This window comes from Parabacteroides sp. AF21-43, from assembly GCF_003635435.1.
In the GTDB taxonomy this organism is placed as follows: Bacteria; Bacteroidota; Bacteroidia; order Bacteroidales; family Tannerellaceae; genus Parabacteroides; species Parabacteroides distasonis.
In genome coordinates this window covers 57,053-104,758 of sequence record NZ_QTMG01000018.1, presented here as the reverse complement: position 1 = coordinate 104,758, position 47,706 = coordinate 57,053, and the positions used below count along the sequence as shown (strand labels likewise).

The window sequence follows — 47,706 nt, the reverse complement described above, 5'->3', positions numbered from 1 at the left end:
CCCGAAGTCAGCTTGTACAGGTAACTTTTTGAAAGGTTCAAGAACTTGCTCGCTTCATCAAAACTAAGCACATTCTTTGAAAGGAACACTAAATTTTCGAGTTCTGCAACTCGCTTCTCAATACTTGTTTCCATATAACAAAAGTATTTGCGTTAGACAATATGGAGTGCATGCCCTCCAGTTTCTTGTAATCGATTACGGGGGCAAAAGTATTGAGGAATAGCTTGATAGTGGATTAAGCTATGTTTGAGGTATTAACCTATTCTTAAAGTTTTTTCAGTTGTTTGATATAATTGCTGATGGTTACATAATCTTTTTCATGTTCCACCCCTTTTACATAATTGGCGGCTGTGGCTAAATCACCTTGATTCAGATATTTATCTTTCTTTATATTCTTCGTAACAAACAACTTATTCTTTGCTATAACAGATTGCCAGTTAGGTGTTATCAAACCACGATTGCTTAATTCCGAAAAAAGAAAAGCTACCTGCCTGTTGTTATTAGACCTAAATATAACTTTTGGCTTACAGGAAAGTATTGCTTTCAAATCTTCAAAAGTCATAGGAGCATTGAAAATTTCCACTTCATTGATACAATCCACCAACAATGCTATTTGTCTGTCGTTTAAAATAGACTTAAACGGATTTTCTGTTTCAGCAATATGGGAGATAATTTTAGGCTCTTGGCATTTATCTTGAATTGGTTGCGGCTCTTTCTGTTGTGGCTGCATTTCCGCTTGCACCTTACTTTCTTTCTTTTTTCGCAAGTACGCAGAATATTTTTCCAATACAACAGTTTTAACTATTACAGAAAAATAAGGCAGTTCTTCATCATAAACCGTATTATCTTGCTCATACCGGGAATAATCAAATGAAAGAGGATTAAACGACATGTATTTTCTTTTCTCATCGGATTTCAAGGATTCATAAAAACCGCTTTCCCAAAAGAAATCAGATACAGAATAAAAATATTGAATATCATTCAACACAGAATAACGAATATATAACTGCACCAACTCATCAGTGGTACGAACATATTCTTGCTGTTCCAGTTTATCAGCCTGTTCTGCGTCGAAATATAAGGACTTAGAGGCAATATTATCTATCATAACTTGGCTGGCATGATTGATACAGCGATTGAATATACCTTGTATATGGTCGAATTTTATTTTCAGTTCTTCTTCTGTCATAATAATCTATGTTTCAGTTAGTAGAAACAAAGATATATTTTTCCGGCTAAACAAAGACAAAAAAAGAAAGAAAGTACGGTAACTGTGATATAACCATACTTTCTTTTTAAATCAGTCCGTCAAATTCGGTATCAAACTTATAGCTTCTTCTTTTTTCTTATCGACAATCTTCGCATAAATTTGAGTTGTGGCAATATTTTTATGTCCTAACAATTTGCTAACTGTGTACAAGTCAGCCCCCAATGTAAGCATCATGGTAGCATGGGTATGCCGGGCAACATGAAACGAGATATGCTTAATAATCCCTGCGTCTTTCGCCCATTTTTGAAGTATTTTATTTATAGTTCCCTCATGCGTCAAAGGAAAAATCAAATCATCGCCTTTTGCTTCATTTTGTTGCGGCAACCACTTTAACGCTTCATCGGATATAGGCAGATAAAGCGGTTCTTTTGTTTTCTGCATCTTTATTTCAATTCTTATTCTTTCACCGCTTTTCTGCAAATCGTTCCACTTCAATTTTCTTATATCGCTTACACGCAGCCCACACAAACAACTGAAAAGAAAGGCTTGTTTCATTATCTCATACTTGCACTCTGTCCCGATAAGCCGCTTCAATTCCTCTATTGTCAAATACTCCCTGCGGCTGACTTCCGCTTTTACCTTACTGGCAAAATCAAACTCTTTCGTTGGATTGACCGTAATAATCCCCTCTTTATAGGCTCTATTTATAGCGGTACGCAGCACCCCATAGTAAGCAATAACGGAATTATTACTTAATACACCCCCAGCCTTTAACAAACCAAACTTGCTTGCTTTCTTCGCTTGTTTCAAGAAATCCACAAAGCTATTTAAGAAGTCCTTATCTATATCACGAAAAGCTATGTAATCCCCTCTGAACAACTTTAGTTCACGGATGGTATTACCAACAGTCTTTTCATAGTTCAAGCTGCCACGTTCTTTAGATTGGCTTCTCATGTTCATTAAATAATCAATCACATTCGCTTTTGACTTGTTGGTGTTCTGAAAACCGTGTGCATCATTTTGTAACTCCACTATCCTCTTACTCTGAATCGCTTTTGCAAGAGCCAATGTAGCTTCGTTCTTCGCCTTATCCTCCCTCGTTTTTTCGGGTATAAGGTACAACTTCAAAAATTCATATTGCCGTTTACCGCCAACATAATTTTCTTTTCTAATAACATCACCTGTATAATAGTCCAAATAAATAGACTGGTTGCCATTGGCAAGCTGCTTGAATCTAATCCTTACAGGTTCTTTCAATTTAACTTCTTGTTTTTTCTTCGCCATAATTATGTTCTTATTTTGTTACCGATACAAATATAGCGATTTGTTTTGTTACTCCAATGAATACGGGTAACAAAATAGTAACAAAATAAAGGCATTTATTAGACTAAACAAGAAAACAAGGAAAATAAAGGAAATTACACTCAATAAACATAAAATACTAAATACCAATATCTTATATTTAATATTTTATCTCATTTTTTCTCTTTTTCCACAACTGACAGCTGTTGATGATGTTCTGCCACAGCACGTAGCTTCCGGGGCCAACGGAGGATAGAGGGTTCAAATAGGTGTAAGACATCCAGATCGCTAACACGGTATTTTTTTGTCCCAAGGCTTGTCCGGCACTAATACGGTCATTGTATTTCGTGCCGATGCGCTTTCCCCAATAAAACTGCGCGATACAGGTTATCAAGCCGCCTAAAGCGATCAGGATTTCTACATAAATCTCCGCCTCGCTATTGACCAAGGATTTCACGGTCTGCCCGGTCACGATAGCTAGAGCGACGGCCCAGAGATAAAAGGCCATATCCCGAAGCCCCGCAAGGAAGCGATGGATAGGCGGCATGAATCTACGCAAGAACAAAGCGAGGAAAAACGGGAATAACAGCAATGGGAAGACTTTTCCCAAGATCTTCAAGAATGCGGCGAAGAAAGTAATCTCGGCATGCGGTTCCACTAATGGGAAGACCAGCGGCACGACAATCGCAGCTAATAGATTCGATAATAAGGTATAAGTAGTCAGACTAGAGGCGCTTCCCCCTAATTTACCCGTAATCACGGCGGCCGCCGTAGCGGTCGGGCAAATCAGGCAGACCATCGCTCCCTCGAACACATCCCGGTATTCCTCTCTCATTGGCAGCCAGAGCAATAAGGCGGCAAGCACCAAACTGGAAATCGCTTGGATAAGCAATAGCCAACCGTGCCAAGGGCTGGGCATCAATTCCCGGACAGAGATCTTACAGAAGGTCAGGAGCAACTGCGCAAAAATCAAAAAGGGCGTCAGATACGCTATTAAAGTGTACATGAACGGCTTTGTAGGCTCCAGAAAAGTAACATTGGCGAAAACAAAATACCCTATCGCACCCGCTAACATGGAGATAGGGAGTGTCCATGTCTTGAAGAATTTCAACATAACGCCTATTCTTTTAATTCGGGATGCAAAATAACATCTTTCCACCGAAAGAGGCAAGAGAAACGGGGATTAATTAGGGATAAAGAGAGACGGGACATGCCCCGTCTCTACATTAGATATTCTTACAGCTTAGTTTTAATGTCCTTATTCCGTAACGGGGGATAGAAAGACGCATTGAACTGGCGCCTTTCTTCTCGGTGACGGTTAAGTCCTCAACCAGACGGTTATCCAATTCCACCAAGCTCGCTTTCACGTCTTGTCCTTGGAAGGTTATCGTTTTAGGGGAGGCATCGCTTTGGGCATTGAATAGGCGGATGTAAAGGTCATTACCTTTATAGACCATGGAGACCAACTCGTAGGCATTATTCTCTATCCGGAAAAGGGAACCGGATGTCAAGGTAGCATCGCCGCCCAAGGTCGCGACCAAAGGCTCATTGCGTCGTTCGCTTTGTGTCCAAATACGGCTTTTCTCCCAAGTTCCGGCATGAGGGATCAAGGCATACGAGATCTCGGTCGGACGGTCTATGATATAATCCCGGCCCCACAAGCCTTTACCGGCGTATTGTACGTTCAAGGCCAATGGGAAATCCTTACCATGCGCATAGCTGGTCGTATGATCCGTGAATAATGACAGACCGCAAGAGTTATCTTTGCTCGCTACATCCACCCAATTCAAAATGATATTATGCTTGATGCTATCCCAACGATTGAAAAAGGTATTCTCCAACCGGCTCTCGCAAACATCGAACGGAGCATCCTTATAAATCTGTTGGTTGGCGATCTGGATAGGCAGATATACCAGAAGTTTGTAACGGTCGTCATAGAATGACTTACGAGGATTATCCGCACGGAATTCGATACCCGGCTCACCAATACGGGGGTTTCCTGTCCAATCCAGTTTAACACTCATATCGATGCGAGGCTCTCCCTGCGTTAACCGGATCGTTTGGGTAAATGAATACTTTCCGATCTTGCCTTTCACAGCCACCTTCACGAATAAGGGCCCTTGCTCCAACACGCTCACCTCAGCCGGTTGATCCATACTGGAAAGGAAACCGCCCTCATCGATAAAATATCCCCGAAGCTCATTAAACCCACGTTCATTCCGGTTATCCACGAATTCCTTGCCTCGTACGGCTTTCGCTTTCAAGCTTTCTATTACACCTCCTTTAGAGGGGTTTAGCACCAAGGTGTATAAATCACTTTCCATGCGAAACGTACCGTCTTTCTGTCTCTCAGCCTTCAAGGTTCCAGACTGTTTATCCTCTGCCTTCCGGATCGCATAAGAGGCATAACCGGCTGAGGGGACTTGCGCACGAAACAAGAGTTTTGAAATGCCGTCTTCCGTCAACCATTGAGCCGGTTGTTTCTTTCCTTGCTTATCAAGAACCACCCAATCCGAGTTTCTCCATGAGACGGGAACTTCCACCGCCACCAATTCATTCCGGTCGGTAGCCAAGGTATTATATACGTACACCGTGGATTCACCTTCCTTTTCTTTCAATAAGGACAAAGCGTTATCAATTATCTGACGGCTGTTTTGATTGGTCACCCCAGTCCAATCCGTAACCGTCTCCGCCCATGTCTTTTTCCCTTGTAATCGATTGTAAGGAACGATCCAGCAATCATGATGCTGCGACAATAGAAGCGTGCGCCATCCCTCATCGATACGTTCAGTCGGCCATTCCATGCCTTTGTATAAGCGAGCGTAAGCCGCCATTTTCTCCGCACGGACGATAGCGTTCTCGGCTACCCGTACCTCTCCGGCCAAACGCTGCATGACCTGCGTTCCCCACATCAAGCCACCTAGGACATTCTCTTGCGAGAAATGCCAATCATCCTGAGTAGTCCCGACGGAACAGTCTTGGATATAATTCCGCCAAGTCTTATAGGCGGTCGGCGTATAATAGCCCGTCGTATCCTGTCCCAGCCAAGGGCCTTTATCCCAACCATGGCTCCATGAGGCATCTTGGATACACATGCCGACCGGGTGCTGGATGCCGGCATCCAAGCATTTATGGATGTAGTCCTCCGTATTGAACCACGAGATGGACTGCCAACAAGAGCCGGGTTGTAAATCCTCGCAGGCGTAACGGGGGACGGTGGTAAATCTCGTACCATCCGGCCCTACCCAATTCACCAACTCACCTCCGTAGGCGCTTACGTAGCCACCCCACATCGTATTCGGGTTCTTAGTAGAGGCATACGAGAAGCCGAATGACTTCAATATATAGGGCAGGCAACTGGTAAAGCAAGGCTCCTCCGCCGAATAGGTGGTGAATACCGCCTCGGGGAAATGTTTCCGGATCAGCCGTATTCCATATTCGAATTGGCGGATAGCGCTCTCGCCGGATGTCCCGAAGAAATAACTTTGGGCATAGGTCGGGTTTACGTACTCGATCCGCCCGCTCTCCACGGATTGATCCTTAAATAAGCGCTTGAAAGCCTCGTAACCTTCAGGGTCTCGTTGCCGTACGACTTCCCATGATTCAGGCTCGATCTCGATATTGATATTCCAGTTGGGATTCTGCCTTAATTTCTGGGCGATAAAGGCGGTCTGCCCCACCGGGTAATGCCCGTAGATACCGCCATGATAGCCATCGATGAAATAGGCTTGTTGGGCATCTGCCCAACCGGCCAACAAGAATTGGCTTAATACGAATATCGCTAGTTTCTTTTTCATATAATATGTACTATTAATTCACATTTAGAATACTTCCAGTCGGTGGGAGACGGGGCACGCCCCGTCTCTACAAGTCTGTAAATTTCTTGATCTCTATTCGCAAGGGGATTGGTTTATTTTGCTCATAGATCTGGTTAACCAGATCCTGTTGCTCATTCACGCAATCCTCACGAATCCCCTTGTGCATGTATTGTAGCCAAAGGTCGCCGTTCCATTGCAAGAAGATGTCGTGGGGACGGTATTTGCGCAAGGTGTCCACGGCAGCCTCGTTGCAGGCCCAAAGCATGCCCGTCTTCCGCATCAAGTTATATTCCACCCAATAAAATTCACGCATCTTACGCTCTTTCAACCAGCGTTCCTCGTTCATCTGGCGGATCTTCATCGCTTGTTTATACTGCGGGGTATTCTGAAGAAGAGCCATATTGATGCCTCGCTCCAACTCCCTCGCCGTAAAACGACCGATAAACTCCCCACCGATCGTCAACCCGTAATATCCATCCGACAAACCGCTCACGGACAATCCCTCATAATTCATCTCATCCATAAAAGGGATAACACTCAAGGCATCTGCCTGCGTATGTTTCTCATTATCATAATAAGAGGTATCGATAGGATACGGAAGCGATTTCGCCTCGTACGTAAAAGTAAGGTTATCCGAGGAAACAGACAAATCCGAGACACGGCAATTATCCGAGCGAGTCACCTTTTTCCCCGCTCCGTCTATCCGGATATCGGCTACCGGCTTACCGGCCAGACCTTGCGCCTTCAAGAAGAGATAAGCCATGACCAGATGCCCGTCCGTAGAGGGATGTATACGATCCTTCCCGCATAAGGTATACATGGAATCCTCCGCTTGCTCCCATTGGTTGATCGCTACCATCGGGCGGTTAAAATCCACGAATCCCCATTGATTCTCCCGGGCCCGGGCATTCAGGAAATCCACGATCTCCAAGATTGGCGTATTCTTCCCCGGGAAAGCGACCTTATTGAAACGAGAAGTCTCGTCATAAGGAGAGCTTCCGATCAAGATTTTCCTCACCTCCGGATACTTCTTATAGACCTCCTCGATAAGGGCATAATCCCGGCAAGCTTTCTCTACCCGGTTCCGGGCGATCGTATCCGCCCCCGGCTTCCGAAAATCCATATAGCCGACATCGTTCATGCCAAAAGATAGCGTCACCACCGTAGGCTCATGTTCGAAAACCTTATCCAACCGCTGGTAAATCATCTCGGCTACATCCCCACCTACTCCCTCGTTAAAGATATCGATGCGTTGATCCGGGAAACGGGTCATATAATACAGCCAGATATATGAATGATAATGCCCACCGCAAGTAATGCTGTTTCCCACGAAGGCGATCCGATCTCCTTTCTGAAACGGAGCTATCGACTGAGCATATACTCCTGCAAGACCTGATAAAAGCAAACAGACAAACAAAACATATCTTTTCATCTCTATTTCTCTCTTCTCTAATTTTCTGTGATGAATAATATATACCGTGTTAAAAAATATTACTATCAATAGTAATCGTATTTATCATGGATAATAATCCGGATTACTACGGATAGTAATATCCTTCCACACACCTCTAGTCTAGAGAATCGCCCGCTTACTTTTAGCGAACGACATCCTCACCAAGCAGAGGGTTCAGTTCTTTCTCACGCAAAGGTACCGGGAAAACCAAATCCGATTCTTTAAACGGATACGTATGATTAACCGCCTGATAGCCGAATAAATCAACCATTTGCTTCGATACCGGATCAAACGCACGGTGAGTACGCAACATATCATACCATCCTGTAAACTCATAACAGAGTTCCCACGCACGCTCTTTCAATACTTGATCAACCGTGATTGAAGTCGGTCTCGCCTCATTGGGCAACGCACGGTGACGAACTTGGAAATAAGCATCCACAGCTATAGCGTCGGAAGTAGATCCACCATCCAAGGTAGCTTTTGCCTCCGCACACATTAATAGAACGTCCGCATAACGGTAAACCGGAATATTCGCCCCGCTCTTTCCTGTAGATTCGGCATTCTCATCCCAATATTTGCATAAATAAGGAACATCCAAAGTAATCGTTGTCTCCGGATCACCATATTTGGGTTTAGAAGTATAGAAAAACACCTCATTCCGTTTACGAATATCTTGGTCATCATAACTTTCATAAAACTCTTTACGAGGAGCCAAACCACCCCCATAAGCCGGAGTAATGGAAATCGGTTGTTCCGGATAAGGCAAAAGGCCAAAATGGAAAGGAGCCCCGGCATCTTGCGCCTCACGCTGGATCATAAAAATATGCTCACCACTATTTTCGTTCTCTGACGCACGCAAATCCTTATAATCAGCGAACAAGCTAAAGGCTCCACTATCAATAACCTCCTTGGCTTTCTCGTAAGCCAATTGATAATACTCATTTCCTTTTTGAAGCGGATAACCTGCCATTGTCAAATAAACCTTAGCTAAAAGGGTCTTGATCGCTCCCATAGAGACATGGCCTGTTTTATCACTCCAATCCAGCCCGGACTGCTCCGCCTTTTTCAAGTCTTCCACGATCTGGTTATAAATATCTTCCTTAGGAGACCTGGGGATCTTCACCGTATTCAGGTCTACCGTAGGTTCCGTCTTCAACGGGATATCCCCGAATAATTGTACCCCTTGGAAATAGTAATATGCCCGCAAGAAATAAGCCTCTCCCAGATACTTCGCTTTCTGGCTCTCGCTAATAATATCCGTAGCGGAAACATTTTGAATCACGCTATTACAGTTTTCCAAAGGAAAGAAAGTAGTCTTCCAGAAGTTACGAATAATGCCGTTACTCTCTTCCAAACCGGAAAGCAATAAGAACTGGTTCTGCTCATTACCGGCCGCACGAGGACGATAACTAGTACCTACAAGATATTCCAAGTTAAAAAGGTGAACTGTAGCAATCTCGAGGTCGGAACTCAACAGATCATCAAGCCCGTCATAAGTGCCATCCACAGCCGCCTTTATCTGGTTCTCTGTCGTATAATATTCAGAAGGACTCAAGAAGGTTTTCGGGTCTTCCTCTAAAAAATTCGTACAGGATGTAAAAGCCATTATTGCGGAAAGCAAGCCACACATCCATACAAGCGCTTTATTTTTCATATCTTAGTTTTTTACGAAGTAAAGATTAAATAATTAGAAATTAACACCTAAAGTAAATGAGTACGTACGAGGTTTGGGATAGGTATAAAAATCCACTCCCTGCTCAAATACGGCATCATAACTCGTTACCTCCGGATCACTACCAGAATAGTTCGTAATCAAGAACGCATTCTCCACATTGAATCCCAAGGATAAACTCTTGATGTGAGCGGCAGAAAGCATACGGGAACTAAAGTCATATTTCAAGCCGATATTACGTAAACGCAAGAACGAACCCGGCTCACAACTCCAAGAATCTACGTCATTCTCATATCCATCTCCCGGAAGGCGCAAGCTAGGCACCATCGTGTTTTGGTTTTCCGGCGTCCAAGCGTTCACCGGAATGTCCGCATAAGCATTGGAGAATGTCACACGGTTACCCATCAACTGGCGAGTGAAGTTAATCAACTTATTACCATATACCCATTGCAAATCAAACATAAACGTGAAGCCTTTCCACGAGAATGTATTTGTCATATTCATCTCGAATTTAGGAGCGCCATTTCCGATATAGTCTTGGTCTTCGCCATCCTTCATTCCATTACCATTCTTGTCCCAATACTTGATATCGCCGGGTTTCTTATTATACTTAGCGGCTTCTTCCGCCTCATCAGTACCCCATGTACCTAGGCGAACATAGCCGTAAAGAGCATTTAAAGGATGTCCCTCTTCAATGCGTCCTCCCCACTTACCGATAATATTATCATTTATATCCAGTACCATCGAGCGGTTCATCGTATAATTCCAAGAGGTAGTCCATAAGAAATCACGGCTTTGGATATTGCGTGTATTCAAGCTCATCTCAAGACCTTGATTACGGATCTTACCCAAATTTGTCATAGTTTTCTCATATCCCGAGTTAGAAGGCAATTGTAGCTCATACAATAAATCAGTCGTAATCTTATGATAATAATCCGCCATAAACTCGATACGCCCATTAAAGAAACTCAAATCGATACCCGCGTCAAGTTGTCTGGATTTCTCCCAGCGTAAATCCGGATTTGCCATACTTTTCAACGTAACGATCGTCGTCATATCCTTGCCAAAAGGAAGGCGTTTATTCTCATAACGTGCCATAGACGCATAATCACCGATTTCCGCGTTACCCACCGTACCGTAGCTCAAACGGACTTTCATATCATCAATCACCTTTTTCGCGTTCTCGAAGAAATTCTCATTGGATACACGCCAAGCGGCCGAGAATGAAGGAAAGAAACCATATTGGTTATTCAAGCCAAAACGAGAAGAACCATCCTCACGGAAAGAAGCGCCCAATAAGTAACGATTGTCAAAATTATAGTTGATACGGGCATAGTAAGAATTCATCTTATTATCCGTATAGTCTGAGCCAACCTTAGAACGTACGGTACCGACTCCCATATTATTGTACTCAAAATAATCATCGAAGAAATTCTCGGCCCCTAGCTCGCTTTTCTCTGTTTTTGAGTAATACCAACTGGCTCCCGCTACGACATTCAAGTTATGCTTATTCCAGCTTTTATCAAAAGTCAAGTAGTCCTCATTCGTCCACGACATCGTATTTCGATGTGCTTTCTCCGCTTTACCCTTTTGAGTATCTCCATAGCCGAATAAGGTACTCGGGTTATAAGATGAATTGATATAAGAACCATCCTGGCGGCTGAAGCTAGTCGTTAACTTTAACCAAGAGGTAATCTTAAACGTACCAATCACGTTAGCCAACGTGTACTGATTCTTATCGATATTCTTACGTTCCTTTAAAATCCTCACGGGATTCTCCGTATCTTCCGCACCTGGATAATCTCCTTTACGGGAATAGGTACCATCCTCATATTGAACCGGAAGGAACGGTAATGCTTCCAATGTATACCGAGAGATCGCATTCTCCGAGTTTCGGGCATTACTAGATCCAACATTCAACATGGCCTGTAAATGGAACCATTCTTTCAAATCCCATCCTACATTGATAAACGCATTCAACTGACGTTTATAAGTCTCCAACATAATACCCTGATTATCTTTATAACTTACATTCGCCACAGCGGTCAGCTTATCGCTTCCTCCGGAGAAACTAAGTGAATGCTGATGAGAAAAAGCCGTACGGGTCACGGCATCCTGCCAGTCCGTATCATATTTCGGAGTCCCGTCCGGATTGAACAGGTCATTCTTATGCGTAAACATATTGCTCGGATCCAGATGGGGAGCGATACGTCCCGGTTGAGCCTCATAAGCACGCTTGAATACATCCAAAGCCTCTTCCGCATTTAAGACATCGACTTTACGAGCTAACGTTCCGGCAGACAAAACGGTATTATACGAGATATTCGTTGTATTTTTCTTACCTTCCTTCGTTGTTATCACCACAACACCATTCGCACCTCTCGCACCATAAATAGAAGAGGAAGTAGCGTCTTTCAAGATATCGATAGACTGAACTATATTCGGATCAATCTGGTCCGGATCCACGCCAACCACACCATCGACCACATATAGCGGTGTATTGGAAGAATTCAAAGAACCGATACCACGGATTTTTATCGCAGGGCTACCACCCGGCGCACCAGAATTCAAAGCGATATTAACACCCGCTACCTTTCCGGCCAATCCTTGGAATACGTTCGTGGCATTCGGACGCTCCAATAACTTCTCCGAGTCTACGGAACCCACTGAAGTTGACAAGTTTCGTTTCAACATCGTACCATATCCAACGACAACGACCTCTTCAAGCGCTTTATAATCCTCGGCCAACTTCACGTTAAACAGTGTACGATTCCCGACCTCGATCTCTTGCTCCGCATAGCCGATATAGGAAAATGACAGGATATCGTTATTAGCCGCATCCAAGCTAAACTTTCCATCCAGATCCGTAACGGTACCGACCGTCGTACCCTTAATCACGACATTGGCCCCGATAACCGGTATGCCATCCGGATCCGTAACGGTACCGGAGATCTTTTTCTTTTGTTGCTGTACGGCGTCTTTCTTCAAGATCGTGATGTGCTTACCTGATATGCGGTAGGTCAAGTTCGTGTTTTTCAACAACTCATTCAACACGTCGGTAACTTGGCGATTCTTCACCTGTATATCCACCTGCTTACTATTATCGATATCCTCGCTCTTATAGAAAAACATGAACTCGGTCTGTTTCTCAATCTCCGAGACGACATCATAGAACGTCCCGCTCTTTACTTCTACCGTAACTTGAGCTTTTTGCGCATAGGTATCCGCCGAGACATGCAATATACCCAGTATTAAAAAAAGCAATGTGATCTTCATGATTGATTTAAATTTTTTAGGTAATAGATCATCACTATTCCAAACTTTTTCCATAAATTTGTAAATGTTTTTTTATTAAGGACTTACCTCGATCGCACGGTTTCAGCGGACTGGCGAGAAAGGTGATTCATAAATTAAAAACGAATAAGGATCGGGGGTGAGTGGTGTCAGTCCCGATTCTTTTTTTGTGATCAAGTATTTGTCATAGGCAATTCCAATGTTTAAGGTTATACATCTATTATTTTGTTATTTGCTTCTCGCCGATATCAGAATATCTTTTCCGTCTTTCATGAAAGTGAATTGTTTCTCCGAGTTAATAATATCCAACACCTCTTGTATACCTTGATCCAAAGAGAAGGTTCCCGTGTAGCGGATGTTCCGCAGACTGTCATGCGCCAAGCGGATATTTACCCCATAGTAATTCTCCAGACGTTTTACGATAGAGACTAAGGTCTCATCCTTGAAACGATATTTCCCTCCTACCCAAGCGTTCGAGATCGAGGCATCTGTCTCTGACAAGAAAATAGAGCCGGTCCGGTTATCCGACCGGGCTTGTTGATTCGGCTTTAGCTTCATGCTACTCATTTTCCGTCCTTGAGCGTCAAAAGATTCCAACAGGATACTACCACTTAATAAGGTGGTGACGCTAAAGCGATCATCGTTGAAAGCCTGTATATTGAATGAGGTTCCGAGTACCGTGATTTGTTGGTTCTTTAGTTTTACGATGAAAGGTTTCGAATGATTCTTCGCAACCTCGAAATAGGCCTCACCCTCCAGATGAACCACACGCTCATCTCCATTAAAAGAGGTGGGGTATTTAAAACGGGTGGAGGCATTGAGTATGATCTTACTGCCGTCGGATAGCAATAGCGTGTTCGCACGTCCGCCTTTTTCCACTACGATCTCGTTATATTCCATATCGCCGGCATATAAACGATTGCTTATCCATTGATTCATACCCACACCTACTCCCATAGCGATTACGATAATCGCCGCATATCTCAAGAATGAAAGCCAGAACTGTTTGCCAAGGACCTTGGATTTCACAGATACGCCAGAGATCGCATCCAGCTTTCCAGCCATTCGCTCCCAACTACGCTCCACGGAATAATGGTTCAAGAACGCCACTTCTTTCCGAGTGTCAAAAAGCCCCTTAAGCTCAAAGAAGTGGGCTTTATTAGCGTCACTCTCATGAATCCAAGCATCCAACACCCGAAGTTCATCCTCTTGAATCTCGTTCTGCAAATAGCGTATGATCAGTTCTTCTATCGAATTATTAGATTCCATTTTCTGTTTCATTTATAATATATACGACCGGTTTCCTCTTTTTACTTACGTATTCTACCGTATTTTCATCTAAAAAATAAAACCAGTGCCAGAAGTGCCAACACATTCCGTATGATCTTCAATCCTTTATAGAGTTGCGCCTCTACCGTACGTTGAGAGATATTTAGCATTCCTGCGATCTCCACTGATTTCTTCCCGTCCACATAAGCCAACGTAAAAACCTCTCGGCATCTGTCCGGTAACTTGGCTATTTCCCGGTAAACGGAGTCCAGACGCTCTTTCTCCAGCTCCGCCGCATCCGACTGATTATAATAACCTATCTCCTCTATCTTTAGTCTACGAGCAACCTCATCCGCATAAGTCATTTCTATTGATTTATGCTTTAGGTAATCGAGGCAAGCATTTTGAACGGAACGGAATAGGTATGTCTTCAAGCCTTCTTCCACGGAATAAATCTCTTTCTTTTGCCAGATCTTGATGAATATATCATGCACTAAATCTTCCGCCGTATCGCTATCCACATATTTCGAGGCATAAAAGATCAGTCTGGGGGCATTCTCCAGATATAATAATTTAAATTTATCTAACTCATGGTTCTTAATAATATAGTCTTTCATGCTCAATGTGGACATTTCTTGTATTATATTAGACAATTCAAGGCTTCTCCTTTATCTATATACGATCATAGAAACAGATCTACTTACGCCCACACGAAAAAAATAACACAAAAACAAAAAGCCCTATCCGAACTTAATCAGATAGGGCTTTCAGATTATTCTATCGCTAGATATTATCTCAACGGGATATATTGTACAAACGCCTCGATCGCCTCATAAGAAGCCAAACCTAATTGACGATACAACTCCGCGGTAGCACGGTTGCGATCTTCGGCACGCTGCCAGAACAAACGCTCGTCGTCACCCAGATACGGAGCGCTCTCGGCCTGCGATTGATGCTTCAAGATAGCGTTACGTTTGAAGCGCAACTCCTCCGGACTGATAGGTACGGCCATCTCGATATGGTCCATTTCCCATTCTGCCCATGCGCCGCGATACATCCATACACGGCAGTTCTTCATCCATTCCTCGTCTTTCACCTCGTCGATAGCGGCCAGTACGGCATCCAGACAAACCTTGTGAGTTCCGTGCGGGTCAGCCAAGTCACCGGCGACAAACATTTGATCCGGCTTGATCTCGAGCAACAGCGCCTTTACGATATCCTTGTCGGCCTCACTCAAATCATTCTTTTTCACTAATCCGGTCTCGTAGAACGGAAGATCCAAGAAATGAACATGATCGTCCTTCACGCCCGAGTAGCGGCAACCGTGACGGGCTTCCTCACGACGGATCGTTCCTTTCATAAAGAGGACATCCTTTCTCTCCGGCTCGCCGTTCTCCACCTTCTCGTAACGCAGGTAGTTGATGATCTCGTTCGCTTTATCCTTCACGGCCGAGTCGGGAGAGTATTTCTCACATACATCACGCAAATACTCGCAATAACGGATTACCTCCTCGTCGCCTACGGCAATATTACCGGAAGTCTCGTAAGCCACATGCACATCATGATGTTGGTCGCACAAACGGCGCAAGGTACCGCCCATGGAGATCACGTCATCATCCGGGTGCGGACTGAATACGATCACTTTCTTCGGATACGGGTTAGCACGCTCCGGACGATTGGAATCGTCGGCGTTCGGTTTACCACCCGGCCATCCGGTAATCGTATGCTGGATATCATTGAATATCTTGATATTTACATTATACGCCGAACCATACAGGGCTAACAACTCACCCAATCCGTGCTCGCTATAATCCTTGTTTGTCAATTTCAAGATCGGTTTGTCCGTCAACTGACACAACCAAACGATCGCACGGCGGATCAACTTATTATCCCACTCGCAGCTAGTCACCAACCAAGGATGACTGATACGAGTCAAGTCGTAAGCGGCTGAAAGATCGATCACGACCTTGGCGTTCGGATGATTCTGCAAATAGCTGGAAGGAACGGCATCGCTAACCTTGCCTTCAACGGTCTTAGCGACAATGCTAGCCTTATCCTCGCCCCAAGCCATCAAGATCACGCTGCGGGCGTTCATCATCGTAGAGATACCCATCGTGATGATACCTGCCGGGACATTCTCCTGCGAAGGGAACGTACGGGCAGCCTCCTTGCGGGAAGCGCCTTCCAACAAGACCATACGGGTACGCGAGCTGATCGTCGTTCCACCCACGTTGAACATGATATTGCTGGAGTTACCGATACCTAGCAACATGCAATCGATACCTCCCACGGATTGGATCGTCTCCTCATACTGGCGACAGAAATCTAGGATAGCGTCTTTCGGCATGCTTCCGTCCGGGCAATAGATATTCGCAGGATCGATATCGACCTGATCGAATAACTCCTCTTTTAGGCGAGCCAGATTTCCGGCGCTGGGATTAGCCAATGGATAGAACTCATATTCCACGAAAGCAATCACGTTGCGGAAACTTAAATTCTCCTCTTTATGCATACGGATCAACTCCTTGTAAACGCTTAGCGGAGAACGTCCGCCGGGTAAAGCGATCACGAAGGGCTTACCAATATCTTGTTTTTTACGGATTTGTGTTGCTATCTCTTTAGCGATAGCGAAAGAACCTTCCTCGGCCGATTCGTAAATGTTTGTCGGAATCTTTTCCAAACGAGTTAAAACTGAATGCTCGAAAGCATTTTCCGGGCGATAATACCGCAACGGTATACGCGTCAGAGTAATTTGAGAACTAAGGTTCGTTTTCATGTTTAATTATTGATTTAGTATTACAATCTTACTTGAATCACAAATATATGAAATAAGTACTGATTTCGCCATACGTTGATAGAACAAATTTATTAGCCGAAAGGTTTGATCTATATCGCCTAAAAATAAAAAAGAACCGTCCCGGCCAGCCAAGACAGTCCCTTCCTTATATTATTAACGAGCTTAGACCAATGTATTTGTCTCCGGAACTAAGTTTCCCATGCTCCATACCGCACGCACATTCAACTTACGATCCAAGATCACGATATCCGCGTCCTTCCCTCTTTGCAAGGTTCCGGTGCGATCGCTTACCCCCATCAGGCGGGCCGGAGTCTCGGAAGCCATACGGACAGCGTCGGCCAAAGGAATATCGGCCTTCTGCACCATCGTACGTACCAGTACGTCCATCGTGGCGATACTTCCCACCAATGAGGAATGATCCGCCAACTTGCATACGCCATCCTCAATGATAATGCGGGGATCGGATAACGGCTTACCCTCGTTGGCTGCGCAAGAAAGAGCATCCGTAACCAAGCAAGTACGTTCCACTCCTTTCAGCTTATAGACCAATCGGAGAATCGTAGAGGGTAAATGACGCCCGTCAGCGATCACCTCTACCGTCATATCGTCCATCAAGAAAACACTTTCCACCGTTCCCTCGTACTTATATTCACGACGCTTATGGAAACCGGGCATAGCGTTATAGAAATGAGCCGCATGCGTGAAACCGGCATTGTAAGCGGTCTTAATATCATCAAACTCCGCTTCCGTATGCGAGATAGCGGATAGGATTCCCCTCGACTTCAAGTATTGGGCGAACTCAAGCGCACCCGGTATCTCCGGGCTGGAATCCCAACGCTTGATGCAATCCGTACGTTCCAATATCTCTTTATACTCTTTCGGGTCGGCGGGATTCTCCTTATCGATAAATAAACTCGCCGCCATCTTCGGATTCAAATACGGTCCCTCAATGTGCAATCCTAAGATAGGACCGTCTTTTTTCCTCATCATCTCCTCGCATACAGTTACCGCCTTATCGATCACCCCGATTTCTGGAGCCAACACGGTAGGGAATATCGTCGTGGCCCCATGTTTCTGATGAGCAGCTACCGCACCGTGGAAAGCCTCTTCCGTACATTCGGAGAAGTCGAAGCCCCCACCGCCATGGATATTCATCGCCACGAAACCGGGGACGATAGACATTCCTTTCGCGTCCACCACCTTGGCGCCAATCACCGCTAAATCGCTATTTGTAACCTCTAAGATCTTCCCGTCGCTAATCAATACGGAACCATCCTTCATCCATCCTTGCGGCGTAAGGATATGGCCATTTATAATCTGTGTCAACATAATCGTTCTTGTTTAGAATAGTTTATTCGTACCTTCAACCAACTTACCCATCGCCCAAACCGCACGGACATTCAAGTCACGGTCCAACAAGACGATATCCGCGTCTTTGCCCCGCTGCAACGTTCCCTTGCGATCGGATACGCCCATGATACGGGCGGGAGTCTCCGAGGCCATACGCACGGCATCCTCCAAGGGAATCTCGGCCTTTTGCACCATCGTACGGATCAAGCGGTCCATCGTGGCGACACTACCCGCCAAGGCCGAGCGGTCGGCCAACTTACACACGCCATCCTCGATGATGACACGGGGATCGAAAGCGACTTGGCTATCACTGGCGGCGCAAGCCAAGGCATCCGTGATCAGACAAGTGCGTTCCACACCTTTTATCTTATAGACCAGACGAAGGATCGTAGGCGGCACATGGATACCATCCGCAACGACCTCGACGGTCATATCATCGAGCAAATAGATACTTTCCACCGTTCCCTCATACTTATACTCGCGGCGTTTATGGAAGCCCGGCATGGCGTTATAGAAATGGGTGGCGTGGGTATAACCTACCTCATAAGCGGTCAAGATATCCTCAAACTCGGCTTGGGTATGCCCTACCGAGGCGAGTACGCCTTTCGAGGTGATATATTTACCGAACTGCATCGCTCCCGGAAGTTCCGGAGCGGCGTCCCAGCGCTTGATGCAATGCGTTTCCTCCAACAGAGGGATATATTCCTCGGGATCGGGATTCTTGATGTTCTCCGGGATTTGTCCACCAGCCATTTTCATATTGAAATAATGTCCTTCTAAGTGAAGCCCCAGAACCGGGCTATCTTTCTCAGCCATCAGTTTCTCGGTGGTCTCGGCGGCGGCACGGATCATCGGGATGGTAGAAGAGGATAAGGTGGGGAAGATACTGGTCGTACCGTGTTTCATGTGCGTGGCTACCGCCGCACGGAAAGCTTCCTCGGTACCTTCCATAAAATCACGGCCTCCACCTCCGTGCACGTGAATTTCCACACCCCCGGGGACGATATACATACCTTTGGCGTCTATCAAGGTTGCCCCTACTACCGCTAAGTCGCAGTTTGTTACTTCTAAAATCTTACCGTCGCTTATCAGTACCGAGCCGTCTTTCAGCCAGCCTTGCGGGGTAAGAATCTTTCCATTAATGATCTGTGTTAACATGATATGTGCTTTAAGCTTTCGCGTTTTTTGGATAGCAAAGTTAAGGACTTTCTTTTTAAAACGGGTAAGCTATTAAAGGTTATTTTCAAGGAATAATCAAAATGACACTTTGTAATCCGAACCTCCGGAGAACCGAATATTCCGGGCCTAAGTACTGCTCGCCTCCAAATCCGAAAGAAAATTTCAGCAAACAACTAATAGCCAACTCTATACCCGAAAATAGCCTTTTATTCTAGCGAAATCAATTCATCCTAATTCATATCAAAGGGAAAGATTGGTATCATTTATAGGGTTACAATAGGGTTCTAGCAGGGTAAGAATGCCTATTCACGAGTAGTCATAACCCTATTCTTGAGTAGTCACGATGCCCAACGGCGGCATACGCATCGGCCGATGGCAGTACTGGCGTAGCCCAACGCAGCCTATCACGCATGAGAAAAGGGATATTCTCCCCTTTAAAAGCCAGCTCTCGTACTCTCCCTTCCGCTATTTTGCGTCATCAACGGCAAGCGCTTGTCACGAAAACAGGAGTATTTGGATCAAAAAGATCAGATAAGCAGCCTTTCACTGACTAGCAGCCTTTTCATGAATCCTGCGTATTCAGCTCTTCCAACTCCATTGTCCGTTCGGTCCATAGATCCATCGCATCGGAAAGTTCTTTTTTTAGGGCAGAATATTCACCGTAGAGAGAAGCGTCGGAGGCACCTTCCGGCGTAGCCAGCTTCGCCTCGATAACGGCAATGCCATTCTCAAGCTCCGAGATACGGGCCTCGGCCTCGGCAACTGCTTTCTCCGCTTTCTTAATCGCTTTACTCAGTTCCTTCCTTGCCTCATAGGAGAGCTTGTTTTGAGATACCTGAGCCTCACCGGTACCGGATGTGGAAGTGCTCGTCCCGGTAGAACGTTCCAATTCACGCAAGCTATCCATTTTCTTATGCTCCAAGAAATTATAGATGCCGCCTAAGTGCTCGACGACTTTCTGGTTACCGAACTCATAGACCTTATCGACTAGGCCATCCAAGAACTCACGGTCGTGGGAAACCAGAATCACCGTGCCGTCGAACTCCCTCAAGGCGTCTTTCAGCACGTCTTTCGAACGCATATCTAAGTGGTTCGTCGGCTCATCGAGAATCAGCAGGTTGACCGGCTCCAATAACAAGCGGATCATCGCCAAACGGGTACGCTCGCCACCCGACAGGACTTTCACCTTCTTATCGGAAGCCTCGCCACCAAACATGAAAGCGCCTAGGATATCCCGTATCTTCAAGCGGATATCTCCTTGCGCTACGTAATCGATCGTATCAAAAACGGTAAGATTCTCGTTCAATAGTTGCGCTTGGTTCTGGGCGAAGTAACCGATCTTCACGTTATGACCTAATTGGAGCTTTCCGGTGAAATCGGCAATCTCTCCCATGATACATTTCACCAAGGTAGATTTACCCTCGCCGTTCTTTCCGACGAAAGCTACTTTATCGCCCCGGTTGATCGTAAGCGTCACATGGTCGAAGATCAGATGATCGCCATAACGCTTCGCCACCTCCTCACAAATCACCGGATAGGAGCCGGAACGGGGAGCAGGCGGGAATTTCAGCCGCAGCATGGCTGTATCCACATCGTCTACCTCGATACGTTCCACCTTCTCCAATTGCTTGATGCGGGATTGTACTTGTACGGACTTCGTGGCTTTATAACGAAAACGCTCGATAAACGCCTCGGTATCGGCCAATTTCTTTTGTTGGTTCTCATAAGCGCGCTGCTGCTGCTCACGGCGTTCTTGGCGAAGTACGACGTACTCCGAATATTTCACTTTATAATCGTAGACCTTGCCTAATTCGATCTCCAAGGTGCGGAAAGTCGTATTATCAATAAAGGCACGGTCGTGCGATACTAAGATCACGGCGTTGGCACGGGTAGCGATAAAGTTCTCCAGCCATTGGATGGATTCTATATCCAGATGATTCGTCGGCTCGTCCAGCAACAACACGTCCGGTTGCCGGAGTAAGAGCTTTGCCAGCTCGATACGCATACGCCAGCCTCCGCTGAACTCAGACGTCGGGCGGTCGAAATCGCTACGGCTAAAGCCTAATCCGACCAATGTACGCTCCAACTCCGCATGGTAGTTGTTTCCTCCCATCATCTGGAAATGCTCGGATAGGTACGTGACACGATCGATCAGCTTTTGATAGCTCTCGGAGTCATAATCCGTACGCTCCGCCAATTGGGTATTCAAGCGGTTGATCTCCTCCTCCATCTCATGGATATGCTCGAAAGCGCATTCCGCCTCCTCCCGCACCGTACGGGTATCAACTAATTGCATGTGCTGGGGCAAATACCCGATCGTAACATCTTTCGGTACGCTAACAGTTCCGGAAGTGGGTGATTGCAAACCGGCGAATATCTTCAACATCGTCGATTTACCCGCACCGTTCTTGCCCACCAAGGCGATACGGTCCTTCTTGTTTACCACAAATGAAATGTCATCAAAAAGCGTAAAACCGCCAAACTCAACTGTTAGTCCTTCAACCGAAATCATACTGTCTCTTTAATTTATGACCGCAAAGATACAACAGTTCAAGGTTTACTCACAAACTTTTCAATTAATATCAGCACATCCTTATGCAACGGAAGGGCGGGATCGGTATAGGTAGCCATTTGCCTCTGCTGGTCCATCGTATCGCAGGTCTTCATCAGATGGTTCATATTTCCAATCAAATGATAATCCGCCGAAGGCTGGGCTTGCTTCAACAGTTCGGCATCTTTTACGGATACTTGCATATCCTTATCCCCTTGTAAAATCAACACCGGCACTTTTAATTTTTTGATGATTTCTTGCGGATTATACGTATACCATGAGATCATATAAGGCTGTACCGACGAACGGAACAAGGATTGTAAGCCGATCGGCACGTCCGGTACGAGCTTCCCTCCCTTCAAGGACGCATTTATCGACTTTACCATGTCCCGGATCACTTCCGGCTGACCCGCCATTTGCTCCTCCACGATCTCATAGGCCGGACGCCCCGCACCCGCCACCGAAATGTATCCTTTCACTTTCGGGTTATCCACCGAAGCCGCCATACCGATCAACGCTCCCTCGCTATGCCCCAACACATAGATTCCGGAAATACGTTTATCCCGGCTCAAATAATCGATCCAGCCTCGTGCGTCCTTGATCCCGTCCTCGAAACGCATGGAATACTCATCCTTTCCCGCTGAGGCGCTGGAGGCGATACCCCGTTTATCATACCGCAAGGAAGCGATACCTTTTCCCGCTAGCCCTTCCGCCAAGTATTTAAGGGAGTTATTCTTACCCGGCAAGGCGGCGGAGTTCCCGTCCATATCCGTAGGGCCGGAGCCGGGGATGATCAATACCACAGGATAACCGGACTCCTGATTGGGAGTTACCATCTTCCCTTTTAATGCCCCGGTAGACGTATTTAGCACCACCGAACGCTCGTTCAACCGTACAGGCAACTGCGGCAAACAAGACAAGGATACGAGAAGAAAGCAGGCAAAAACTATCAGTTTCTTTTTCATAACGGAATCAATTTATATACTTAAGCACATGAGACATACAATCTCAATATTCGCCAAATGTAACTAAAAAAGGGGAGAACCTCTCGGCCTTCCCCCCCTTTTTATCTAACATCTCATAGGAAACTAATACCCCGGATTCTGTTTCAAGTTTGGATTCTTATCCATGCTTGTTTGAGGAATCGGCAAGTAACGGTTACGAGAAGAGAACTGACGAGTCTCAATAACAGCCGTACCCGTGATTTCCGCACGTTTAGTAGGCTCAGACTCCCCATAATTAATCGTTCCTGTAACACGTAACAAATCACCATTCATGACTTTCTCGGCAAGCATCTTTCCATCTTCCTGCCAACGGACGATGTCCGCACGACGCAAGCCTTCGCCGGCCAACTCTACCGTACGCTCACGACGGATCAATTCACGAAGTTTCTCCTTCGTCCCATATTTAGCCTTATCCACTTCCCGCATTCCTACACGCTGACGGATCTGATTCAAATAACCATAGATCTCATCAGAAGGACCGCTCAACTCATTCGCAGCCTCCGCATACGTCAATAGAACCTCCGCATAACGGAATACGATCGGACAAGCTCCCGAGCTCCAAACATCTCCATATTGATCCATTGGATCCAAGTATTTCGCCCAAGTCAAAGCACTCTTGGAAGCATTATCTGTATAAGTCGGGAAGTTCTTGTTGACAGTACCATCTTGAAGTTTCTCATCTAAAGTATTCAAGATATCACCTCTCCAGTCACGTCCCGGATATAAAATGGTCATGGCCATACGAGGGTCGCGATTCGCAAACGGATGCTTTGCGTCATAAGTCTTCGACTCTTCTTTCGTCAATCCATCAGACATTTCATACATATCCACCAAATTCTGGGTCGGGACGATAGAAGACCAACCTTGGTCTACATTATTGTACATTTGCCCGATGGTTCCCAATCCGTCCAACGTCTCAATATTCTGATCCGCTAGGATTATCTCTTTAGAATCCACTCCCGATACCTTAAAAAGATTCGTATAATCCGGATCCAACTCATACTGCTTCAAATCAATGATTGCCTTAGCTGCGTCTTTTGCCTTTTGCCAATCACCATAATACAAAGCCTCACGCATCTTGATAGCTAAAACAGCACCTTTAGCGATATAGCCACGAGCCTCCGGAGCCTCCGCGATCCCAGCTAAGGCCTCGTCTAAATCCTTAGCTATATAATCGCGTACCTCTTGTTCCGTATTGCGTTCCACTTTAGCCTCGTCTGCACTTGAATAAGAACTAATAATAGGCACACCACCATACCACCAATTCATCAAGAAATACTTATAAGCACGGATCGCTTTAGCTTGAGCCACATAATTAGCTTTTACAGCGTCACTAGAAAACGTCACCTTGTCTACATTCTCCAAGAATGTATTCGCCTTACGAATCGACTTGTAATCATAAAGGATCTGCCCAGGATTAGAACTAGACAATGACCCATCCCCCCACGGGCGGAATCCTTCCCAAGGGAAATTATTATAGCCTATATCTGAGCCACAATCCAGATAAAGCAACGTATTTCCATCTAGCAAATCCTTATAACAGCCTACTATGAAGCCCTTCGCATCCGCCTCTGTCTGCCATGTGGTAGAAGGAGCCAACTGATCCTTAGGCACCGTATCCAGAAAATCTGAACACGAAGTAGATAACGCAGCCATACCAGCCGCCAACATATATATTGATAATCGTTTCATAAAATCTTCTATTTAAATGGTCTTAACTAATTAGAATGTCACATTTACGCCAAAAGAATTTGTCATCACTAATGGGTAGCTAGACAAACGGGAACTAACAGTCTCCGGGTCTACGTTCAATGGCATAGAATCTATCGTAAACAAATTCTCCGCAGAATAATAAACACGTACATTCGACAAACCGATAGCGTTCAGCACACTCTTTGGAAGCGTATATCCCAATTGCAATGTCTTCAGACGCAGGTAACTGGTATTAATTACCCAGAAATCAGACATCACGTTAGAAGCCTCACTCGGAGATTTTCTAGACTCCGCTACACGCGGCATACTTGCATTGGTATTTTCCGGTGTCCAGCTATCCAGCCATGCAGTAGAAGGATGTCCGGCACTACCCGAGAACTCACCAAACGCTTCTTTCGTAAACGCACGGCCTACATTAGCCGCACCGGTGAAGTTCAAAGTCAAGTCAAATGCTTTATAGCCTACATTCAAGTTCAAACCAAATGTAACAACTGGATTGATAGTCTTAGACAATACACGGTCATCCGCATCCAGCTTTCCATCTCCATTCGTATCTACATAACGTAAATCACCGGCTTGGAAATCCTGTCCGAACGGGTAGCCGTCTTTTCCTTTATAGGTATCCATCCATTGCTGTGCCTCTGCGTCAGATTGGAAAAAGCCATCAGCCTTATATACATAGTAAGAATCGATTGGCTTTCCAACAAAACGCCACAAATCACCGTCATCAGGATTTGTCATACGGTCTACACCTCCTAAATCCTCGATCTTGTTCTTATTATAGGCCATATTTCCCATCACATTCAATGACCAGTCATTCCACTTATTGTTATAACCTAGCTGTACCTCGACACCTCGGTTACGCATAGAACCCACGTTGTCGAAATAAGGATCCAAGCCAAACTCAGTCGGGACCGGTACCTCCATGATGATATCCGTAGTCTTGCGATCATAGTAATCAAACGTGAAAGTCACATGATTAATAACCGCATCCAAGCCAATACCCCAAGTCGTAGATTTCTCCCATGACAAATCCTCGATACGATAGGCTTTCTGATAATATCCCGTCGTCAAGTTGCCTCCCATAGGATAATTACCATCCAAATTATAAGTCTGCATCCAAGGATAATATTGGTTCTCCCAAGGATTCGATTTATTCAAGGCGTCTTGATTACCTAACATACCCCAAGAAGCACGAATCTTCAAACTGCTCAACCAATCATGCGTACTTTCCATAAACTCCTCCTCGCTGATACGCCAAGCACCGGAGAAAGAAGGGAAATATCCCCAACGATGTCCCGGAGCAAAACGAGAGGAAGCATCCGCACGGAAGTTTGCCTCTAATAAATATTTTCCCGCAAAATCATAATTAATACGCCCAAAATAGGAAAGCATGGCAAGCTCTCGGCTCAAACCATCATTTGTTTGTGTAGAAGCCCCACCGGCATCCATATCATTCAGGCTATTACTCGGGAAATTATTCCTCTGCATCTGATTCTTGCTAACCTCATACTTCTCCGCATGATAACCTACCATCACTTTCAAGCCATGCTGACCAAAGTTCTTGCTGTAATTCAGCAAAGCATCGAAATTATAACGTTTCCAATTCACGAAACGTTCAACCAAGGAAGTGGTACGAGACGCAGATGCCGGATCATCCGGTATGCTCAGGACTCGCTCCGTATGACGTTGGTCCTCGTTCACGTAGGCACCCGTCACAGTAGCCTTCAGCCCATCAATAATATCATAATCAACAGAAAGTGCCCCCGTAAAATTCTGGTTACAATTATCCACCGTCTGCCCGGAATCCAACCATGCGATAGGGTTACCATCGTTAGTTTGTCCGTATTTGCCATCCTTATCCTTGACAGGGATCATCGGGCTAATAATATTCAATTGACGGATAATCTGGTCGGAAGAACCACCATAATAGCTAGCATTCGGATCCGAGAAGTCATTCTTGATAAAAGACATGTTCATCCGAACAGCCAGTTTCTTCGTCAACTGCATATCCAGATTCGTACGTCCGTTAAACTGTTTACGATCTGAGTTAGGAAGGATACCCGTCTGCCCTAAATATCCGGCCGAAGCCATATACTTCACGTTCTCCGCACCTCCTGTAATACTAACATTGTGCTTATGCAACAAACCTGTCCGATAAGCCTCATCATTCCAGTCCGTATTAGGATGTCCGTAAGGATCAGAGCCATCCTCAAACATCCGGATGTCCTCGTCACTATAACGTCCCGGCTCGAAACGATTCCACAAACGTGCGTAATCGGCTGAGCTGACACGATCAATCATGGAAGTAGCTTTCGAGGCACCCACATATCCGTTATAAGAAATACGAGGAGCACCCGTCTTACCACGTTTTGTCGTGATCAAGATAACACCATTAGAAGCCTTCGAACCGTAAATAGCGGCGGAAGAAGCGTCTTTCAATACAGAAATACTCTCAATATCATTCGGATCGATATCATTCATGGAGCCACTCTCGATACCATCGATCAAGATATATGGGCTGGCAGAGTTCAAAGTACCGACACCACGGATACGGATCGTACTACCATCCTGTCCCGGACGGCCTTGACCCGAGGTAACGGTTACACCCGGCATCATACCTTGAAGACCGGAAGACACGTTAGAGATAGGACGGCTTGTCAACTCCTTGCTATCCAATTGGGCTACTGCTCCCGACAAGTTCGCCTTCTGTTGCGTACCATAACCGACAACGATCACCTCATCTAATTTCTGGGTATCTTCCTGCAAGGACACATTGATGGAAGGCTCTCCATTATATTTGAATTCTTGAGTTAGATAACCGATAAAGGATACTTGGATCACATCCCCTTTCTTCACATCCAACACGAAATTACCATTCATGTCGGTTACAGTACCATTCGTAGTACCTTTTACAACTATTGACGCTCCAGCCACAGGGCCAAAACTGTCACTAACCGTTCCCTTCAAACTACCTTCTTGCTGGGAAATACCTACCCTCGGAGTTATCGCCGCACGATCAGAAGCATGAACCACACCCCCGGAACAAAACGCTGCAGACAATAGAACAAAACTGACAGGTCTTACAATTTTCAACATAAGAATCGTTTTTTGTTTATTAAATAGCTGTTACTATTATAAGACTTAAGGCATACTATTTTAGATCTCGTTTCTTATAATATTCACTCTTCTAAATCATTAAATGTATAATTATAAATCCTCGGTTAACTACCATGAAAGCGCTTCTTCATCGTTCTGGCGGAACTCCGTTTATTACTAATATACACTAACTTCATGTTTGAATTTCAAACCATATACCTCTTTGATGTCCATAGCTCCATACTAAAAAAGATTATGGTTGGAAAGATTGTTTGTTAAATATTTTAATAACTAGGTGGTGCTGTTTTAGATTCGTATGCGAAAAATTAGTCTTTTTTGTTTTATAATTAAAAATAGTGCTATATTTGCTGCGTCTAATGATTATAAGTTCCGCCAGAACTACGTACTTAATAGAAGCTTGATTAATATTAAGGCACTTATTCCATTTATTCCTTTATAACCACTATTTATCATGAAAAAGTTGTTATCTTCGTCCCTTGTAATAACTAATTATTAAATTATGAAAAAGAAAAGCTTAACTTTATTACTAGCGACTACGGTGGCAAGTAGTATCCTATTTTCGTCCTGTATAGGATCTTTTGGTTTAACAAACAAACTTTTAACGTGGAATAGAAGCATCGACAGTAAGTTTGTTAATGAGCTAGTGTTCATTGCTTTCTGGATTGTCCCGGTTTACGAGATTTCCGCTTTGGCTGATGTCCTTGTGATCAACTCTATCGAATTTTGGAGCGGAAGTAATCCTGTAGCAGATGTAGGTAACGTTAAAACAATCGATGGTAAAGACGGCGTTTATACCGTAGAAACAAAAGTTGACGGATACCATATCCAAAAGGAAGGCGACGAGAAAGCGCTTGACTTAGTTTTCAACGAAGCAGATCAAAGCTGGAATGTAGAGGCTGACGGTGAAAGCACAAAATTGTTAAAATTCAATGGCAATGACGAAGTTGTCATGTACCTACCGGACGGAAAAGAAATGAATGTCGAGTTAAGCCAATCTGGGGTTTTAGCATTCCAGCAAGTAGCTAACGGATATTCTTACTATGCAGCTAAATAATTGAAAATTGAGAATTGAGAATTGAAAATTAGAAGGGACTCTACGTAATTTTTAAATCTCAATTCTCAATTTTCAATTCCCCAGTGCTAATCTAAATAAAATACGATGAATATGAACTCTATCAAAAAAATGATGCTTTCCGGAGCATTAGGTTGCCTTATTTCCGGAATGGCTTATGCGGACGGTTCTTCACCCCAACCCGTAAAACCTTATTGGCAAGACATTCAAGTCGTAGCCGTAAACAAGGAAAAACCCAGAAGCTCCTTCATGAGTTATGCGGACCGAGAAACCGCCCTCACCTCTCGATTTGAGAAAAGCCCGTACTATTCCCTATTAAACGGTACTTGGAAATTTTTCTTTGTCGACTCTTACAAAGATCTTCCTCAAAATATCACAGATCCTTCCGTTAATACCTCCTCATGGGATGATATAACCGTTCCCGGAAACTGGGAAGTACAAGGACATGGCGTAGCCATTTATACGAATCATGGTTACGAGTTTAAACCAAGAAATCCCCAACCTCCGTTATTGCCGGAAGCGAATCCGGTTGGCGTATACCGCAGGGACATCGAGATACCCGCAAATTGGGATAACCGGGATATTTATTTACACATCGGCGGAGCTAAATCCGGCCTTTACGTATATTTAAACGGGAAAGAAGTGGGTTATAGCGAGGATTCCAAAAATCCCGCCGAGTTCCTGATCAATAAATACCTGCAACCCGGAAAGAATGTGCTTACATTAAAGATATTCCGTTGGAGCACCGGTTCTTATTTGGAATGTCAGGATTTCTGGAGAATGAGCGGTATCGAACGTGACGTATTCCTTTGGTCTCAACCCAAGGCCAGTATTCAAGATTTCCGTGTCGTCTCAACCTTGGACGATACGTATACGAATGGAATCTTCAAACTGGCGGTAGACTTAAAGAATCATACCCAAGAAACGAAAAATTTAAATGTCGGATATGAGCTTTTGGACGCAAAAGGTAATCTTGTGGCCTCCGAGGCTAATGATATATGGGTAAGTCCCGCAAGTCCTCAAACAGCATCTTTCGAGTATGATTTAAAGAACGTAGCCCCTTGGAGCGCCGAGCATCCGAATCTATACAAATTATTGATGACGATAAAAGAAGAGGGTAAGGTAATCGAGGTAGTTCCATTCAACGTTGGTTTCCGCCGGTTCGAGATGAAGCAAATTGACCAAGTAGCGGAAGACGGAAAACCTTATACGGTCTTATTGTTCAATGGGCAACCGGTTAAGTTCAAGGGTGTCAATATCCATGAGCATAACCCAGAAACCGGACATTACGTTACCGAGGAACTCATGCGTAAGGATTTCGAGCTGATGAAGCAAAACAATATCAACGCTGTCCGCCTATGCCACTATCCGCAAGACCATAAATTCTATGAACTCTGCGACGAATACGGATTGTATGTTTACGATGAGGCGAATATCGAGTCTCACGGTATGTATTACAGCCTGAAAAAAGGCGGCACTTTGGGTAATAATCCGGAATGGCTGATCCCGCATATGGACCGTACGATGAATATGTACGAACGAAACAAGAATTATCCGAGCGTTACTTTCTGGTCACTCGGAAACGAAGCTGGAAACGGATACAACTTCTATCAAACTTATTTATATCTGAAAGACAAGGAAATAAATAGCATGAATCGTCCGGTGAACTACGAACGTGCCCTTTGGGAATGGAATACGGATATGTACGTACCTCAATACCCGAGCGCTGAATGGCTAGAGGAAATCGGGCGTAAGGGTAGTGATCGTCCGGTAGCTCCTTCGGAGTATTCACATGCGATGGGAAACTCTTCCGGTAACTTATGGGATCAATGGAAAGCTATCTATAAATACCCGAACCTGCAAGGCGGATTCATCTGGGACTGGGTGGACCAAGGTATCTTGGAAAAAGATAAGAATGGACGTGAATATTATACCTATGGTGGTGACTATGGAGTAAACGCCCCTAGTGACGGAAACTTCCTTTGCAACGGTATAGTAAACCCGGATCGTACCCCGCATCCCGCTATGGCAGAGGTTAAATACGCCCATCAAAATATCGGGTTTGAGGCGATCGATTTAGCGAACGGTTTATTCCGCGTCACGAACCGTTTTTATTTCACGAACCTAAAGAAATATATGGTCCACTATAGCGTAACAGCCAATAATAAAGTTGTACGCTCCGGTAAAGTCTCTTTGGACATAGAACCCCAAGCTTCTAAGGAATTTACGGTTCCCGTAGGCAACTTAAAGCCACAAGCCGGTACGGAATATTTCGTAAACTTCAACGTAACGACCGTAGAAAAAGAGCCGTTAATCCCTATCGGACACGAAATCGCTTGCGATCAATTCCGCTTACCGATCGAAAGCCCCAAGAAGGCGTTTAAGACCAGCGGCCCTAAATTAACGGTTTCGACAAATGGAGATAACTTATCGGCATCCTCCTCAAAGGTAAACTTCATGTTTAACAAGAAGACAGGAATCGTTACTTCTTATAAAGTGGATGGTACGGAATATTTCAGCGAGGGTTTCGGTATCCAACCGAACTTCTGGCGTGCGCCGACCGATAACGATTACGGAAACGGTATGCCAAAACGCTTGCAAGTCTGGAAGGAAAGCAGCAAGAACTTCAACGTGACAGACGCTACCGTCACTATGGATGGCAATAACGCCGTGGTTAACGTGAACTATTTATTGCCGGCAGGAAATCTATACATTGTTAATTATACGATCTATCCAAGCGGAGCTGTAAATGTGGCCGCCCGTTTCACATCCACGGATATGGATGCCGCCCAAACCGAGGTATCGGAATCTACTCGCACGGCAACTTTCACTCCGGGACGTGACGCCGCCCGTAAAGAGGCTTCCAAATTGAATGTTCCCCGTATCGGTGTTCGCTTCCGCTTACCGGCAAGCATGAATCAAGTGGAATATTTCGGACGAGGACCTGCTGAGAACTACTTGGATAGAAACGCCGGTAGTATGGTCGGCTTATATAAATCTACAGCCGAGGAATTATATTTCCCATATGTACGCCCGCAGGAAAACGGTCATCATACCGACACTCGTTGGGTATCACTTAGTACCGGCAAGAAAGGCTTGTTGATCCAAGCGGATAATACGATTGGCTTTAACGCTTTGCGTAATTCCATAGAGGATTTCGATGACGAGGAAGCGACTGGCCTATCCCGTCAATGGAGTAATTTCACACCAGAGCAAGTAGCGAATCATGATGAAGCCGCAGCAAAGAACGTATTACGTCGCCAGCATCATATCAACGATATCACGCCTCGCGACTTCGTTGAGGTTTGCGTCGACTTGAAACAACAAGGTGTAGCAGGTTATGATAGCTGGGGTTCACGTCCGGAACCAGCTTATACATTACCCGCAAACCGGGAATACAACTGGGGCTTTACCCTTATTCCGCTTAAATAAAGAAAAGTCATAACTTATCCATAACAAAGGGAGTGTATTAGGCTTAATCCAATACACTCCCTTTGTTTATACTACTGCAACGGCTTTGCAGTAACGTATCCTTATTTAATCACTTCCTTCAAGGTATTCTGTAAGTCTTCTCCAGTGATATTCTTGGCGATGATCACCCCATTCGGATCCAATAACACATTTGCCGGAATACCCCGTACCCCATAAAGAGCAGGGATCTCAGAATCCCAATATTTCAAGTCGGAAACGTGAGCCCAAGTCAGATGATCGTCTGCGATCGCTTTCTGCCATTTAGCCTTATCCTTGTCCAAGGATATACCTACGATCGTAAAGTTCTTATCCTTATATTGCTGGAAGGCATTTACCACGTTAGGGTTTTCCTTGCGACACGGGGGACACCAAGAGGCCCAAAAATCCAATAACACATATTTTCCCCTAAAGTCCGACAATGACACAGAAACTCCTGCAGTATCCGGCAAGGAAAACTCCGGAGCGACTTGTCCGATCTGTACGTGTTCTAATTGCTTGATAATACCGTCCAAGTCCTTCACATAAGGACTATTCGCCAATGCCGGGGAAATCTTCGCACGAGTCGCCTTCAAATCATCCAAAGATAATTGGTAGGTAAAATAACGATATAGATAGAACGCCGCCGCCGGAGAATCCGGATATTTCGAGATCAAACTGTCAATATCATACCCTTCCTCAAATACCTTCTCCGCATTTTCTTGAAAGATATCATTCACCGGCGAGTTCCGTACGGTGATGGTCTCCCCGTCATTCCCGATCTTGACATTCATATCCGTATTCTCCAAGAAAAGTTGAACCGGATAGTTCATGCTCTCGGTTGCCAAACCGAATAGTAAAGGCTGATCTACCTCACCCTTAAAGGTGAATTTCCCGTCTTTTACCTCTGCCGTATCCACGTCAAAGAACATTTTATTACGGAATGACTTCAAGTAAATCTTGCCGTCGGGCATATTCTCTACCTCACCATTGATAACATATCCTTTTGGAACTTCTTGGCAACCAACCACCAAAAGGCCGGCAAGCGCCATCATACAAAATTGCTTCATTTCTCTATTCTATTTATTGATTACTTAAACTCTGGGTGATGATAACGTCCCTTTTTCAACGAGATCGTCCCATATTCTATCGCACGCACCGGACAACGATGAATACAGGCAACGCACTGAACGCAAGTATCAGCCCATTCCGGTTTTCCGTCACCCGACAGGGAAATCGTACCGGTCGGACAGACCTTCGCACAGATACCGCAAGAGATACAGGTATCCGTAGCATAAAATCGGCTACTGCCTATCGCAAAGTGAGTAAATAATGGATAGACCATATAGCTCTTCAAAAGAGGGGCACTTCCCGCACAATACAAAGAGGGATTTTTCTTCTGCCGGATCGCCTCTACGATCTCGTCTACACGTTCCGGTGCTTTTTTCAGTTTTTCAGTCTCTACCTCCTTACTATCCACGTCGAAGCCGGGCATTAAGATATAATTGTTCGGCATTTGTATAGAGAATCCTCCGGTTAAGGTAATTCCCCGTCTCGCCAAGGTGCTCCGCATGATCCGATCCGTATATCCACAATCATCACCACAAGTACAGACGAAATAAACCTCTTGCCCTTTATATCCAGACAGGATCAACCGGGAAATAAAACGGGACACCAATACAGCCGGCCCCCAAGAATGGACAGGAAACACAAAAAACACTTTCTCCCTCTCCCTCAATGGATAAACATTCTCATCCTTACCCTCATTCAACGCATCGGCAATGGAAACCAACGGCTCATCGAAAGCCGTTCCTAACGCTTCCGCAACCCAACGGGAGTTTCCTGTCCCTGTAAAGTAGAATATCATGCGCTCATTTTTTAGATGCAAAAATACATAATATCCAAATATATACGCTATCTTTGTCTAGTTTAAGAAACCTAAAAAACAAATCTTATGACAACGATGGAATTAAATTTACGGAAAGAATATCTCTATGACTTGATAAAAGGCATGGATGAGGAAAGATTATCGAAAGTGGAGACCAATATAAAACGTCTATGCCTTGCCAAGCAAAAGGGGAGTCTTTATCCTTGGGCACCAGACGAGGCTGAATTAACTTGTAAGATAGCTGAATCTGAAGTAGATTTCAACAATGGGGATTATTGTACGCAAAAAGCGCTGAAGAAAAAACTACAAAAAAAGTTGGCTTCATGGTAAAAGAAATCCAATGGTCTAAACATGCAGAAGAATCATTTACTGAAATATCAGATATTCGATACTAGGCAATTACCGGATAAACTGATGGATTTATTCAGATAAAATAACAAGGGATAGAAATGTAAGCGTCTTACAATTTATCCCTTGTTACTTTTCTGAATTATAGCGCAAATCAAATCTCAATATCCCAAATACCCGCCGAACGTTCTAATTCGACCAAGGCTGAGCTGTAATTAAACAGCGTCTCAATATACTGAGCTTGTACTTCATCGTAAGTACGCTGGGCGTCTAAGACTTCCAATAAAGAGACTTCCCCCCTATTATAACTGTAAATCTTGCCATCCATCACCTCACGGGCTTGCCTTAAAAGCCCATCCTCATAATGATTAACTTGCTCGGCGAAAGATTGATAATTACGATATGCCTGCATCACCTCCGTCTGTACTTGCAAAAGAGCCTGCTTATATTGCGCTTCCGCTTGTTGCTCCCGATAACGAGCGGCACGAACCGTCCCCTTATTGAAATTAGAGAATTTCAAAGGAACAGCGATACCTGCCGTCACTCCGGTAAAAGGAGGTGCCGGGGCTTCCTCATTATAAACCCGGGCATTACGGCTTACGGCGATAGACAAATCCACATCCATATTCCGCTCCCGGCGAGCTACTTTCAAGGCTCTAGCGGCCACTTCCTTGTTTTTTAAGGCAGCTACCAAATCCGTACGCCCCTCGCTTGCCGCCGTGATTAAGTCGGCAAGGATAAAATCCCGAGGCTCCGTACGTAACTCAGCCTCTGGGTGAAATAAAGTATCCGTACTGAAAGTCCCCGTCAAGAAGTTTAAGTTCGAGAAAGCATTCTTTAATTCCGCTCCGGCTTGCAGCAACTCATTTCGTAAGACCCCGGCCTCTACCCGGCTCTGCGTAGCATCCACCTCACGGATTTGCCCCAATGAGAAACGGATACTGTCGCTCTCCGCCAATGTCCGGATATTCTCATAGGCATTCTCCTTTACCTTATACAACTCATGTTGCTTCAAGGCTTCCATATAAGCAATCGTAGCGTCTGCCCGGAGATTCCGGAAATAATCAGCCAACAAAGCCTCGGTCAACTCACTCTCGCTACGTGCCAATGAGATATTCGCACCCCGTTTTCCAAAAGAGAAAGTTTTGCTCAGTTCTACTTCAACACCTTCTCCCATTTGCAAGGAATTATTCTCATTATTGAAATAAGACACGGAAAGGTTCGGATCGTTAAACACCTTTGCCGCCGTTACCTCAGCCTTAGCGGCCGGCACATTCAATTTCTCCGACGCATACTCAAGGTTGCCTTCCGCAACCCGCTCCATATATTGCCGATACGTAAGCGGAACCATGGTCTGAGCATTCACGGATAAGCATCCGCAGAGTAATGACAGGATTATATATTTCTTCATATCTTCTAATCTAAACATAGTATATCTTTTTAATTCCACCTCCGGATTAAGCGTGCAGCTCTTTTTCCTCCGATACCGGCGTCAAATCCTTCCCCTCATAATGTTTCTCGATCATATAGTATAAAGCGGGAAGTACATAAAGCGTAATAACCGTAGCAAATAAAAGCCCGTAAACGATTACCGTAGCCAAGGGACGCTGCACGTCCGAACCGATACCTGTACTAACAGAGGCAGGAAGCAATCCCAAGACCGCAACCGTAGCCGTCATCAAGATCGGACGGAAACGGTGCTTAGTTCCCGTTATCACCGCATCTTTCAAATCTCGTTCCCTTGTACGTAAGTTATTGATATGGGAAATCATGATCACGCCATTTTGGATAGCGACACCGACCAAGGCAATAAAACCAACCGCCGAGGAAACATTCAATGTCATTCCCCGCACATTCAACGCCAACATACCACCAAACAAAGCCAAGGGAACGACACTCATCATTAAAGCCGCCTGCCGGAATTTACCGCAAGCCGCAAACAACAGAAGCAGCATCAGTCCCAACGCCAAAGGAACCACAGCCCCCAAACGGGCATACGCACGATGCTGGTTCTCGAACTGTCCGGCCCATTTCAAATGCACGGAATCATGATCGTATTTCACCTCTTTATCAATCAACGCATTCGCATTATTCAAGAACGCCGTCAAGTCCACGCCACGTAAATTAACCCGTACCGTCAAGTGCCGCTTATTCATCTCACGGGTAATCGTACTGGCACCGGTTGTCATCTTAATCTCCGCTACTTGCGAAAGAGGAATCTTCGTTCCGGAACCGGTAGTCAGCAATAGATTACCGATACGTTCGGGAGAATTGCGGCTAGCGTCATCGAAACGACAAATCACGTCATAACTTTTACTTCCGACAAATATCTGGGAAATAGAGGCTCCACCGATCGCTAACTCAATCAAATCGGCCACATCCGACACGTTCAAGCCATACTGGGCGATACGGGCACGATCCGCGATAATCTGCAACTGCGGCAACGGAGGCTCTTGATCCACCGCTACGTCGGCAGCACCCGGTATTTCCTTCAACACATTAGCGACTTGATCCGCAATATGGCGACTTTCCGTAATATCATCGCTATAAATCTTCAGCGCCAAATCACTATGAGCCCCGGCGATCTGATCCATCACCATATCGATGATCGGCTGGGAGAAACCGACCGAGTAGCCGGGCATGGTCTCCAACTTAGCCGCCATTTCCTCGATCAGATCCGCTTTCGTCTTACCGAATTTCCATGTACTATAGGGTTTCAATCCCACGCCACACTCCACATGAGAGAGTGAGAACGCTTCCGCCCCCTCATCATCGCGACCGACTTGAGTCATTACATATGAGACTTCCTTAAACTCTTTCAAAGTCTTCCGAAGCTCCGCCCCCATCTCCTTCGATTTCTCAATGGAAATACCCGGAGGAAGCTGTACCTGTATCCAGATCGCCCCCTCATCCAACGGAGGCAAGAAGTCTTTTCCTACGGTATAACTTAAAATCCCCGCTCCCAGCAATATCGCCAGTAACGGTACAATAACCCGTCTTGGCTTCTCCATCAATCGGACAATTTGTGAATGATAAGCCGTGGAAAGTTTCTCCAACCAACGATTATGGTAAATCTTTCCCGGCTTACGATACGCATAAAAGGCCAATCCCGGAATCAAGAACAAGGCCACACACAAAGCGCCCAGCAAAGCATACCCTACGGTATAAGCCATCGGCGTAAACAATTTCTTCTCAATATGCTCAAAAGCGAACAAAGGAAGATAGGCTGTTATAATAATTAATGTAGAGAAAAAGATCGGGCGAGCCACCTCAGTCGTACGGCGCAAGATCGAATCTTCCGTCAATACCTCATCCGGATGCCGTTCCCTTTTCTTCAAGACCGTCTCCATCATCACGATCGCTCCGTCTACCAAAATACCGAAGTCTATAGCGCCTAAGGAAAGTAGGTTCGCAGGAATATTCGTAACATGCATCAAGATAAAGGCAATCAATAGAGACAAGGGAATGGTTAAGGCCACCAACAAAGCGCCACGCCAACTCCCCAAGAATAAGATCAGTACTAAGACAACCAATACCATACCCTCGAACAACGTATGCGATACGGTATGCAAGGTCGTATTAACCAAATCCGTACGATCCATAAACGGATGGATACGGGTTCCCTCGGGAAGTGTCTCGTTATTTAGTTCGTCTACCGCCTTATGCACATCATCCAACACCCGGGACGGATTCTCCCCCCTGAGCATTTGTACGATACCTTCCACGCCATCGGAGTAATCACGGGTATCGTCCGTAAAACCTAAAACGCCCTTACGCTCCAAGTTTCCGTATTTCAGTTTACCGATATCATTCAAGTAGACCGGGACACCATTCACGGTCTTGATCACGATATGTCCCAAGTCTTCCAAGTCCTTAACCAGACCGATTCCACGGATCACATAACTCAAATCCCCCCGGCTTAACATACTACCACCGGCGTTCACGTTATTCTTCTCTATCTTTTCCGTAATATCCCCTAAGGTAATGTCGTATTGCTCCATCTTATAAGGGTTCACCTCGATCTGATATTGGGTAGTGATACCGCCGTAATTACTTACATCCGCTACACCCGTAACCTGTTTCAGTCTCGGAATAATTACCCATTTATGCAAATCGGTCAACTCCCTCAAGTCTAAACGGTCACTTTCCACCACATAACGAAAGATCTCTCCCGTCGGCGAAGTCAAAGGATTTAAGCCGGGAACCGCATTATAAGGAAGCTCCACGTCTACCAACCGCTCTTGTACACGTTGCCGGGCCCAATAATCCTCAATACCATCATCAAAAACCAATACGACCGTAGATAAACCAAACGTATTCTTGCTACGCATTACGTTTAGTCCCGGCAGACCATTCATAGCCCGCTCGATCGGAATACTGATTTGTTGCTCGATCTCCTCGGCGGCCAATCCGGGAACCTGCGTCACGACTTGCACGGTGGTATCGGCGATATCCGGATAAGCATCTATCGCCAACCGCGTCCAAGAATAATAACCAACGATCGCTAAGAACAGAAATAACACGAACATCAGTCCTCGCCGATGTATCGCCAAGTAAATAATCCTTTTCATAATCCGTTAGCGTGCGTCAAGTAAATAAAACGCTCCCGTAGCTACGATCTCGTCACCTACGTTCAAGCCGGATAAAACCACCGTCTTGCCATCTTCAGTAAGGCCGGTCTCGATCTTTTGTTTCCGGTAATCGTTATTCCCCAATTCCACCAATACGTACATATTCTCCTCTTCCTGCAAGATAGCGGAAGTAGGTATACGAATCACCTCCGCCTCACGGTCGCTCAACTTGACCGTGCCGTACATCTCCGGTTTCATCAAACGGGTACTGTTATCGCACTCGATCAAGACCTCCACCGAACGGGTATCGGGATCCAGCATCTCGCTGATGTGATAAATCTTTCCCGATATCGGTTTATCCGGCATGGCTACCAACCGGATTTCCACCTCATCCAAAGCCTGTATTAAACTCAAATCCTTCTCTTTTACATGGGCGACCACCCATACCTTTCTCAAATCGGCGATGACAGCTACAGGCTCGGCGTCCTCTTTCATATATTGCCCGATTACGATCCGATCTTTCACGACCTCACCGGCTATAGGCGAGCGAACGATCAATGGTTGCCCCAAAGCCATTTCATCCGGATTAATCTGAAAGACTTTCAATGCGGCGACCATATTCTCATAGTCTTTTTTCTTTAACTCGTAATTCACCTCGGCCTCTTCCAATTCCTTTTGGACACCAACCTTGTTTTTCATCAAGTCTTTCTCCCGATTCAAGCTTTTCAAGGCCAGTTCCATCTCTTGGCGAGCTTGGTAATAAGATTTCCCCGCCTCATAAACAGCGGGAGCGCTAATCTCGAAGATCGGACTACCCGGGGCCACTTTTTGCCCTAAGCGAACGAACGATTTCGTAATTCGCCCGCTTACCGGTGAAGCCACCTCCGCGTAATTAGAAGGAATCGCCTGTACGACCCCCGAGGTGGTAAACTCCATACGGTAAGGTTCCCGTTTAACCGTTTCCTTTGTCAACTTGGATAAAACAGGAGATTCGGAACCGATATGTATAATATCCCCTTTGAGTGTTACGGCATGCGCAGACTCATCCTCTTGCTTTTGGGTATGGCAAGAGCATAGTACTATCGCTGGAAGCAATAGTAAAAATATAGATTTCATATAAGATGCGTAAAATGTTTAGTATAAAAAGTGATTCTAATGCTTGACTCAAATTACTATACCAAACGAAGGAGGCGCACGGGATTCGCCACGCCGCACAAGACGCAAGACAACCTCTTTCTTTAGAAAGACGAGCACTACCATCAAAAGCGCCCAAGCCATAACCAAAGGTAAGTACGGAATTAACTCCATACACAATTCGGTCAGCTCTTCAATCGTATTAAACGCTACCGTACTATGCTCATGATGAGGCAAGCCGTCGGCTCCCGGCAGATAGGGATGAGAGTGAGTGATACTATAGTTTAGGAAATGATGCGTATGGGTAAAGGCCGTGCCACCCACGTAGTAACTCATAAAGAGTACTACCAAGAGGGGTCTTAACCACTTCAAGCTACGCATTGTTTTCATTCGCCATCTGTTTACTCCGCAAAGTTATAAAAGAAACTGCCATTTCATTTGCAATAAGTCAAAATTTATTCCTTTATTTGCATACACTGAATAATAAACAGTCATATCAATGAAATAAACACTACTTTATGAGAAAAATCTTACTTGTTTGTGCGGCATTAGCCTGCATGACAGTCTCCCCTGTACCAGCTCAGGACGCTGCCGTAAAAAAAATCATCGAGATGGGTCAGAACGATAATCAAGTGATGCATCAGCTGGATATCCTTACGAACCGCTTTGGCGGACGTTTAATAGGTTCCGACGCTTATGAGAACGCCGCCGAGTGGATGGTGCGTGAGTTTAAGAGTTGGGGACTCGATGTCCAATTAGAAGAGGCCGGTACCGTCCCTGTCGGCTTTAATCGAGGACCTTGGTTCGGACGCTTGTTGAGCGACAACGGAATGATCCTGCATTTCGCCACCCCTTCCTACACTTCCGGAACGAAAGGCGTGCAACGTGGGCATGCGGTGATGGAGCCTCGTAACGACGAGGAGTTCCAGCAAATCAAAGGAAGATTGAATGGTGCTTGGGTTCTTATCTCAGGGAAAAATGTAGGTTGGCCTATCGACCGCTCCGCCTCGGGAGATTCCATCCGTGCGGAGATCAAGAAAGAGAACAACGAGATCATGAAGAAAAACAATGATCTAAGACGCCGCAACTGGGAAAACGGGGAGAAAAACGAGATGTTGCCTTATAAAGAATTCCCCGGATTATATTATAAGGAAATGTGCGAGGCCGGAGCTTTAGGTTTTATCCAATCCTCCACCGTACCTATCCGTGCGTTATACGACCGGAAAATGATGAACGACCCGAATACGAACTTCGACAATCTGCCGGAACTTCCGGATATCAAATTAGACGAGCATCAATTCGCGATCATCGAACAAATGGTGAAAGAGAGACGTACATTCGAACTAGAGTTCGATATTCGTAATCATTTTAAATTAGGCCCGGTTAAATACCATAATGTCGTAGCGTCTATCAAAGGCAGCAAATACCCGGACGAATATGTTATTATCAGCGGTCACCTAGATGCTTTCGACGTGGCTACCGGAGGCATCGATTGCGGTACTGGAATCGGACCGATGATGGAAGCCGCTCGCATGATCGCCAAATCCGGAGCCAAGCCTAAGCGCACGATCTTATTTATCGGATTCGCCGGTGAGGAATTTGGCTTATTAGGAGCACAAGCTTGGGTGAAAGCGCATAAGGATAAATTACCCAAAATCGCTAATTTGTTCAATCGTGACGGTGGTCCGGAACCTCCTGTCGGTATCTCCGTCCCTCAAGCCATGTATGATGATTTCGTGAAGATCAGCGAACCCATCCAAAAAATCCGTCCGGACTATCCTTTCGAGGTAAAAGTTCGTGAACCCCGTAAACGCCCGACACGCATGGGGGGAACAGACGCATCAGTTTTCGCCATCGAAGGTGTCCCCACATTAGGTTTCACCACAGAGGATTTCAAAGGATATGATTTTGATTACGGCGAAATCTGGCATACGGAACGGGATTTATACACAAAGAACATCCCCGAATACCAAGAACATACGGCTACGGTTACCGCTATCATAGCCCTCGGTGTAGCGAATCTGGATAAGCAATTATCAAGAGAAGGTTTATATACCGAAGAGTAGGTCAGCACGATCGCTATTATAAGGAGTTTACAATGCCTATTGTAAGCTCCTTATGATGGGCATCATAAAAGACTTACAATGCCCATTATAAGAAATAGAAAAAGGATATGCCCTAATAGGGCATATCCTTTTCTCATTCTAGGGTGAAAGATGGGGCTCGAACCCACGACCCTCGGAACCACAATCCGATGCTCTAACCAACTGAGCTACTCTCACCATATAAAAAAACCTTTCATTCTTCACAGACGCCTTGGTTCATAAAACCTTGTTTTATTCATAACAAGATTTTTATCTAAAAAACCACAATGGGTGAAAGATGGGGCTCGAACCCACGACCCTCGGAACCACAATCCGATGCTCTAACCAACTGAGCTACTCTCACCATATCCGCCTTTCAAAGGATTCCCCCTTTAAGACGGCGCAAAGATAGGTATAAATTCTGATTACACAAACCTTTTGCGAACTTTTTTATCCATCCACTTACTTATAGATCGCTTTCTTTCCCGCTAACAATGTGTTACGCATCAAAGAAATGATTGTCATAGGCCCTACGCCACCCGGAACCGGAGTGATATAGGAACATTTAGGAGCGACCTCGTTAAACAAGACATCTCCCGTTAACTTAAATCCGCTCTTGGTTACGCTGCTTGGCATACGGGTTGTTCCCACGTCAACGATCACGGCGCCTTCCTTCACCATATCCCCTTTCAAGAATTCAGGAACACCTAAAGCCACGATAATAATATCAGCAGACAAGCACATCTCCTTCAAGTTCTTAGAACGGCTATGGCATACGGTCACCGTACAATCGCCCGGATAAGATTTCTGCATCATCAAGGTAGCCATCGGCTTGCCGACAATATTGCTGCGTCCCAAAACCACGCAATGCTTTCCTTGCGTCTCGATATGATAACGCTTCAATAATTCCAAGATACCGGCAGGCGTAGCCGATACGAAACAAGGCAAACCGATAGACATACGTCCCACGTTAATCGGATGGAAACCGTCCACGTCTTTACGATAATCGATCGCCTCAATCACCTTCTGCTCGGATATATGTTTCGGAAGCGGAAGCTGTACGATAAAGCCATCCACATCCGGATCATTATTTAACTCATCGACCTTACGAAGCAATTCTTCCTCCGTAACATCCTCCTCAAAGCGAATTAAGGTAGACTTAAAACCAATCTCCTGACAAGTCTTGACTTTACTAGCCACATAAGTCTCGCTACCACCGTCATGGCCCACCAAAATAGCAGCCAAGTGAGGGATCTTACCTCCGGCAGCCTTGATCTGGGCTACCTCCTCAGCCATCTCCTTCTTCATCTGAGCGGAAACGGCCTTACCATCCAGCAATTGATAATGTTGTTCTTCCATATTATTGATTATCTCCTGTTAATTAACGTCTGAACGAGGGCTTCATCGAAGGTAGCTTCATCTTCCCCGACTTCGCGGAAGTAAGCATACGCATCATCTTACGGGTCTCATCAAATTGCTTGATCAGCTTGTTTACCTCCTGGATGCTCGTACCGCTACCTTTGGCGATACGCTGACGGCGTGAGCCATTCAAGATAGCCGGGTTGCTGCGCTCATCCGGAGTCATCGAATAAATGATAGCCTCGATACTCTTGAACGCGTTATCATCGATATCCACATCTTTCAATGCCTTTCCTACACCCGGGATCATGGATGCCAACTCTTTCAAGTTACCCATCTTCTTGATCTGTTGGATCTGGGAGATAAAGTCGTTAAAATCGAACTGGTTCTTAGCGATCTTCTTCTGCAAACGTTTCGCTTCTTCCTCGTCATATTGCTCTTGCGCACGTTCCACCAAAGACACGATATCACCCATGCCTAAGATTCGATCCGCCATACGTTCAGGGTGGAAAATATCCAAGGCATCCATCTTCTCGCCCGTACCGACAAACTTAATCGGCTTATCAACAACCGTACGGATCGACAAAGCGGCACCACCACGGGTATCACCATCCAACTTCGTAAGTACGACGCCGTCGAAGTTCAGCCGCTCATTAAATTCCCTCGCGGTATTCACGGCATCCTGACCCGTCATGGCATCTACCACGAACAAGGTCTCATCCGGCTGGATAGCGCTCTTGATAGCGGCGATCTCGTTCATCATCTGCTCATCGATAGCCAAACGACCGGCGGTATCCACGATCACGACGTCATTGCCTTTAGCCCGTGCCTCGCGGATAGCGTTCATAGCGATCTCCACCGGATTCTTATTCTCCAATTCCATGTATACCGGAACACCTACCTGCTCTCCGACTACACGCAACTGCTCGATAGCTGCCGGACGATACACGTCGCAAGCGGCTAATAATGGTTTCTTATTTTTCTTGGTCTTTAATAAAGACGCTAGTTTACCAGTGAAAGTAGTCTTACCCGAACCTTGCAAACCGGACATCAATATAATGGCGGGATTTCCCTGCAAATTCACGTCGACTGCCGTACCTCCCATCAAGCTGGCCAACTCATCGTGAACAATCTTAACCATCAACTGACTAGGCTTAACCGATGTAAGCACGTTCTGTCCTAAAGCCTTCTCTTTTACCGTATCCGTAAAACTCTTGGCAACCTTATAATTGACGTCGGCATCCAACAACGCTTTACGCACATCCTTCAATGTTTCCGCCACATTGATCTCGGTAATCTTGCCTTCGCCCTTCAACAGTTTAAACGATCTGTCTAACCTTTCGCTTAAGTTCTCAAACATAATTCGTATGTGTATTTATATTATTTTCTACTGGATTAAGGGGCAAAGGTACGAAAAAGAGATGAGTATGCGATGAAAGCGATCTCGAAATTCTTCACTTCTCAACGTTTTAGTATACGGATCGAATTAAGAACCGCCAGCAAAGATACGCCTACATCCGCGAAAACAGCTTCCCAAAGCGTGGCAAAACCGAAGGCTCCCGCCACAAGGACTATCACCTTCACGCCAATAGATCCCACGATATTCTGACGGACGATATTCCGGGTAGCACGTCCGATAGAAATAGCTTCCGCTACTTTAGAGGGCTGGTCCGTTTGGATAACCACGTCCGCGCTCTCGATGGCCGCATCCGATCCCAATCCACCCATCGCAATACCGACATCACTTAAAGCCAGTACCGGCGCATCGTTCATCCCATCGCCCACAAAGGCAACCGACTTATCCGGCTCCGCCGTTAATCGCTCTATATAAGCGGCTTTATCCTCCGGCAGCAGATTACCATACGCTTTATCGACACCCAAACGCTCAGCGAATTGATTCACGATCTCTTGCTTATCCCCGGACAACAAGCAAATATCTTTAACATCCAGATCCTTTAACCGACGAATCGCATCCACGGCATCCTTCTTCAAGGTATCCGAAAGGAGAAGATGCCCCGCATATTTCCCATCGATCGCACAAACCACCACGGTAGAAACACTATCGGATAATTCCTTCGGGACAGGAATATCACGTTCGGCCAATAAACGAATGTTACCGACAAGCACCTGCCGACCGTTCACGATAGCCTCGACACCATGCCCTGCCAATTCCCGCATGTCAGTGATTTCCATCGGCACGCTATCTTGTTTTTCCGCATAGCGAACTACAGCCTGCGCTACCGGATGGGTACTTTTCCGCTCTACTGATAACAAAATACTCAAAAGATCAGAAACCGGGATCTCCGTGCTTTCCACCGTTGTGACCTCAAAACGCCCGGTAGTCAATGTACCGGTCTTATCGAACGCTACCGTATTTACCCGTGTGATCGCATCTAAATAATTACCGCCCTTAAATAATATCCCGGCACGAGAAGCGGCGCCTATACCACCGAAATACCCGAGCGGAACACTTATAACCAAGGCACAAGGACAAGAAATAACCAAGAAAACCAATCCCCTATATAACCAATCCAAGAAAACATACTGGAAAGAAGGCGTCACCATCCCTACCAAGGCTGGAACCGACACGATTAGAAACGACAGAAGAATCACGATTGGGGTATAAATCCGTGCGAAACGCCGAATAAACAATTCCGCCGGCGCTTTCCGCTCCGAGGCATCTTTCACCAAAGCCAAAATACGGGCCAAGGCACTTTGCTCGTACGGCCGATTCACTTGTATACGTACCGCCTGTCCCTGCGCAATCATTCCGGCAAGCACCTCCTCACCCTCACAGATAGAACGAGGCATACTTTCCCCAGTTAATGCCGAAGTATCGAACTGTGCCTCGGCTTCCAATAAAACGCCATCCAAAGGCACACGTCCGCCGGGCTTCACCTCGATCCGCTCGCCTACTTTCACATCCTTCGGAGATACATTCATATATGTACCCGTCCGCCATACATCCGTTCGTTCCGGCCGGACATCTAATAAGTCACTGATATTCTTCGAAGCTTTATTCACGGCTAGAAGTTGCAACCTCTCTCCTACCGTATAGAAAAGCATCACGGCTACGGCCTCGGGATACTCCCCAATACAAAACGCCCCGATCGAGGCGATCGCCATTAACGAGAACTCACTAAAAAAGTCTTTCCGCAAAGCCGCTTCCCAAGCTTCTCGCATAACAGGAAGTCCTACCGGCAAAAAAGCGACCAGAAACCAAATAGCCTCTATCCAAGACTCAGCAAACCAACTTATCCCCGAGTACTTCCCGATAAGTCCTATCACCAACAAAACGAAAGAAACCGTCGGCATCCATAAACCGGAACTTCCGTGCGAATGGCAATGTTCACATCCACATGTTGTACTCATAATCTTATCTATTTTAATTATTTACTTCTTGATTACGGTACAAAGGTAAGAGAAGGGAGTTGCAACTTGATTGCAAATTATCAGGGTTTCTGAAAACGTCGCTTATTACACAATGGGCAAACACCCTTTACCGTATAATTAATGGTATCCATTATATATCCTTCCGGCAATTGAGCGACCGGGATCTTGATATTATTTAAACAAGAGGTTTTACGGCATACCTCGCAGAAAAAATGAATATGCCTATCACCCACTGGGCATGTCTCCGAACGGCTCTGGCATATCTCATATTTTATAGAGCCACTACCATCTTCGAAAGAATGGATCGCATGATGTTCCAATAACAAGGCCAATGAACGGGAAATGGTCGATTTATCCAACGTCTCCAACTCCGCCTCCAATTCGAACAGGGAAGCCGGGCTGGTTCGTTCTGATAATTTTTGCAAGACAAGGATCCGTGCGGCAGTAGGCCGTACTCCTTTTCCTACCAACATATCTTCACATTGCTTCGTGGACATGAGTTACCTTTCTTATTTGATTACAATACAAAAATACGAACAATTTCCCAATATTCACAGTTCAAAAAAACACGTACATGTTTTTCAGAATTCACGTACGTGTTTTCGAAAAAAGACGTACGTGTTTTTTCCCCTCATATACTTATATTCTTTTATTTTGCCAAGAGGCTTTCTTTAA

At 45.4% G+C, this 47,706-nt stretch carries 31 protein-coding genes, 2 tRNA genes and 1 pseudogene (1 of these 34 running past the window's edge); 4 read left to right on the top strand and 30 right to left on the bottom strand.

The features are described 5' to 3' along the window. From DWX84_RS13520 to DWX84_RS13440, 17 genes and pseudogenes are all read right to left on the bottom strand, one after another. Positions 1 to 134, bottom strand: a pseudogene (locus tag DWX84_RS13520) (DNA-binding protein); the annotation flags it as partial. Positions 135 to 265: 131 nt separating this feature from the next. Further along, positions 266 to 1,189, bottom strand: coding sequence for a hypothetical protein (locus DWX84_RS13515; protein WP_049702057.1), 924 nt, complete (start codon positions 1,187 to 1,189; stop codon positions 266 to 268). A 111-nt stretch (positions 1,190 to 1,300) separates the two neighbouring features. Next, positions 1,301 to 2,494 carry a site-specific integrase gene (locus DWX84_RS13510; RefSeq protein WP_004315367.1) on the bottom strand — a complete coding sequence of 398 codons (1,194 nt, stop codon included), beginning with the start codon at positions 2,492 to 2,494 and terminating at the stop codon, positions 1,301 to 1,303. A 178-nt stretch (positions 2,495 to 2,672) separates the two neighbouring features. Beyond that, the gene (locus DWX84_RS13505) at positions 2,673 to 3,626 is read right to left on the bottom strand and encodes a transporter (protein WP_122297353.1); all 954 of its coding nucleotides are present in this window, start codon (positions 3,624 to 3,626) and stop codon (positions 2,673 to 2,675) included. A gap of 112 nt (positions 3,627 to 3,738) precedes the next feature. Then, positions 3,739 to 6,309 (bottom strand): glycoside hydrolase family 38 C-terminal domain-containing protein, encoded by a 2,571-nt coding sequence (locus DWX84_RS13500; protein WP_048928026.1) that lies wholly within the window; start codon positions 6,307 to 6,309, stop codon positions 3,739 to 3,741. A gap of 67 nt (positions 6,310 to 6,376) precedes the next feature. After that, positions 6,377 to 7,762, bottom strand: a complete 1,386-nt coding sequence (locus DWX84_RS13495) for an SGNH/GDSL hydrolase family protein (RefSeq protein ID WP_048928025.1) — start codon at positions 7,760 to 7,762, stop codon at positions 6,377 to 6,379. 163 nt (positions 7,763 to 7,925) lie between these two features. Then, on the bottom strand, positions 7,926 to 9,440 hold the full coding sequence (locus DWX84_RS13490) for a RagB/SusD family nutrient uptake outer membrane protein (RefSeq protein ID WP_048928024.1): 1,515 nt from the start codon (positions 9,438 to 9,440) through the stop codon (positions 7,926 to 7,928). A gap of 33 nt (positions 9,441 to 9,473) precedes the next feature. After that, positions 9,474 to 12,734 carry a TonB-dependent receptor gene (locus DWX84_RS13485; protein WP_229103439.1) on the bottom strand — a complete coding sequence of 1,087 codons (3,261 nt, stop codon included), beginning with the start codon at positions 12,732 to 12,734 and terminating at the stop codon, positions 9,474 to 9,476. A gap of 246 nt (positions 12,735 to 12,980) precedes the next feature. Beyond that, positions 12,981 to 14,021, bottom strand: coding sequence for a FecR family protein (locus tag DWX84_RS13480; RefSeq protein WP_005865901.1), 1,041 nt, complete (start codon positions 14,019 to 14,021; stop codon positions 12,981 to 12,983). Positions 14,022 to 14,086: 65 nt separating this feature from the next. Next, positions 14,087 to 14,653, bottom strand: a complete 567-nt coding sequence (locus DWX84_RS13475; protein WP_008778039.1) for an RNA polymerase sigma-70 factor — start codon at positions 14,651 to 14,653, stop codon at positions 14,087 to 14,089. A gap of 158 nt (positions 14,654 to 14,811) precedes the next feature. Then, positions 14,812 to 16,797, bottom strand: a complete 1,986-nt coding sequence (locus DWX84_RS13470) for a glucosamine-6-phosphate deaminase (RefSeq protein WP_005865897.1) — start codon at positions 16,795 to 16,797, stop codon at positions 14,812 to 14,814. Positions 16,798 to 16,980: 183 nt separating this feature from the next. Further along, on the bottom strand, positions 16,981 to 18,147 hold the full coding sequence (gene nagA, locus DWX84_RS13465; RefSeq protein ID WP_005865895.1) for an N-acetylglucosamine-6-phosphate deacetylase: 1,167 nt from the start codon (positions 18,145 to 18,147) through the stop codon (positions 16,981 to 16,983). A 12-nt stretch (positions 18,148 to 18,159) separates the two neighbouring features. Beyond that, complete coding sequence (nagA, locus tag DWX84_RS13460) at positions 18,160 to 19,326, bottom strand: N-acetylglucosamine-6-phosphate deacetylase (protein ID WP_008774091.1); 1,167 nt, start codon at positions 19,324 to 19,326, stop codon at positions 18,160 to 18,162. A gap of 583 nt (positions 19,327 to 19,909) precedes the next feature. Continuing rightward, positions 19,910 to 21,859: an ABC-F family ATP-binding cassette domain-containing protein gene (locus DWX84_RS13455; RefSeq protein ID WP_048928023.1), complete on the bottom strand. Its 1,950-nt coding sequence runs from the start codon at positions 21,857 to 21,859 to the stop codon at positions 19,910 to 19,912. Positions 21,860 to 21,897: 38 nt separating this feature from the next. Then, a complete protein-coding gene (locus DWX84_RS13450; RefSeq protein ID WP_121961271.1) occupies positions 21,898 to 22,863 on the bottom strand; it encodes an alpha/beta hydrolase in 966 nt (321 codons plus the stop codon). Positions 22,864 to 22,986: 123 nt separating this feature from the next. After that, positions 22,987 to 24,594 (bottom strand): RagB/SusD family nutrient uptake outer membrane protein, encoded by a 1,608-nt coding sequence (locus DWX84_RS13445; protein WP_121961272.1) that lies wholly within the window; start codon positions 24,592 to 24,594, stop codon positions 22,987 to 22,989. 30 nt (positions 24,595 to 24,624) lie between these two features. After that, complete coding sequence (locus tag DWX84_RS13440) at positions 24,625 to 27,714, bottom strand: TonB-dependent receptor (RefSeq protein WP_005865885.1); 3,090 nt, start codon at positions 27,712 to 27,714, stop codon at positions 24,625 to 24,627. A gap of 520 nt (positions 27,715 to 28,234) precedes the next feature. Here DWX84_RS13440 and DWX84_RS13435 point away from each other — a divergent pair. Both DWX84_RS13435 and DWX84_RS13430 read left to right on the top strand, forming a co-directional pair. Further along, positions 28,235 to 28,789, top strand: a complete 555-nt coding sequence (locus tag DWX84_RS13435; protein WP_005865883.1) for a DUF3332 domain-containing protein — start codon at positions 28,235 to 28,237, stop codon at positions 28,787 to 28,789. A gap of 111 nt (positions 28,790 to 28,900) precedes the next feature. After that, positions 28,901 to 32,239 (top strand): glycoside hydrolase family 2 TIM barrel-domain containing protein, encoded by a 3,339-nt coding sequence (locus tag DWX84_RS13430; RefSeq protein ID WP_370017297.1) that lies wholly within the window; start codon positions 28,901 to 28,903, stop codon positions 32,237 to 32,239. A 101-nt stretch (positions 32,240 to 32,340) separates the two neighbouring features. Here DWX84_RS13430 and DWX84_RS13425 read toward each other — a convergent pair whose 3' ends face one another. Together DWX84_RS13425 and DWX84_RS13420 are read right to left on the bottom strand one after the other, a co-directional pair. Further along, complete coding sequence (locus DWX84_RS13425) at positions 32,341 to 33,324, bottom strand: TlpA disulfide reductase family protein (protein ID WP_005865879.1); 984 nt, start codon at positions 33,322 to 33,324, stop codon at positions 32,341 to 32,343. A gap of 20 nt (positions 33,325 to 33,344) precedes the next feature. After that, the gene (locus DWX84_RS13420) at positions 33,345 to 34,121 is read right to left on the bottom strand and encodes an EFR1 family ferrodoxin (RefSeq protein ID WP_005865877.1); all 777 of its coding nucleotides are present in this window, start codon (positions 34,119 to 34,121) and stop codon (positions 33,345 to 33,347) included. Positions 34,122 to 34,208: 87 nt separating this feature from the next. Between DWX84_RS13420 and DWX84_RS13415 the strand changes: the two genes are divergently transcribed. Further along, positions 34,209 to 34,472, top strand: a complete 264-nt coding sequence (locus tag DWX84_RS13415) for a hypothetical protein (RefSeq protein ID WP_048928021.1) — start codon at positions 34,209 to 34,211, stop codon at positions 34,470 to 34,472. Positions 34,473 to 34,644: 172 nt separating this feature from the next. Here the strand turns inward: DWX84_RS13415 and DWX84_RS13410 are convergent, their stop codons facing one another. From DWX84_RS13410 to DWX84_RS13395, 4 genes are read right to left on the bottom strand one after another with little or no spacing between them, the layout of a single operon-like run. Next, positions 34,645 to 35,919, bottom strand: a complete 1,275-nt coding sequence (locus DWX84_RS13410) for a TolC family protein (protein ID WP_048928020.1) — start codon at positions 35,917 to 35,919, stop codon at positions 34,645 to 34,647. A 28-nt stretch (positions 35,920 to 35,947) separates the two neighbouring features. Beyond that, the gene (locus DWX84_RS13405; protein WP_048928019.1) at positions 35,948 to 39,061 is read right to left on the bottom strand and encodes an efflux RND transporter permease subunit; all 3,114 of its coding nucleotides are present in this window, start codon (positions 39,059 to 39,061) and stop codon (positions 35,948 to 35,950) included. A 6-nt stretch (positions 39,062 to 39,067) separates the two neighbouring features. Next, complete coding sequence (locus DWX84_RS13400) at positions 39,068 to 40,177, bottom strand: efflux RND transporter periplasmic adaptor subunit (protein WP_005865868.1); 1,110 nt, start codon at positions 40,175 to 40,177, stop codon at positions 39,068 to 39,070. Positions 40,178 to 40,225: 48 nt separating this feature from the next. Next, the gene (locus DWX84_RS13395; protein ID WP_005861714.1) at positions 40,226 to 40,585 is read right to left on the bottom strand and encodes a hypothetical protein; all 360 of its coding nucleotides are present in this window, start codon (positions 40,583 to 40,585) and stop codon (positions 40,226 to 40,228) included. Between the two features lie 128 nt (positions 40,586 to 40,713). Between DWX84_RS13395 and DWX84_RS13390 the strand changes: the two genes are divergently transcribed. Continuing rightward, entirely contained in the window at positions 40,714 to 42,261 is a 1,548-nt protein-coding gene (locus tag DWX84_RS13390) for a M28 family metallopeptidase (protein WP_005865866.1), read from the top strand. 142 nt (positions 42,262 to 42,403) lie between these two features. Here the strand turns inward: DWX84_RS13390 and DWX84_RS13385 are convergent. The 7 genes from DWX84_RS13385 to DWX84_RS13355 all read right to left on the bottom strand — a co-directional run. Beyond that, a tRNA-His gene (locus DWX84_RS13385) sits at positions 42,404 to 42,477 on the bottom strand. 92 nt (positions 42,478 to 42,569) lie between these two features. Then, positions 42,570 to 42,643: transfer RNA gene (locus DWX84_RS13380), tRNA-His, on the bottom strand. Between the two features lie 98 nt (positions 42,644 to 42,741). Then, positions 42,742 to 43,638 carry a bifunctional methylenetetrahydrofolate dehydrogenase/methenyltetrahydrofolate cyclohydrolase FolD gene (gene folD / locus DWX84_RS13375; protein WP_005865864.1) on the bottom strand — a complete coding sequence of 299 codons (897 nt, stop codon included), beginning with the start codon at positions 43,636 to 43,638 and terminating at the stop codon, positions 42,742 to 42,744. A 22-nt stretch (positions 43,639 to 43,660) separates the two neighbouring features. After that, positions 43,661 to 44,998, bottom strand: a complete 1,338-nt coding sequence (gene ffh / locus DWX84_RS13370) for a signal recognition particle protein (protein WP_005861632.1) — start codon at positions 44,996 to 44,998, stop codon at positions 43,661 to 43,663. A 101-nt stretch (positions 44,999 to 45,099) separates the two neighbouring features. Next, entirely contained in the window at positions 45,100 to 47,010 is a 1,911-nt protein-coding gene (locus tag DWX84_RS13365; RefSeq protein WP_048928018.1) for a heavy metal translocating P-type ATPase, read from the bottom strand. An 80-nt stretch (positions 47,011 to 47,090) separates the two neighbouring features. Further along, the gene (locus DWX84_RS13360) at positions 47,091 to 47,528 is read right to left on the bottom strand and encodes a Fur family transcriptional regulator (RefSeq protein WP_005865860.1); all 438 of its coding nucleotides are present in this window, start codon (positions 47,526 to 47,528) and stop codon (positions 47,091 to 47,093) included. A gap of 142 nt (positions 47,529 to 47,670) precedes the next feature. After that, on the bottom strand, positions 47,671 to 47,706 hold the end of the coding sequence (locus tag DWX84_RS13355) for an MATE family efflux transporter (protein ID WP_008774105.1). The gene runs 1,287 nt beyond the window's last position; only the last 36 of its 1,323 coding nucleotides appear in the window; its start codon lies beyond the right edge, outside the window — the gene reads right to left on this strand; its stop codon occupies positions 47,671 to 47,673.

Excerpts from the sequence above, each read along its gene's own strand:
- nagA (WP_005865895.1), bottom strand. The coding sequence starts at position 18,147 with ATGTTGACACAGATTATAAATGGCCATATCCTTACGCCGCAAGGATGG.
- DWX84_RS13420 (WP_005865877.1), bottom strand. The coding sequence starts at position 34,121 with ATGATATTCTACTTTACAGGGACAGGAAACTCCCGTTGGGTTGCGGAA.
- DWX84_RS13505 (WP_122297353.1), bottom strand. The coding sequence starts at position 3,626 with ATGTTGAAATTCTTCAAGACATGGACACTCCCTATCTCCATGTTAGCG.
- DWX84_RS13435 (WP_005865883.1), top strand. The coding sequence starts at position 28,235 with ATGAAAAAGAAAAGCTTAACTTTATTACTAGCGACTACGGTGGCAAGT.
- DWX84_RS13405 (WP_048928019.1), bottom strand. The coding sequence starts at position 39,061 with ATGAAAAGGATTATTTACTTGGCGATACATCGGCGAGGACTGATGTTC.
- folD (WP_005865864.1), bottom strand. The coding sequence starts at position 43,638 with ATGGAAGAACAACATTATCAATTGCTGGATGGTAAGGCCGTTTCCGCT.
- DWX84_RS13395 (WP_005861714.1), bottom strand. The coding sequence starts at position 40,585 with ATGAAAACAATGCGTAGCTTGAAGTGGTTAAGACCCCTCTTGGTAGTA.
- DWX84_RS13440 (WP_005865885.1), bottom strand. The coding sequence starts at position 27,714 with ATGTTGAAAATTGTAAGACCTGTCAGTTTTGTTCTATTGTCTGCAGCG.
- DWX84_RS13495 (WP_048928025.1), bottom strand. The coding sequence starts at position 7,762 with ATGAAAAGATATGTTTTGTTTGTCTGTTTGCTTTTATCAGGTCTTGCA.
- DWX84_RS13445 (WP_121961272.1), bottom strand. The coding sequence starts at position 24,594 with ATGAAACGATTATCAATATATATGTTGGCGGCTGGTATGGCTGCGTTA.
- DWX84_RS13360 (WP_005865860.1), bottom strand. The coding sequence starts at position 47,528 with ATGTCCACGAAGCAATGTGAAGATATGTTGGTAGGAAAAGGAGTACGG.
- DWX84_RS13475 (WP_008778039.1), bottom strand. The coding sequence starts at position 14,653 with ATGTCCACATTGAGCATGAAAGACTATATTATTAAGAACCATGAGTTA.
- DWX84_RS13500 (WP_048928026.1), bottom strand. The coding sequence starts at position 6,309 with ATGAAAAAGAAACTAGCGATATTCGTATTAAGCCAATTCTTGTTGGCC.
- DWX84_RS13450 (WP_121961271.1), bottom strand. The coding sequence starts at position 22,863 with ATGAAAAAGAAACTGATAGTTTTTGCCTGCTTTCTTCTCGTATCCTTG.
- DWX84_RS13510 (WP_004315367.1), bottom strand. The coding sequence starts at position 2,494 with ATGGCGAAGAAAAAACAAGAAGTTAAATTGAAAGAACCTGTAAGGATT.
- DWX84_RS13430 (WP_370017297.1), top strand. The coding sequence starts at position 28,901 with ATGAACTCTATCAAAAAAATGATGCTTTCCGGAGCATTAGGTTGCCTT.
- nagA (WP_008774091.1), bottom strand. The coding sequence starts at position 19,326 with ATGTTAACACAGATCATTAATGGAAAGATTCTTACCCCGCAAGGCTGG.
- DWX84_RS13515 (WP_049702057.1), bottom strand. The coding sequence starts at position 1,189 with ATGACAGAAGAAGAACTGAAAATAAAATTCGACCATATACAAGGTATA.
- DWX84_RS13365 (WP_048928018.1), bottom strand. The coding sequence starts at position 47,010 with ATGAGTACAACATGTGGATGTGAACATTGCCATTCGCACGGAAGTTCC.
- DWX84_RS13490 (WP_048928024.1), bottom strand. The coding sequence starts at position 9,440 with ATGAAAAATAAAGCGCTTGTATGGATGTGTGGCTTGCTTTCCGCAATA.
- DWX84_RS13410 (WP_048928020.1), bottom strand. The coding sequence starts at position 35,919 with ATGTTTAGATTAGAAGATATGAAGAAATATATAATCCTGTCATTACTC.
- DWX84_RS13390 (WP_005865866.1), top strand. The coding sequence starts at position 40,714 with ATGAGAAAAATCTTACTTGTTTGTGCGGCATTAGCCTGCATGACAGTC.
- DWX84_RS13470 (WP_005865897.1), bottom strand. The coding sequence starts at position 16,797 with ATGAAAACGAACCTTAGTTCTCAAATTACTCTGACGCGTATACCGTTG.
- DWX84_RS13415 (WP_048928021.1), top strand. The coding sequence starts at position 34,209 with ATGACAACGATGGAATTAAATTTACGGAAAGAATATCTCTATGACTTG.
- ffh (WP_005861632.1), bottom strand. The coding sequence starts at position 44,998 with ATGTTTGAGAACTTAAGCGAAAGGTTAGACAGATCGTTTAAACTGTTG.
- DWX84_RS13425 (WP_005865879.1), bottom strand. The coding sequence starts at position 33,324 with ATGAAGCAATTTTGTATGATGGCGCTTGCCGGCCTTTTGGTGGTTGGT.
- DWX84_RS13485 (WP_229103439.1), bottom strand. The coding sequence starts at position 12,734 with ATGAAGATCACATTGCTTTTTTTAATACTGGGTATATTGCATGTCTCG.
- DWX84_RS13400 (WP_005865868.1), bottom strand. The coding sequence starts at position 40,177 with ATGAAATCTATATTTTTACTATTGCTTCCAGCGATAGTACTATGCTCT.
- DWX84_RS13455 (WP_048928023.1), bottom strand. The coding sequence starts at position 21,859 with ATGATTTCGGTTGAAGGACTAACAGTTGAGTTTGGCGGTTTTACGCTT.
- DWX84_RS13480 (WP_005865901.1), bottom strand. The coding sequence starts at position 14,021 with ATGGAATCTAATAATTCGATAGAAGAACTGATCATACGCTATTTGCAG.